We start from the raw sequence: 56,466 nt of genomic DNA on the forward strand, positions 1-56,466 counted from the left end.
TCGAAAGGATAGGTCGCAAAGCTAAGAGTCTAAGGTAATGAAAATTACTATGATAGTCTGGTTGCAGTTTGGATTTTTACACATAGTTGTATGTATGAAAATCGAAGAGGCAACCAGATTTTTTATTGTCTCAAAAAGAAAAAATAAATGGGCACACTGTTCGAAAGGATAGGTCGCAAAGCTAAGAGTCTAAGGTAATGAAAATTACTATGATAGTCTGGTTGCAGTTTGGATTTTCACACATGTTGTGATGTATGAAAATCGAAAAGGCAACCAGGCTTTTTATTTTCTAGGAATACACATTATGATTGTAAATTTAGCTGAATAATAAATTTAATGTTCGAAATATTCGGTTCATAAGAAGTGAGGGAGGGAAGTACATTGCAAAATCAAATAGGTAAATTTGGGCGTATACTTCTCGCTGGAGGAATATTATTTACGCAAGTTGGTGTGCTAGATTACTCTGCAACGAAAGTTTATGCGGTTACAAACGACGAGCAAGGACGTTTTATCGTTCATATGGATAAAGAAGAAATAAAAGTTGATGAAAATGTAGTATTAAAGATTACAAATACAAATAAACAAGATGCTAATATCGAGCTGAAATTATCTAATGAACAGCTGTTCAATGAAGCAGAAACGAAAAAAATGAACGAAAACAATAAAGCGATTCAAAACATTTCAGTAACAGAAGATCACATTGTAAAAATTGAAAAGAATGAACAAAGTAATTTTATCGGTGACGTATATGTAGTCATTCAAATGAAAAAAGCTGGAGAGTACAAATTTGAACCGATAGTGAAGTTTGAAGGGAATGAAAAGAAAATTGAATCTCCTTCTCTACATGTTGTAGAGAAAAAAGAGGCTTTAAATGTAGCCATTTCTGATGAAAATCCAAAGGCTTCAGAGGAAGTTATGAAAAAAGAAATAAGTGAAAAAGTGAAAGTATCGGAAGAAAATAAAAAACAAGAAATAAATTCTACTAATGCTGAAGTTCCAAAAGAAACGAAGACTTTAGCGAAAGAAAAGGTTAATGAAGAACTCGTACCAAAGGAAAATGAATTAAAAGAGAGCAATAGGATAAACGAAAATAATCAGGAATTACCTGCTATTCAAGCTGAGAAGGTATTAAAGAGCCAATCTCTACTAGCTGCTAGTCCTGTTACAAGTATTCTTAAATATCCAAATGTAAAGGTAATAAATAATAGAACAGGTGAAGGGCCTTCTATCTCGGGTAAATATGCTTTTAGATTTGTTTGGAGCCCACAAGTAACATATGAGGTAAAGGGTAGTAGCAATGACAGAACTGGTCAAAGTCAATATACATTTAGAAATTCAAATAGAGAACAGTACGTATTAGTAAAAAAAGCTGGTGAATATCAAGGGAAATGGATTGATGTCCGTATTAATATTCACTCTATGACAGCTTCATCTGTAGATGTTAAAACACCAATAACTAAAGGTGATGCAAAAAACTTTTTACAATTATATGGGAACGGAAGGTCAGGACAAACTTATAATGCTTCCTTTGAATTTTATGAACACGGAACAAGTAAAAAAGTACCATTAACGGCAATGTGGAATTTCAAAAGGATAAATAGTTATAAAAATGTAACGTTACGTAATGATGGTAGTCATTTAACGAATTTATACGTGTATGATACGAGTTCAATTAGGTATCAAGACAAAGGGAATAATAAAATCGAGTTTTCTGGAACAGCAGGTCCAGTAGCTACTCCAGAAGCAGATATGACAATTACATTTGATAATTTAACAGAATTACCGCTAGAAGTTAGATTAAATGCTTCAGGTGTTAATGTATCATACGACCAATTAGCGATTGCACAAATTGAAATTCCAGCTCCAAGTGTAATAGGAGATATTGTGGAAGATAATTCCCGTCAACTTTCTTATAAGGTATATCAAAATATGCCTGCTCAATCGAAAGAGATTCACTATGCGAAATCTTTTGTATTAGAAAGTGAAGTGAATAAGGATTTTACTGTGAATGATGTTTCCATTCAAGATGTGGAGAGTGGAGATGATGTAAGTAGCTTCTTTGATATTAGCAGGACAAACAATAAAGTCACTGCGGTTGCGAAAGTAAATGCGCTAAAAACAGAAGAATTCAACGGGAAAATTTATGAAATGACAATTACAGGTTCTCCTGTAAAAGGTGCTAATGTAATGAAATATTACAAAGATGGTTATCTTGAAATACCGGTGTCAGCTAAAAATTATTTAGATGGCGATAAGAATGGACAAGATAGTAATCGAGATGGAATCGCAAAAATAAGGTATAAAGGTATTCCAACTGGGAAACCAGTCCCACAAAAAGTAGTGCAAGGAACAGATTTAACAAAAATGGATATTTCTAAATTTGTGACAGATTTATCTGTAGATACGAATTTGGATGTAGATAAACCAATATCAGTAGTGAAGTTAATCAATATTCCAGATACCAAAACAATAGGGAATCATACTGTAACGGTTGTAATTGAAACGAAGCAAGGTGTACAAGCGGAGATTCAAGTGCCGGTTACTGTCGTTGATGGGACTTTAAAGTTAATAGACGTACCAAAAGAAATTACATTTGGAGATTTAACAATTCCATCGAAAACAACGACATACGCACCGAAGACGATTTCAAATCCTTTAAAGGTAACCGATGATCGTGTTAAAAAGCAAAAATGGAGTGTATATGTAAAGGAAATCACACCATTAACTTCAGCGCAAAATGACACATTGACAGGAGCATTGATTTACAAACGAAATGGAAAGGATACACCTTTAAGTACCTCTAGTATAGAAGCATTCTCGTATATTTCTAAAAACGACGAGGAGGTTTCACTAAATTGGAAGGAAAACGAAGGAATTCATTTACAAGTAAAACCAGGGCCGAATGTCAAAGCAAATACTAAATATGCTGGACAGCTAGAATGGACATTAACCGATGCTCCTCTCTAAAAATATATGAAATATATAAATTTTAGAAAGGAGAGAGTAATGAAAAAAATAGTTGGTATTATCGTTTCCACAGTTATATGTGTGCCGTTTCTTATGGCAAATGTAGTAACGGCTACAAGTACGAATTCAAAAGCGGGTATTACATTTTCGAATAGCTATACACCAAATACATCAACTGATCCGACAAAGATAAATACAAAAAAAGAGACAGTTGATAAAAATAAAAATGGAGATAAATATTTACCCAAAACAGGAGGCCAGACACGGGACTTCAAACAATATATAGGATTGTTTTCGATTGTTTTATCTCTATATGTATTCAAAAGAATTAGGGGAAAGCAAGTGTATTCAAAATAAAAAATAGATGAAAACAGAGAAAAGGGGAAGGTACATATGAAACTAGCAAAATTAGCATTAATCGGTGCAGTATCATTAACATCAGTTGCAGCAGTAGGAACTGCAGCATTTGCGGAAGAGAAAGCAAATATGAAATCAAAAACAGATGTAACGTTTATTGAAGATACAAGCACAACAGATCCAAATAATCCAGAAAATCCAAATGAAAAAGTTACACCAGAGAACCCTGGTGACCATGAAATAGGAACAAAAGGTCCATTAAGTATTAACTACGTTTCTAACTTACACTTCGGCGAGCAAGTTATCTCTGGTAATGATCAAACGTACTTTGCAAAATTGGATAAAGTGAAACAAGGGAGCAAAACAGTTGAAGTACCTAACTTCGTATCTGTAACAGATAACCGTGGTACAAATGCAGGATGGAAATTGAAAGTAAAGCAAAATGCACAATTTAAAAGTGGTAATAGTGAGTTAACAAATGCAGCTTTAAGCTTAAGTAACCCAGCTGTAAATTCTGTAACTGATGCACAATATGCACCTACAACATTTAAAAATAAAGTAACGCTAGCTCCAGGTGGAGATGCGGTGGAAATTACTACTGCCGCAAAGAATAAAGGTATGGGTGATTGGACGACTGCATTCGGTAAAGGAACAGAACAAGGTAAAAAGAGTGTGAGCTTATTCGTACCAGGTACGACAGCGAAAGAAAAAGGTGCGAAATATTCAGCTGAGTTAACTTGGACTTTAGAAGATACACCAAACTAAGCTTATACAAGATTGAAAATTAAGAATGACTGAATTTTAAAAATCACCATAAAGGGGTATAAAACTATGAAACTAGCAAAAATAGCATTAATTGGAGCGGTAACATTATCATCAGTATCAGTAGGGACGTCTGCATTTGCAGCTGAGAAAGATGGCAGGAAATTAGACTCAAAAGCATTCATTAAATTCGAGAAAAATACAGATAAAATTGATGTTGTTAATCCAGAGAATCCAGATGAAACTGTAGATCCAGTTGATCCAGATAAAAAAGGTACAGATGGTCCACTAAGTATTGATTATGTATCTAACTTCAACTTTAAAACACAAAAAGCATCAGGGAATAACGAAATCTACTTTGCAGAATTAGATAAAGTAAAGAAAAAAGTAGACGGTTCTGTAATTGACGTGCCGAACTACGTTCAAGTAACAGATAATCGTGGTACAAATGCTGGATGGCATTTAACAGTAAAACAAAATGGTCAATTCAAAACTGCAGATGATAAAGCGTTGGATGGCGCAGCATTAACATTAAAAAATTCAGCTTTGAAATCAAATGCAGGTAGCGACGCACCAACAGCAGAACAATCTATCACATTAAATCCAAGTGGTGCAGCATCTGATTTAATCGATGCAAAAGAAAACCAAGGTATGGGTACATGGGTAAATACGTTTGGTAAAGATGCAACAGAAGCGAAACAAAGCGTAGAGTTATCTGTACCAGGTAAAACGAAAAAAGAACAAACACAATACACAACTTCACTAACTTGGGAACTAACAGACGCTCCTATGTAAGTAAGAGGAATTTTAAGATAAAAGAGGAAAATGAGAAGAGATAAGGGAATGGCTTTAACCTTGTCTCTTTCTTGTCTATAAAATGGATATGAAGGGGATTACATAAGAGATGGTAAAAAAACTATTTACTAGCTTACTATTAATTACATTCTTCATGGTAAACGCTTTTTCAGTATATGCAGCTGAAATGAAATTCGCTGTGACAGCAGTTATACCAGAAAATCAAATTGATAAAAATCAAACGTATTTTGATTTGAAAATGCAACCTGGACAAAAGCAAACAATTCAAGTCCAAATGAAAAATGATACGAATAAAGAAGTTGTGGTAGAATCGTTTGCTAATACAGCAATTACGAATAGCAATGGTATTACAGATTATAGTACAGTAGAACCAAAAACGGATTCTACTTTGAAATATCCGTTTTCTAAAATTGCTAAAATGCCAAAAGAAACGAAAGTCCCAGCTAACAGCATAGTGACAGTTGATATAAACCTAGAAATGCCAAATGAGTCGTTTGATGGTGTTATTTTAGGTGGTTTATACTTTAAAGAAAAAGAAGATGAGAATGCAAAGAAAAAAGATGAAGGTGTGCAAATTGAAAATAAATATGCATACGCAATTGGTGTTGTTTTAAAAGAGACAGATACTGAAGTAAAACCAGACATGAAATTAAACGAAGTAAAGCCAACACAAATTAACGGGCGTAACGTTGTTACTGCAAATTTACAAAACGTAAAGCCAGCAATGTTAAAAAATTTAAGTGTTGATGCAAAGGTATATAAAGAAAAAGGTACAGACATTTTATTTGAAGCGAAAAAAGAAAATTTAAGAATGGCGCCAAACTCAAACTTTGATTACGCTATTAGCTGGGAAAACAAAGCATTTGATCCAGGAACGTACCGAGTAGAAGTGAAAGCCACTGATGGCGATCAAAAATGGGAATGGACGAAGAAATTTACAATTGAAGGAAAGACAGCTGATAAGTTAAATGATACAGCAGTAGAAGCGAAAAAAGACTACACACTATATTACATTATCGGCGGAGTACTACTGTTAATTATATTATTAGTTCTTGTATTCTTCTTAGGTAGACGTTCTAAAAAAGAGGACGATAACGAAAAATAATATATTGATAGTGTAAAAAGAAATTAATGGATGTTTTACTACGAAAAATATATAATGGCTTTGTCTGTTATTTGTTGTAGTTCATTTATATTTCTATTTGTTGACCCGAATCTCGGGTCTTTTTTTTATGAAATGAATTGCTATATGTTAGTAATTAGAAAAACAGAATATACAGCACTTGCAGTATGAATATAAAGAGCGGTTGTATCCTCTCACAAAAATAGGTTTCCAGCTGTAATACTGGTAGCACCAGTAAAGTCGGTGCTACCAGTAGGTTCATTTTTCGGCACAACGAAAGCATTTACGTAGGTACATGTGCTTTCTCATTTATCTATTTTTCTGTGGTCGGTTGTATTGTGTATATAAATTAAAAAATGATAGTGTTAGAGCCACCATTTCTCCTGCGGAAGCAAAATAACATCCACATCAAAATTCTCTTTAAACCAATCATACATCAATGTCTCTTTCACTAAATATTCAGAGGCAGAGTGTGATACCCCAATTAGAGACATATTCGTTTCTTTTACATAATCCATAATGAGAGAGTATTTATGTCGGCCGTAATCATTGTCGATATGGCAATGGATTTCTCCTGTAATATATGCTTCAGCACCTTTTTCTTCTGCTTCCTTCATTAAAGATACAACATCGCCACATCCAGCGATAATTGCGATTTTTTTGATGGAATCATGTCGTTTACCTTCGAAGTCTGTGTAAGGAATCTGGAAGAGTTGTTTTAGATGTTTTTGGAGTGCTTCTGTTGATGTTTCATCTATTTCACAAATAAGGCCAACTGGTTCTTGTTCTGGACCTCCATATGCAAAGTCGTCCGCTACAGTAGCGTTTAATGCTTTTGCAATTGAAATACTCGTTCCATGTGTTTGATGAAAATCCATTGGTACGTGACATGTATATATAGAAAGTTGTTTTTCTTTTATTCCTTGCAAATATTTTTCAGGAATTGGTATGAAACCGCGGCCTGATCTTCCAATTGGATCACCGCACTCCATTACAAGGGGATGGTGCATAAAGAGTAAATCACCGGGTGTGGATTGTGAAATGAATGTTTCAAGAACGTCATCTGTAGGGAATACAGCTAAAAATACTTTGTTTACATTTTCAGATCCGTGCATCATAAGGCCGTTAAATAAATCTACAAAATTTGCTTCGAAAAATTGTTGCCAAGGAAATTTGATAGGATCATATACGGCTGGGATAAATCGACTAAAGGCGCTATCTTTTCCGTATTTTTCAATTTGAAATAAGTGATCGAGTGATTGCTCTATTTTTTTTAAGGCTGGCATGTTTAATAATCCTCCTTAAGATGATTCTTGCTTTATGAGTTGTTTATATTCTTCGTAGCAAAATAAGAAGCGGATAGGAAACAAATAAAACCTAGAATCCAGCTAATAGAAGGAGAATAGGGAAGTACATGCTGTAATAGCATTCCGCTAGAAATGAAGAAAATACTAAATAGACCTAATAACATAGGATAGCGTTGTAGTTTGAACACAGATAGTAAACATCCTTTCTCCTGCATGAACTACTCATAAAAGCTCGATTGCTGAAACTTTATCACATACATTGTATATTAGTCTTAATTTTCTGTATATAACTTTTAAGAAAAATGGTGATACAATATATGAATGATAAGAGAAGAGAGGATGAAGATTAACATATGTACGTTACTGTAACAGAAGCAGCATATAAAAAGATTATGGATACGATTCCAAGTGAAGCGAAATATATAAAGTTATTTTACGATAATGAGGGTTGCGGTTGTGTTATGAGCGGAATCATCGATTTAGTAGCTGTAGCAGAGAAAGATGAGCGCGATGTGGATATTGAATCAAGCGCAATGAATTTTATCGCTGATCGTACAAAGCTTGTATTTATGGACGATAAGTTAACGGTTGATTGGCATGAAGGTGGAGGAACTTTTCAGTTGAAGAGCCCAAGCCAGTTTTATAATCCAAATATGAAATTACACGTTCGAGTATAGTAAAGGAAATGTGAGTCCAAAATGTATTTTGGACTCACATTTTTTTATTTTATAAGTCGCTATTATTGTCGATATATTGAAAAAATCGCTGATATAAATGGAGTTGCACCGATATATTCAGAAAATCGCCGATATAATTTCATTTACCAAAACGTCCCAATAGTAAAAAGGTTTTTTCACATAATGAAATGTACATGTGATTGAATTTTCTGTATAATCTTCTTTGCGGAGGGGATACGCATGAGAAGATGGGGAATTGAGTTATTAATTTTAAGTGTTGTTATTATTTGGGGGATTAACTATACGATTGCAAAGTATGGATTTTTAGAATTTACAGCAATTGAATTTACTGCACTTCGTATGATGGCGGCGGCACCGCTCCTGTTACTTCTTACCTTTTTTATTGAAAAGTCGGTTTATATGGAGCGAAAGGATATACCTAGACTAATCATCGTTAGCGTTGTAGGTATTGTACTGTATCAAACGTTATTTATGGAAACTGTCAAATATACATCCGCTACAAATGCCTCTTTACTCATTTCTATTTCACCTATTTTTACAACTGTATTTGCGATTTTTCTGAAACAAGAAAATTTTTCTTCTCGAAAGTTAATCGGTTCTATGATTGCTTTTGTTGGTGCAGCATTAGTTTTAGTAGCAGGACATTCACTTACTAGTTCTTTTTATGGCAATGGAATTGGACTTATTACATCAATATGCTGGGGGCTTTATCCTGTTTTAGCAGGACCATTAATTAAAAAATATTCAGCATTACGTGTTACAGCATGGTCTGCATTAGTGGGTGCGATTCCGCTATTATTGTTAAGTGGTCCGCATGTGTTTGTCATGCCATTTCACATTACTCACGGAATGACACTATTCGCTTTACTATATTCTATTTTCTTAGTAACAGTATTTGGTCTAGTAATGTGGTATGTTGGTGTTCAAAAAATTGGGGCGTCACATACGATGGTATATATGTATATAACGCCGCTTGTAGCTGTTTTATTTGCAGCTGTCTGGGCAAATGAATATGTATCGTTTCAACAGATCATCGGTGGAATTATCATTTTTGTCGGTCTATGGTTTGTGAAATCGGAGAAAGTAAAAGTTCATTCTATTGCAGGGGAACCTATATCAAAATAGGAAAACAGATCACCTATGATCTGCTTTCCTATTTTTTTATTTTTGGTAAGAAGATGAGAAATAAGATAGCAGTAATAAGTGGGATTAAGTTTAAAAATGGAATACGGAAGAGTGTAATAAGAATAATACCTGGAAGAAGAACACCGAGGACAGCGTAAAAAATGCTATGGTTTTTCGTGTACCAATACAATGAAAGTCCGATAAGTGCAGGGATAATGAGGTGAATGAGAGCCATTAAAAAATAAATCATTAGACGCCCCCTTTATTTGTGTACTTATTACATCATATCCGTATGTTCATAGATTGATATCATTTTTTTCATAAATGGACGAAAAAGTTTGAAAAACCGTCACAAAATATGAGAATATAATGTTTGAAATCTTGTATAATATTATTTTCTAAAAACATTTAAACAACATAAACATACTGTTTATGTTGTTTTTAATTTGAGTGAAATGGATGTAAGGAATATGAATTTAAAAGAAATTTTTTGTTGGATAGATAAGAACGAATGAAGAGAGGTACAGCATGATTAGTATGTCACTAAGATCATTTAAAATCCAATCGTATTATATACTAGGTATTTTGTTACTAGGTTGGATGTTAACACCGTTTTCAGCACACTTTTTAGGCGCTGGAATTGGGCTTATTGTAAGTATGTATTGCGTTTGGCTTCTAGGGAGAAGAATTGAGAAGCTTGGAGATAGTATTGTAAAGAAGACGAAAGCACCGACACTCGGTATGTTTAACCGTTTTGCAGCTGCCATTTTGGGTGCTATTATTATGTACGAAATTGAGCACCACATGGTTATGTGGGCATTTGCAGTAGGGATTATGGGTGGTTATTTCTTAATCGTTGTGAATTTAGGATACTATAGCATGAAAGATGAGAAAGAACTAACAAAGAGCTAAAAGAGATAAAAAGATAAAAGACTTCTTTTTAGATGGAATAGATGATCCAGCCACGAATAGAAGCGGTCAGGGCCTTTTTTAACCCCATACGATGTGAAACCCGAGAGATGTAGCGAGTAGGGATATAATGTATATATTCGAAGCTGTAATTTTATAATCTAGGTCACAGATGAAGAGATTAGCATTTCACTTTATATAAGATATAGAAAGAAGCTTACGTTTTCACGTAAGCTTCTTTTTTATGTAAGTGTGTGTAACCGTTAAGCCGCATTGGGTTTTGTCGGTGAGTACGCGAAACTTTACGGTTACACGACACTTATTCATATGAGTAAAGGGTTATTCCAACAGAAAGTTTTAATTTAAGCGATTGGACCGCCTAAGTTAATGATATCTTCAGAAACGCTTTCGAACTTTTTGAAGTTCTCTTTGAATTCATTTGCAAGCTCGATTGCTTTTGCTTTGTAAGCAGCTTTATCAGCCCAAGTTTGTTCAGGCATTAACACTTCGTCAGGTACACCTGGTACGTGAAGTGGAACTTCAAGACCGAAGATGTCATGTTTAGCTGTTTCAGTTTTTGCAAGTTCGCCGCTTAATGCTGCTTGAATCATTGCACGAGTATAACCTAAGTTCATACGTTTACCAACTCCGTACTCGCCGCCAGTCCAGCCAGTGTTTACTAGGAATACTTTCGCATCGTGTTTCTCGATTTTTTCACCAAGCATTTCAGCGTAGCGAGATGCATCAAGTGGTAAGAATGGTGAACCGAAGCAAGTTGAGAATGTAGCTTGCGGAGATGTAACGCCGCGCTCTGTTCCTGCTAGTTTACTAGTGTAACCACTTAAGAAATGATACATAGCTTGCTCTTTTGATAACTTACTGATTGGAGGCAATACGCCAGATGCATCAGCAGTTAAGAAAATAATTGTATTTGGGTGTCCAGCAACACTTGGCAGTACGATATTGTCGATCGCATGCATAGGGTATGCAGCACGAGTATTTTCTGTTAAAGTAGTATCGTTGTAGTCGGCGATACGCGTTTGGTCATTAATGATAACGTTTTCTAAAACAGATCCAAATTTGATTGCATCGAAAATTTGTGGTTCTTTCTCGTGAGAAAGGTTTACACATTTTGCATAGCAACCGCCTTCAATATTGAATACACCGTTATCAGACCAACCGTGCTCATCATCACCGATTAATTTACGGTTTGGATCAGCAGATAATGTTGTTTTACCTGTTCCAGATAAACCGAAGAATAGTGCTACGTCGCCTTCTTCACCTACGTTTGCAGAGCAATGCATAGAAAGGATATCTTGTTCAGGTAATAAGAAGTTCATAATAGAGAAGATTGATTTTTTCATTTCTCCAGCGTATTCTGTACCACCAATTAGTACGATACGTTTTTCGAATGAAACCATAATGAATGCCTCAGAGTTTGTACCGTCAACAGCTGGATCAGCTTTGAAATTCGGTGCAGAAACAATTGTGAACTCTGATTCATGAGTTGTTAATTCTTCTTCAGTTGGACGAATGAATAATTGATGTACAAATAAATTGTGCCATGCATATTCGTTAATAACTTGAATTGGTAGGCGGTAATTGCGGTCAGCGCCTGCAAATCCTTTGAAGACGAATAACTCTTCTTTTTCTTTTAAGTATTCTAAAACTTTAGTATATAATTTATTAAAATGTTCTTCAGAAATCGGTTGGTTCACAGCTCCCCAAGCAATTTTGTCAGCAACCGATGCTTCTTTCACAATAAATTTATCTTTAGGAGAACGTCCTGTATATTTTCCAGTTGAAGCAGAAACGGCACCAGTCGAAGTTAATTTCCCTTCATTTCGCATTAATACTTTTTCCACTAATTGCGGAACACTTAGTTGAATCTGTGCATTGCTTCCGTTCAATAATTCGTGTAAACCAATTTGGACATTCACAGTACTCATATTTATATACCATCCTTTTCATTTAATGAAATATTTCTCGTAATCCCCAACAAGAGTATAACACAATTATATAAATAATGTATACTATTTATTTCTTTTTGTTTGTGTGAATGCATTATTTCCCTATTAATATTTCATTTCAGGCGTATTGAGAAAAACTTTCAGGAAAATGTGAATATTAATTGACAAATGAATATCATTTCTTTAGTATAGGTTGGGACGGATACTCTCTTATCCCGAGCTGGCGGAGGGACAGGCCCGATGAAGCCCAGCAACCTCACTTGTATTGATAAATGCAGGTGAATAGGTGCTAAAACCTGTGCGAGGCTACAGGTCTCGAACGATAAGAGCGAAGGGCAAAAAGCAGTATGCAAGTAGCAAATTAAACCTTTCCTCTATGTAAAGTAGGAAAGGTTTTTCTGTATGCTTGTGTGGGAGAATAAATGTATGTCGCAGTTTGTGGCAAATTAAGGATGAGTTCCGTACAATATATACAATTACTGTAGGGAGGTTTACCACATGACAAAAAAACGTCATCTGTTCACATCTGAGTCTGTAACTGAAGGACATCCAGATAAAATTTGTGACCAAATTTCTGATTCAATTTTAGATGCGATCTTATCAAAAGACGCAAATGCACGTGTAGCTTGTGAAACAACTGTAACAACTGGTTTAGTATTGGTAGCGGGGGAAATTACGACTTCTACTTACGTAGATATTCCAAAAATCGTTCGTGAAACAATTCAAGGCATTGGTTACACACGCGCAAAATACGGATTCGATGCAGAAACTTGTGCTGTTTTAACATCTATCGATGAGCAGTCTGCTGACATCGCTATGGGTGTTGACCAAGCGTTAGAAGCACGCGAAGGTCAAATGACTGACGCTGAGATTGAGGCAATTGGTGCAGGAGACCAAGGTTTAATGTTTGGTTTCGCATGTAATGAAACACAAGAGTTAATGCCACTTCCAATCTCGCTTGCTCACAAATTAGCTCGCCGTTTAACTGAAGTACGTAAAGATGATACATTATCATACTTACGTCCAGATGGAAAAACGCAAGTTACAGTTGAGTATGATGAAAATGGTAAACCAGTACGTGTTGATACTATCGTAATTTCTACACAACATCACCCAGATGTTACATGGGAAGAAATCGATCGCGACTTAAAAGAGCACGTAATTAAAGCTGTAGTACCAGCAGAATTAATGGATGGAGAAACGAAATTCTTCATTAATCCAACTGGCCGCTTCGTAATTGGTGGACCACAAGGTGATGCTGGTTTAACAGGACGTAAAATCATCGTTGATACTTACGGTGGATACGCTCGCCATGGCGGCGGTGCATTCTCTGGTAAAGATGCAACAAAAGTTGACCGTTCTGCAGCGTATGCAGCTCGTTATGTTGCGAAAAACATCGTAGCAGCTGGTCTTGCTGACAAAGCAGAAGTACAACTTGCATACGCAATCGGTGTAGCACAACCAGTATCAATTTCAGTTGATACATTCGGCACAGGTAAAGTATCTGAAGACGTACTAGTAGAACTAGTTCGTAACAACTTCGATCTTCGCCCAGCTGGTATTATTAAAATGCTAGACTTACGTCGCCCAATTTACAAACAAACAGCAGCTTACGGCCACTTCGGACGTACTGATGTAGATCTTTCATGGGAACGTACAGACAAAGCTGCAGCTTTAAAAGAGCAAGCTGGTCTATAATATATGAAAAAAAGCTTTGCGCGGTGAGCGCAAAGCTTTTTTTATTTCGTTTTACTTACAATTTGAATGCATGATTTGCAATATACTTCGCCTTCTAGCTCAATATACTTTTTCGTATTAGTCATGCCTTTTCATACGTTTGTATTTCCTTTTTACATGATTTACAAAGGGTGGGTTTCTTCTGGAAGATATGCAATCAACCTTTCATTTGACGTGCTTTACCTGCGCAAAAGGCACTGCTTAGTAAAAATAGTGTCGCGAATATAATGCTTACTAATGTAGCGTATGGAATTGCACCTTTTAAGGAAAAGCCGACAGTGATTGAAGCGATGAATAAGAGGATGAATGTTGTTGTTAATTTTTTATAAAGTTCCATACTATGTAGACCTCCAATTTATTTTTTAGTACAAGTTTTAAAATTGAATTCTATTATGTAGAAAATATAAAGAGTAGCTAAAGATGTGTAGTCTAGGAGTATAAGAAAGTGCACTTTCCTTTTTGTGGGTTAGTATACTTATATTGTATCATGGCGCATGATTGGCTTCATACATAATTGTGTAAAGATATGTATGATAAAATGAAGAAAAGTTTTTAAGAAAGGAAAGATAAAAAATGAGTGTAACTGAACATAAAAAACAAGCTCCAAAAGAAGTGCGTTGCAAGATTGTTACGATTTCCGATACACGTACGGAAGAAACGGATAAGAGCGGACAACTATTACATGAATTGTTAAAAGAAGCGGGCCATATAGTAACCTCTTATGAAATTGTAAAAGATGATAAAGAAAGTATTCAGCAAGCAGTGTTAGCTGGTTATCATAGGGAAGATGTAGATGTTGTATTAACAAATGGCGGTACTGGTATTACGAAGCGTGATGTAACAATCGAAGCAGTGTCAGCTCTATTAGATAAAGAGATTGTCGGGTTTGGTGAGCTGTTCCGCATGATTAGTTATTTAGAAGATATCGGAAGCAGCGCAATGTTAAGTAGAGCAATTGGCGGTACAATTGGACGCAAAGTAGTTTTCTCGATGCCAGGGTCGAGCGGAGCGGTTCGTCTTGCGATGAATAAATTAATTTTACCGGAATTAGGCCATATTACATTTGAGCTGCATCGCCAATGAGTAAGTGGGCTGGAATTGTATTAGCGGGCGGTATGTCGAGTAGATTTGGTGAGCCAAAAGCGTTAGCGAGCTGGCAAGATAGTACTTTTATTGAGCATATTTTGAAAGAGATGACGAGTGTGCTCCAAGAAGTTGTAGTCATCAGTCATTCTGATATAAAAGAGCGAGTAGAGCAATTCGTACAAGTTCCTGTTATAGAAGATATTCCGCACTATAAGGGAAATGGGCCGCTTGCCGGTATTGTATCAGGAATGGAATACATAGAAGCAGATTGGTATGCTATTATGCCTTGCGATGCGCCAAATGTTTCGCATGAATGGTTTACCATTTTACTGGAGCAAACGAACAATGAATATGATGCGGTTGTACCTATTATTAATGGAAGAAAACAACCGCTACTTGCGGCGTATCATAACCGCGTGAAAGAAAAGATTTATGCTTTACTTCAGGAAGAAAAAAGAAGTATGGGGCAGCTTTTATCACAATGTAATGTGAAGTATGTTTCTGGAGAAGATGTACAAGTGAATGCGGGTTGGTTTATAAATGTAAATACGAAAGAAGAATATGGGCAGGCTCAAAAAGACCTTTCAAATGAATGAAAGGTTTTTTTGATATACAGAATTGGGGAACAATTGCTGTATAAAGGTATGTGAGTAAGTTGATTTTAAGGGGAATTCTTAAAATCATTATACAGTTAAAATACTGTATAACCATATATTAATTTTTATGGGTTTTTATTACAAGTCTGTTTAGTTATGTTTATTTTTGATATAATGAATGTGGAAATAAATGACATTTCACCTTATGTATCATTCATTCAACTAAAATTTACAAGTGTGTAATAAACTCCCTTCGTTTTTGAAGGGAGTTTTTCTGTTCAAGCAAGTAACTCTGATGCGGTATGCTGAAGGACTTCTTCATACTGGTTAAGTAAGCCGCGAAAGATCTCATCCCAGCTTTTTGATTTCGCAAAAGATGAAGCTGCTATTCCCATTTGCTCAAGTTTTTCTTCATTTTGCAATAAAGAATAAATGGATGATAGAAATGCATCCACATTTTTAGGGGGACAAAGAATTCCCGTTTTTCCATCTGTAATAATATTTTTAACCCCGCCACTATTTGCACCAATAACAGGTGTGCCACATGCGAGTGATTCAAGTACGACATTTCCGAATGTTTCAGTAGCTGATGGAAATACCATTATGTTAGAACAAGCATATGCTTCAGCTAAATCCCCGCCTTGTAAATAGCCAGTAAAAGTGACATTTGTTTGCGGAACAGCTTCACGCAAATTTGTTGCTAGAGGGCCGTCTCCTGCGATGAGCCAATGAATGTCGTTTCGAGTATGCGATGTTTTAACGATAAGGTTTTGCAACGTATCAATATCTTTTTCAGGAGCAATTCGTCCTACATAGGAAAGAACATACTTCGCTGTAATATTATATTTTTTTCGGAATAGGTCTGTATTGTAAGCTGGATGAAAGAGTGTGCAATCTACACCACGTCCCCAAATGGAGAGGGCCTGAAAGCCTTTATTTTTTAATTGATGTAATGTTTCAGGGGAGGGAACGAAATTTTTTTGCATATGACTATGAAACCATTTTAAATAGTTCCAAAGCATATTGGAGAGAAATTCAATTTTGTAATAGCGTAAATACGCATCGAAATCAGTATGATAAGAACCGACAACTGGGATGTTTAATTTTTTTGCGTAATACAGTCCACAAAGTCCCATGTTGAAAGGTGTGGCAATGTGAATAATGTCAGGTTTAAAGGAATGAAGTTCCCGTTTAATACGCGGAGTAGGAAAAGAAAAGCGACATTCTGGATATAATATTGTTAACGGGATACTTCTCATCTTGTTCACATTAGCCACGAAATTATCTTCAGCTGTATGTTGAGGGGCGAAAACAGAATAGGCGATCTGTTCTTTCTGAAAGTAACTTGTTAATCGTTCTAACGTTTTCGTAACCCCGTTAACTTGTGGCGTAAAAGTATCGGTAAAAATGGCGACTCTCATCATATCACTCCTTTATGTGAAAAGTGGGATGAATTGATAAAAAGAGATGATGCCAGAGCAAGTGCCAAGGCACATGCCGACGAATACATCTGACGGATAGTGAAGCCCTAAATAAATACGAGAAATACCGACGCATAATGCTAACGGTAATAGGAAAGCAAGTAAGCTTGGATTATAGCAAATAAATGGAATGAAGACAGAGAAAACGGCTGTTGTATGACCAGACGGGAAAGAGTGGTCTTTTAATGGATGGACTGGATATTTCGCATCCTGAATTGTTAAATACGGACGTTTTCGTGGATACCACCTTTTTAATATTTGTACAGGAATATGGCTAATTGCTAAAGAAATAGCAACAGCGATTGCCGCTTGGTGTAAAGTCCCTTTTGCAAAAATTAAAAAGAAAAGTGTAAGTGCAATGGAGAAAGTAGCACCACCGATATGGGTAATATTGCTGAAAAAGATATTTAATGTTTTTTGATCAAAGTAGCGATTAATTCCTTTAAAAATGTAACATTCTATTTTATATAATCCACTGACCTTCATGAAAATTCTCCTCCCTCGTTTACATATATATGGAGATATTAGCTTTTATTTTAATAAGATTTTGTTGAGGGAGTAATAATGTTTTGTAAAGAAAAAGTTAGTTTTTATATAAAAAAAGCTGCCAGTATTATGGCAGCAGTAAAATCATTTTTGTAGTGATTTATAATATTGACCTTTTTCAACATACTGCGTACGAATACGCTCCATATCTTTACGGTCTTCTTCTGTTAATTCACGAATGACTTTTGCGGGGCGACCGAAAGCTAACGTGTTTGGTGGAATTTTCTTTCCTTGTGAAACGAGGCTTCCAGCGCCGATAAAAGCTCCTTCGCCAATTTCAGCACCATCTAATATAATGGATCCCATTCCAATTAAAGCATCCTTTTTAATATGACAGCTATGTAAAATAACTTGATGTCCAACTGTAACATCATCTTCTAAAATAAGAGGATACTGAGGGCTTTGGTGGAGGGTACATTGGTCTTGTACATTTACTCGGTCTCCAATGATTGTTGGTGACACATCACCACGGATTACCGTATTAAACCAAATACTTGATTCTTCTCCAACGGAAACATCGCCTGTAATCGTAACATAGTCAGCGATAAAAGCACTACTCGCAATTTTCGGATTTTTTTCTTTGTAAGGATATATCATGTAAAGTCTTCCTTTCCTAGAGACTAGTTTTAGTGTATCAAATTATGAGAAAGAGTGAAATGGAGGAGGTCCGTATGTGGAATTATGAAGCAGAGGAAGCGAAAGCTGTCATTGTTATTGTGCACGGCGCAATGGAATATCACGGACGTTACGAAGCCGTTGCGGAAATGTGGAATCATATCGGCTACCACGTCGTGATGGGGGACCTTCCGTCACATGGAACGACTTCAAGAAATAGAGGACATATTGATTCATTTGATGAATACATAGAGGAAGTTAAATTATGGGTGAAAGAAGCAAGAAAGTATAGATTACCTATTTTTCTATTCGGTCATAGTATGGGTGGTCTTATTGTCATTCGTATGATGCAAGAAACGAAGAGAGAAGATGTCGAGGGTATTATTTTGAGTTCGCCTTGTTTAGGGGTAGTGACTGGACCCTCTGCTCCGCTTCAATTTGCTTCAAAAATATTAAATGTTGTGGCTCCAAAATTGCAATTTGCAACGAATCTTACGGTGGAAATGTCAACACGTAACCATGAAGTGAGAGATGCAATGGAGAATGATTCTTTGTTCTTGCGCAAAGTATCAGTACGTTGGTATAGTGAATTGATTAAGTCTATCGAAATTGCTCATAAAAAAATAGATGATTTTCCAGATGTTCCGCTCTTGCTAATGCAAGCTTGTGAGGATAAACTTGTAGATAAAACACGTGTCCGCACTTGGTTTGATAATGTTAAAATAAGTGATAAGGCTTTTAAAGAATGGCCGAATTGTTATCACGAGTTATTAAATGAGTATGAGCGTGATGAAATTTTGAGTTATATTCAGTCATTTACTGAAATGCATGTCAATAATATAGTAAAAACAAACAAATAAATCATTATTTGTACATTTAATAGAGGAGATGAAGGAAGAAGTGAACGTACCGAGTAATCCCATAACGCTCATGGCGAAAGTATACCGTGATGTGTTTCCGGTTGTACACCATGAGCTAGCGATGTGGAAAGAGCGTGCCTACCATATTCCGAATGATGAGCTTCATAGTCAGGCAATCGCAAGTATTGAGCATAAAACGTTTCATTGTGAGGGTGGTGGCATTTTATCGCTGCTAGCAAATGAACACCGAGAGGAATGTATTCGTTTTATCGTAGCGTATCAAACAATCAGTGACTATTTAGATAATTTATGTGATCGCAGTACATCACTTGATCCGAATGATTTTGCCGCGCTACATGAATCAATGTTAATGGCACTATCACCTGAAGTGGAAGGTGGCGGTAATTATTATCGTTACCGTGATGATCAAGATGATGGTGGTTATTTAGATGAACTTGTTGAAACGTGCCAAGATGTTTTAAAGAAAACGAAGCACTATGACAAAATTGCTCCTGTTCTTCATGAACTTGCTTGTTATTATTGTGATTTACAAATTCATAAACACGTGAAGTTAGAAGAAAGAGAACCGCGCCTGAAAAATTGGTTTGAAGCACATAAAGAAAACTTACCTGAGATGAGCTGGTTTGAATTTTCAGCATGTGCCGGTTCTACACTTGGAATCTTCTGCCTTGTAGCATATGCATTTCATGATGAGTTACATGATGAAGATATTGCGAAAATTAGACAAGGATACTTTCCTTACGTACAAGGACTTCATATCTTACTTGATTATTTCATTGATCAAGAAGAAGACCGCATAGGCGGGGATTTGAATTTCTGTAGTTATTATGAAAACGAGCAAGCTATATTAGATCGTATGAAACACTTTGTAGAAGAAGCAGAGAAGAGCATTGGTGATTTGCCTCATGCGAAGTTTCATCGCCTTATAAGCCGAGGGTTACTTGGTATTTATTTATCAGATCAAAAAGTATCAGCACAAAAGAATATGCACAAAATGGCACGGCGCATTGTAAAGTACGGAGGCCTCACTTCACGATTCTTCTATTGGAACGGGAAGATGTACCGAAAGAAAATGGCGCAGTGATGAAGAAAACCACTCATGTAGAGTGGTTTTCTTTGTTATAATATGGTAAAGGTGGTGGAAATGAAGCCATTGTTTCAAAAGCTATATGACAATATTGAAGTAACATTACTTGTGCTACTTTCCATTTCATTTGTAACTGGAATGTATATGATGATGAATAGACCAAGTGGTCCTACTGTGATGGATTACGTGCCACAAGTAATAATTGGCGCAATTATTATAGTAGATATTGTCTTTTTAATAAGTGGTAGAAAAAAAAGAAAATAGTAAATAAAAAAGCATTTGTACACGAGAGTACAAATGCTTTTTATTATGATCGTATTTTTGAAAATACATATATAAGAAGTTCAATTGCAAAAATAACTAAAACAGATAGTCCGAATAAAGGCATGACAGCGCCTAATATAACCATCATGATAAAGAAAACGAATATACTTTTCTTATCTCTTTGCTTTGGAGGTGCTGCTAATTTTCCTTTCGGCTTTCTTGCTAACCACATTTTTATTCCGTAATAAATGAGAAGTAGTAGAGATAATGTCGTTAGTAAGCATAATATTTTATTTGGCCATCCGAATAAATGTCCTTCATGAAGCGGGATACCGTAAGTGAACCATTGTGCAAGTAATCCATAATCACGATAGTCCGTTTTTGAAATGAGCTCCCCGCTATATTGGTCAAAGTAAGCTGTTATCTCTTCATTTGGTGCAACATGCATCCCTGTAATACCAGAACCGCTCGATTTCGAAACAGTGAATACACCTTTCGGATCAGCTGGTAGTGAAATAACATATGGCTTCTTTATTTCAATTCCTTTTTGTAATTCATCGACAGAAATTGCTTTCGGTTCATTTGAATTCGATTCAGGAGGAGCTTCTTTTCTTGTTGCCCACGGCAATTCTTTTACCTTTGATTCAGGCGGTGCCATGTACAATTTTGGATATCCGAGTGATTCATTAGAAGATGCAATTTTATAAATTTGGTTCCCCATAAATCCTGACCATGGCAATCCAGATGCGATTAGCAGAAAGAGAGGAATTGTAAATATAATACCGATAATAGAATGACGTCTTTTTGCTTTTTCTCGCTTATTGGATGATGGTGTGTTTTTAAATTGGCGTATACTCATGTACAATCCGGTTACGATTAAAAAGATTGTCCAGCATGCTGCAAGTTCTACAGTATAGTTGACGACAGTGCCACCAACTAAAAGAGAACTATGTAATTCCCTCATTATATTGGCAAACGTTTCACTTGCGTTTTGATCCCCAACAATTTGATTATTACTATCTAAATACACATATTTTTGTTGCCCAGTATACTCATTTGCAATTGTAAGTCTTGTATTATAATCCCCATTAAACTCACTAATTTTCGCCACGCTATAATGTGGATATTTTTTCTCTGTTAAGGAAATAGAATCAGACATCGAAATAGATTCTGTTTGAGCACTCTTTCCAAAATATAAATCTTTATAGATGAAATCTTCAACTTCCTCCCGAAATAAATACCCAATTCCGCTCAGTGACAACGTAATAAGAAGCGGCGTAATAAAAAGTCCAGCATAAAAATGCCAACGCCAAAAAATGTAATGAAGCGAACGATTTACTTTCATACTTTCAGTTCCCCTAACCTTCCCTATATGAATAACTACTTATTTAATATAGCGAGATTAAGTGTGATTACTTTGAAAGAATTGTGAAGAAAGTTAAAAGTTTTTAGGGTTTTCAACGTTTATAAATGTTTCTACTTATTTGATAAATACATTTCAACAACCGCTTCAGCAAGACATTGAGAGGAATCAACAAAATCCTCATTTGCCACTACATTCAAATCGGTACATGCGATAATTGCAGTATCTACTTCATCTTCCAACTGTAAAACGAGCGCATTCCACAATTCGCGAGCTTCTTCACTCTCTCCAGATTTAATCCAAGTAATAATTTGATTAATCATTTCCTGCCATTTTTCATGATGAATGTACTCTATATTACGTTTTGCAATCCCATCTTGGTAAATCCCAGCTTGAACAGTTGCTTCTGTTGCGAGAAGAGCAACTCTTTTTGTATTTTCAGGAATTGTTTTTAACGTCTCATCGACTATATTTAAAATCGGGATAGAAAGCGAACGCTGTAATTCTTCAAAATAAAGATGCGCCGTATTGCACGGCATAGCGATAAAGCTTACGCCAGTACTTTCAAGTTTTTGTGCTCCTTCAATAATCGCTTTTTTCATCGCTTCGTGATTAATAGGGCGATCCATGTAAAAAGGTGTTGGGCACGAGTAAATCATCATATGAGGAAAGTCCATATCATGCTTTGCTCCGTATATTGTTTGGCACTTTGCTACAACTGTATCGACGAATGGCCCAGTTGATTTTGGTCCCATTCCTGCTAGTATTCCGATCATTGTTTCGTCTCCTTTAAGAATGTTTATATCCATTATATAGGAGAATAAAAAAAGACGTGCAATGAGTGCACGTCTTTTTTTGTTATGTTTTGTCGAACAATCGATATATCCGAGAAATCGTTGATATATTGTAAGTTATGATAGATATATCGAAAAAATCGTTGATATATCCTGAGTTACGATAGATATAATTGAAAAATCGTTGATATATTATCGCTTCTCAATCGCCACAATAAATGGCGGGTTATTTTGTTGGTTAATGAAGCCATATCGCAGTACGTGTGCTTGTTTTTGGTCTAGTTCTTCGGCAAATGTAAGTACAGCGTCGCGTTCTACTTGTCCTTCTGGGTGTCCGTGGTAAATAACAAGGACGATGATACCTTCAGGTGCCATTACTTCTAATAATTGTTCGATCGCTGAGATTGTTGAGTTCGGTTTTGTAACGATATGCTTGTCTCCGCCTGGAAGGTAACCTAAGTTGAAAATTGCGCCTGTTACTTTTCCTTTTGCATCTTCCGGTAATACGGATAGAAGCGTATCGTGACTATCGTGAACTAAAACAGTACGTTCGAAAAGCTCTTTTTCTTTTAGACGAGTTGTTGAGCTTTCAATTGCCTCTTTTTGAATATCAAATCCAAATACTTTTCCGTTATCTCCAACGATTTCAGCTAGGAAGCAAGTGTCATGGCCGTTTCCTAAAGTTGCATCTACAGCGTAATCGCCTTCCTTTACTGCTGTTTGCAAGAGAGTGCGAGCAAACGGTAATACACGTTCTAATTTCATTTTTGTTTCTCCTCATTTGCATATTTTCCTTGCCAGCTTCCGCGGCGTACAAATTCTGCATCGATGGAATTTAATACTTCCCATTTATTTAAGCTCCACATTGGGCCAATCATTAAATCAGGTGGACCGTCACCTGTGATACGGTGCACAATTACGTCTTCTGGAATAATTTCAAGTTGGTCAACAACGAGACTTACGTAATCCTCAAGAGAAAGGAACTCGAGTTGTCCTTTTTCATATTGCTTCACCATTGGCGTTCCTTTTAATAAGTGAAGTAAGTGGATTTTAATTCCTTGTACGTCAAGCTTCGCTACTTCACGAGCTGTTTCCATCATCATGTCGTAATCTTCAAGTGGAAGGCCGTTAATAATATGAGAACAAACTCGAATGCCGTGCTTACGTAATTTATTTACACCTTCCACATAAGACGGATAATCGTGAGCGCGATTAATAAGATTTGCAGTACGTTCATGAACAGTCTGTAGTCCGAGTTCAACCCAAAGGTAAGTGCGTTTATTTAAGTCTGCTAAATATTCAACAACATCGTCCGGTAAACAATCTGGACGAGTCGCAATAGAAAGACCGACAACGTCTTTTTCTGCTAGAAGCGGTTCGAATTTTTCTTTTAACACTTCAAGTGGTGCATGTGTATTTGTGTAAGCCTGGAAATAAGCGATACATTTTCCATCTTTCCACTTTGAGCGCATTTTTTCTTTCATTTCATGATATTGCGTTATAACATCATCGCGGCGATCGCCAGCGAAGTCACCAGATCCAGCAGCACTGCAAAATGTACAACCGCCATAAGCAACTGTACCGTCACGGTTCGGGCAATCGAAGCCAGCATCTAATGAAACTTTAAAGATTTTTTCACCAAATTCATTTCGTAAATGATAATTCCATGTATGATAACGTTTATTGTCGTTTGTATATGGAAAAGGGTTTTGAACCTTCATTACTTTCCCTCCTAAGCCGAGTCAAAATAACACAAAATCCATTATAACATACTCATAAGGTTCATAAGGAAGGGACACACTAAAGGGGAATTGAAGCAAGGAGGGACAATTATGGCAGAGCGTCAATCACTTGAATCGTATATTACACAAGCGGAACAAGCGGTGGAATATGCGAAAGAACAATTAGACCAAGGTATGAGACAAGAGCATTATAATACGATGGAGTATTCGGATGCGCAGTTGCAATTAGAACAAGCATATAACGATTTACAAACGATGCAACAACATGCGAATGATGAGCAACGTGAGCAATTAAATAGAGCACGTATGGCAATTCGCCAATTGCAACATCAAATGATTATTACACCGCACTAATAAGGAGTGAATGTAATGGCGAAACGTTCAGATCAAAATAACCCAGAGCAAAAAACGCAAAATGGACATAACGCTGAGTTTTCGAATGAGCTTGATCCGATTGTTCAAGTGAAACAGCGTAATAGTAAAAAAGGACAACCTCAAAAATCAAAACAATCAGAGTAAACCAGGTCGAAATATGACCTGGTTTTATTTTGCTATATGACAATAATGTAAGATTTATGTAAGGTTTGTCGATAGTTGTGAACAGCTTTCTCCAGTAGAGTAAGGAAGGATTAAATTTTATACAAGGAGTTGCTTTATGGGGAACAATATTACAAACAAGCGAATTGATGAGTTAGATTACATTCGTGGCTTTGCATTACTGGGGATTATTTTAGTAAATATTCTTGCACTACTTCATATTAAAATCCCAGATCCTAATACAGTGGATGCGAGCTATCAAAGGTTTCTATACTTATTTGTAGAAGGTCGTTTCTTCTCAATCTTCTCATTCTTATTTGGAGTAGGATTTTATATCTTTATTTCAAGAGCGATTGCGAAAGGGAAAAATGGCTATGTTTTATTTTTACGTCGCTTAGTTGCATTATTTATTTTTGGTTTAATTCATCAAATGTTTCAGCCTGGAGAAGCACTAGCGTTATACGCAATTTGCGGGTTAATCGTTTTACCGTTTTATAAAGCGAAAAAAGAAGTGAACCTAGTACTAGGACTTATTTTGACAATTGCCTTCAGTGTAATGGGAGTTAAAGAACTATTACCACTTGGCTTAATTTTATTAGGGCTTGCTGCAGGACAATATCGTGTATTTGAAAATCTCGCGCAAAATATAAAGAAAATCGCTATTTTTACAGGTATTATGTTTGTTTTAAGTGTCATAGCTGTATGGTATCAATATGGGCACGTTCCTGCTGAACCATTTATAAATATGATACTTGAGAATGAGGATGGAACAATGAATGCTGCAAGCCAATTTTTAAAAATTGGTGTTACAGTTGGACCGATTATTTCAGCTTTCTATGTTGGAGCATTAATTTTATTACTTCAATTAAAACCAGTTCAAACATTGTTAGCACCACTGAAATATTATGGCCGCATGGCTTTAACGAATTATATTGGACAAACTGCAATGATTTTAATCGCAGGAAGTGTATTTAACTTTGCAGAAAACTTAACGTACATGCAGACTTTATATGTGTGTATTGCAATTTATGCAATTCAAATTGTGTTTAGTGTGATTTGGATGAAAATCTTTAAAATGGGTCCATTAGAATGGATTTGGCGAGTTGTTACGTATTGGACGGTAACACCTTTAAAGAAATAAAGAGAGAAGTGGGCTGTCCCTTTTGTGGAACAGCCCATTTTTATTGTCATCTTTTTCGGTAAGTCGATATTCGTTCGCGAATCGCCGATATATTTGAGAAATCGCTAATAAAATTTCATTTATCAACGAACCTTACACACTCATCTTTTTATATTACAAAAGTGTAAGGTAAATGTAATGTTAACAAATAGCAGTTCTCCTTTAAAAAGCGCAAAATAGGTAATGGAAAAACAAGCGTAGGAGGATATATATGACGAAACCAGTTGTAGACGTGAAAAACGTTCAAAAAGTGTACGGTAAAAAAGGTGAGAACCAATCACATGCATTAAAAGGTGTTTCATTCTCAATTCAAGAGGGTGAGTTTGTAGGGATTATGGGACCATCTGGTTCTGGTAAAACGACATTATTAAATGTAATTTCAACGCTTGATAAAGCAACGGGCGGCGTTGTTGAAATTGCGGGTACGGATATTACGAAAATGAAGCAAGGTGAGCTTTCTGATTTCCGTTCACAAAAATTAGGATTCATCTTCCAAGACTTTAACTTATTAGAGAACTTATCTATTTATGAAAACATCGCACTTCCATTATCTCTTCAAGGTGTCGCGTCACGTAATATTGGACCGAAAGTAGAGAAAGTAGCGGATATGTTAGGGATTACAGAAATACTTCAAAAGTATCCATCTGAAGTATCTGGTGGACAGAAACAACGTTCAGCAGCAGCACGTGCGTTAGTGCATGAACCTGCAATTATTTTAGGGGACGAGCCAACAGGAGCGCTTGATTCTAAAAATGCAACGAGTTTACTTGATGCGATGACAAACTTAAATAAAGATCAAGGCGTATCTATTATGATGGTTACACATGATCCGTATAGTGCAAGTTACTGTCAGCGTATTTTATTCATTCAAGATGGTGAGCTATATAAAGAAATTCACCGCGACGGTACACGTGAAGAGTTTTATAAAGAAATTTTAGATGTGCTTGCGGACTTAGGTACACAAAAAGCGTAAGAAAGGAGGTTCTAGAGCATGTTATTCAAACTTTCCATGTCAGGGCTAAAAAGTAAGCTGAAAGATTATATCGTCTTACTTGTCGGTCTTGTCATGTCTATCTCAATTTTTTATATGTTTCAAACGTTAGCGCTGAATAAAGCGTTTATTGAATCCAACTCAGTTATTCAATCAATTGGATTCGTATTCCAAGCAGGTTCATTTTTATTAGCAATCATAACGTTCTTCTATATTTTATATGCGAACTCTTTCTTATTATCTCTTCGTCAAAAAGAGTTTGGTATGTATATGATGTTAGGAGCGAAAAAACATAAAGTTACATTACTTATGTTTATTGAGACGATTGTATTAGGGGCTGCTTCTCTTGCAATTGGACTTGTGGTTGGGATAGGACTTGCAGAAGGTATCGGACAGTTATTAATGAAACAATTAGAATTTGCTGGTGAAGGCTATAAAGCATTCTACCTGCCATCTATGACTGTTACTTGCATCTTCTTCTTTGCGCTATTTATATTATCAGCAGTTATGAACAGTATTAAATTATCACGTATTTCTGTACTGCAACTTGTACATGCAGATGCGCAAACAGAGCGTGTTGCAGTAAAAGGAAAAATGACAGGTTTAGTTGCATTCCTAGCGGTTATTTTATTAGGAATTGGCTATGCATCAATGATTTACATGGAAAAACTAAGAGAAATGGGAATCCTTATTGCATTAATTACAACAACAGCAGGTACTTACATGCTATTTGGATCACTCCTTCCAGTCATTATTAAAAAGTTAAAGAGTAATAAAAAGCGTAGTGAAAAAGGACTTAATGCTTTTACATTTGCACAATTAAATTTCCGTATTAATAGCTTAACGAAAGTGCTTGCTACGGTAGCGATGTTAGTTGCTCTTGGAGCTGGTGCAATTTCAGGTGGTATGGCGTTTAAAAATAACGTTATAAAAACGGTTGATGGATTTGAAATTTATGATTCAGTTATTCATAATCCTACAGCTGAAGAGAAGAAAATTTTAGAGGGCATATCATTTAAAAGTAAAGCTGAGTATCGTTATAAGGTAGACGACAAATATATTTATTATGTAAAAGAAGATTTAGAGAAACATAAGCCATTTATTCGAAATGGTGTAGGTAAAGAGAATTTCGGTAAATATAAAGAAATTTCAGGAGAGGCTCCAGTAGGTACAGTAGCAGGAGTGAGCTCAGAACAAACTCAAAATGAAAAAGCAATGCCTGAAGAATGGGATGAGGCATTTAGAACAATCCAACCATATTATATATACCAAGATCGTGCCATTAAAATTGTAGATCAAAAAATGTACGATACTGTAAATGGTAAAGAAGGAATCGTATTTACTGGAAAAACAGGCGATTTCGTAGCACACACAAAAGAATGGAAAAAACTTGACGAGTTGCAGCTAGCTAAATATAAAAATATAAAAGCTGAGCAAATGAGTAGTAAATATCAAGTATATGACATGTTCTACGGTCTTGCGAGCGGAACAGTGTTTATGGGCTTCTTCCTTGGAATTGCTTTCTTAGCAATGATGGCAAGCTGTCTTATGTTCAAAATTCTTTCTGGTGCATCAAAAGATATTACGCGTTATCAAATGCTTCGTAAAATCGGTGTACGCCGTGAATTATTAACGAAATCAATTTATAAAGAGTTATTCTTAGTATTCTTATTCCCAGCAATTGTGGGTATCGCTCACGTATTAGTTGGTATGAATATTTTCGGATTTATTTTAGTCGATCCGTACTTCCGTATTTGGGTACCAATCGTAATTTTCGTAGTTATTTACACGATTTATTACCTTATTACAGTTCAATTGTATAAAGGAATTGTTCTTCCGAAAGAAGATTAATAAAAAACCGAGCGAAATCGCTCGGTTTTTATTATTTTCAGAAAAAACACTTTAATGTTACTGAAATGTATAATATAATGTAAATAAGTAACGTAATATGAAAGTAGAAGCAGCTGGATAAGGAAAGGAGGAATCCAATCTATAGAAAGAAGCTGAACTTTTATCCCCCTATTTCTTTTCTAACCACAACGTATTTGTACAATTGTAAATTTCCAAATTGAAAATTGCTTGAATCACAAAAGTATATTGTGAAAATAATGGATAATACATGGAAATCTCATAGCATGATAAGGTAAAATGGACAACATGATGAGAAAATTACCGTTCATAAGATGAGGAGAATACATGTATGGAAGTTGTAGAGGCATTAAAAGATATAAGCCAAATTGAGGCTATGAAAAAATATTTAAAAGAGCACTCCCAGCGAGATTATCTTTTATTTGTTATTGGAATTAACACAGGATTAAAAATTACAGAACTACTTAGTATGAAATTTGAAGATGTATTAAATGAAGACGGGACTGTTAAAGAGTTTTATACTCTTCCTGTGAAAGATGAAAAATTTAAACAAGATATTTATTTAAATACAAAAGTAAAAGAAGCGCTTTTAGATTACGTACAATCTATTGGCGTTAAAAGAGAAAATTACGTATTTCAATCTAATAAAACGCCAAATTCAATTACGCGCCAACAAGCGTATCGTGTAATTCATAATGCTGCAGAAGCAGTTGGAGTTGTTGGTAAGATCGGAACAAATTCAATGCGAAAAACGTTTGGATTTCATGCGTACAAAAGAGGGATAGCGATTGCGTTATTGCAAAAACATTTCCATCACGCGACTCCATCAGAGACGCTAAAGTATTTAGGCATCTCAAAGGATGAGACCTTTAAAACGGAGATTGATGTCGATTTATAAAAGCCGTAACTAAAAAAATTAGGAGGCGGAAAATATGAATATTAGAGAGAGTGAACTGCCGGGTATTGGATGTAAGTTTGAAGTGATTACAAAAGGTAATGAAAAGATGGTTATCGTTATTCATGATGATGGCCGAAGAGAAATGTACCATTTTGATGCTGATCATGAGGAGAGTATTTCAAGCGTCTCTCTTCGTGATTCCGAAGCGAGACAAATTGCAGCTATATTGGGCGGAATGGTATATAGGCCACAAGCTTTAGATACGATTGAAATGGCCTTTGAAGGATTATCAATTGAGTGGTTTAAGGTGGAAAATAATGCACCAGTCGTACAAAAAACAATTGGTAGTTTACATGTCCGAAACACATATAATGTAACGATCATTGCCATTTTGAAAAAGAATATGAAGAAGTTCTTTAATCCAGGTCCAGATTCTATCATTGAAGCTGGCGATATGCTTGTATTATCAGGCGAAAGACATGAAGTAAAAAGAATTATTAATGAGTTGCTTTCAGTAGGAGGGGATTCATAATCGATGGATACTTTAATCTTTGAAGTTGGGACTGCGTTAGTATTAGTCGCTTTTGCAGCTATTCTCGCTGCAAAGTTAAAGTTCTCGATTATTCCGTTTCTCATTATACTCGGTATGCTAGTGGGGCCACATGCGCCAGATTTAGGGCTTATCGATTTAAGATTTATTGAAAGCGGAGAAGTTATTTCCTTCCTCGGCCGTGTTGGCGTTATATTCCTCTTATTCTATTTAGGCTTAGAATTCTCAATTAAAAAATTAATTAAATCAGGAAAATCAATTGCTTTTGGGGGAACTGTTCATATATCGCTTAATTTTATATTAGGTTTACTTTACGGATATATAATGGGTTTCCCCTTATTAGAAACATTAATTATTGCTGGGATCATAACAATTTCATCGAGTGCAATTGTTGCGAAAGTAATTGTTGATTTAAGAAGATCTGGTAATAAAGAGACGGAGCTAATTTTAGGAATCATTATGTTTGATGATATCTTTTTAGCAGTATATTTATCAGTCGTTTCAGGATTAGTACTCGGAGGGGCAACGTCATTTGTAGGTGCTCTTACATCTATTTTAATCGCAGTAGGGTATATGCTACTATTCTTTGTAGTTGCTAGAAAAGCTACACGATTCTTAAATAAAATGTTAGATATTTCGTCCAATGAAATTTTCATTATCGTAATATTCGCTATTTTATTCTTTGTAGCAGGATTTTCAGAAACGATTCATGTCGCGGAGGCAATTGGAGCATTATTATTGGGGCTCGTCTTTTCTGAAACAGAGCATAGTGATCGAATTGAACAGCTCGTTGTTCCATTTCGTGATTTCTTTGGAGCTATATTCTTTTTCAGCTTCGGTTTAAGTATAGACCCATTTTCGCTTGGGGGAGCAGTGTGGTTGGCATTAGGAGCAGTTTTCATTACTCTTATCGGTAATTTTACTGCTGGAATGGTAGCGGGGCGTAAAGCTGGGTTATCGCATAAGGCTTCTACGAATATCGGTTTAACACTTGTATCACGCGGAGAATTTTCCATTATCGTCGCGAATATTGGAATTGCGGGCGGCTTAATGGCAACGATTAAACCATTCTCAGCTTTGTATGTTTTAATATTAGCATCGTTAGGACCTTTGTTAACGAAAGAATCTGGGAGAATATATTCCTTATTAGATAAAATATTTAAATGGAGCGCTAAAGAAAGTGCGAAGCGAGAAAAAGAAGTTGGATAGTATAAATAAGGGTAGACTGCATGAAAATTTCATGCAGTCTACCCTTTTATATATTGTTACTGTTGTCGTTTTTTGTCGGTAAGTTGATATATTTTAATAATCGCTGATATATTTCAAGTTGTGGTCGATATAATTGAAAAATCGCTGATATATTTTGAGTTACGGTCGATATATTTCCAAAATCGCTGATATATTTTCAAGCAGGGATAAATATAATTTCATTTACCGTCGAACCATTATCTGAATTTCATCAACTATTAATCAGTTGCCTTCCTATTTAAAAACGACTACAATTTTACTGTTATATATATGAACGAAAAAAATAGAATAGGAGGGGAAACTATGCCAAGGAAAGTATGGCTATTAGTAGCTGGGATGATTATTAATGTCACGGGTGCTTCTTTTTTATGGCCTTTTAATACAATTTATTTGCATGATCACCTAGGCAAATCTTTATCTGTGGCCGGAATGGTATTAATGATCAACTCGCTTACTGGTGTAATCGGAAACTTGCTCGGCGGTGTTTTATTTGATAAATGGGGCGGTTATAAATCAATTTTAGTAGGGATTGTCATTACACTTGTATCGATTTTAGGTCTTGTGTTCTTCCACGGTTGGCCGTTATATGTTGTGTGGCTAGCGTTAATCGGCTTCGGTTCTGGGATGGTCTTCCCATCGATGTACGCGATGGTTGGTACGGTTTGGCCAGAGGGCGGAAGACGAGCGTTTAATGCGATGTATGTTGGACAAAACGTTGGTATTGCGATTGGAACAGCGTGCGGTGGTTTAGTTGCTTCATATCGTTTTGATTATATTTTCTTAGCGAACTTTATTTTATACTTTGTTTTCTTCTTAATTGCTTTTATCGGATTCCGTGGTATGGAAGACAAGAAAGAGCCAGGAGTGCAAAAAGAAGTCGAAACGAAAAAAGGGTGGTCACTTACACCTGGATTTAAAGCACTTCTTATCGTGTGTGTAGCATATGCTTTATGCTGGGTTACATACGTACAGTGGCAAGGAGCGATTGCAACACATATGCAAGAATTGAATATTAGCCTTCGTCACTATAGTTTATTATGGACGATAAACGGAGCGATGATTGTTTGTGCGCAGCCACTTGTTAGTATGCTAATTCGTTGGATGAAGCGTTCTTTAAAACAGCAAATTATGATTGGAATCTTCATTTTTGCGGCGTCATTCATTGTGTTAAGTCAAGCGCAGCAATTTACGATGTTCCTCGTTGCGATGGTAACATTAACAATTGGTGAGTTATTTGTATGGCCTGCGGTTCCAACGATTGCAAATATACTTGCACCAAAAGATAAATTAGGGTTTTATCAAGGGGTCGTAAATAGTGCGGCGACTGTAGGGAAAATGTTCGGGCCGGTCGTTGGCGGAGCAATTGTGGATTTATACAATATGGAAGTATTGTTTATAGCAATCATGGTAATGCTTGTAGTAGCGCTTATAGCAACGAGTATTTATGATAAACGAGTAAAAGTAGAAGAAACAGTTGAAGAAAAAATTGCAGTTTAGTTTGACGGAACATGTTCACATGTTTTAGAATATATTTAAATAAAACAACCTTTAGAACAAGGGAGATAGCTCGGCTGTCTTAAGATGAATTCGTTAGTTATTAAGAGTAACGATTAACCGAGAAGTCCTCGCTTTAAGTAAGCCCTTAAGAGATACTAGGTGAAGGATAGTTCACTTAACTTATATGTGTAATAACAGTGAGAAGGAGTAGTAGTAATAGAAGCTGGTTTAGAGAGTTGACGGTCGGTGCAAGTCAATCCACGTTTCGTTATGAACTCGCCTTTGAGTTGCAGTTGTGAAACTAATAGTAGCAATTGCCGTTAATCCACGTTACGGATCTAAGCGAATGTATATTTTTACATTAATTTAGGGTGGTACCGCGGGAATCTATAACCTCTCGTCCCTTTCTAGGGATGAGAGGTTTTTTGTATTTTGGGCGGTGAAAATAAATAGAATTTCAAGGAGGGTATCTCATGAGCTTTAATCATCAAGACATTGAGAAGAAGTGGCAAGGGTACTGGGAAGAGAATAAAACATTCCGTACGCCAGATGAGACAGAAAAACCAAAATTTTATGCACTAGATATGTTCCCATATCCATCAGGTGCAGGCTTACACGTAGGACATCCAGAAGGTTATACAGCGACAGATATTTTATCTCGTATGAAGCGTATGCAAGGGTATAACGTTCTTCATCCAATGGGATGGGATGCATTTGGTCTTCCAGCAGAGCAATATGCACTTGATACTGGAAACAGCCCAGCAGAATTTACAGAGCATAATATTAATACGTTCCGTAACCAAATTAAATCATTAGGTTTCTCTTACGATTGGGACCGTGAAGTAAATACAACAGATCCAAACTACTATAAGTGGACACAATGGATCTTCCTGAAATTATTTGAAAAAGGTTTAGCTTACGTTGATGAAGTACCTGTAAACTGGTGCCCAGCACTTGGTACAGTACTTGCAAACGAAGAAATCATTGACGGTAAGAGTGAGCGTGGTGGACATCCAGTTGAGCGTCGTCCGATGAGACAGTGGATGTTAAAAATTACAGCTTACGGAGATCGTCTATTAGAAGATCTAGATGAGCTTGATTGGCCTGAAAGCTTAAAAGATATGCAACGTAACTGGATCGGTCGTTCTGAAGGAGCAGAAGTACACTTCAACATCGACGGTACAGACGAGAAGTTCACGGTGTTCACAACGCGCCCTGATACACTATTTGGTGCAACATACTGTGTACTTGCTCCGGAACATGCACTTGTTGCAGAAATTACAACAGCAGAACAAAAAGAAGCGGTAGAAGCTTACATTAACGCTGTAAAAATGAAGAGTGACCTAGAGCGTACAGAACTTGCGAAAGAGAAAACTGGTGTATTCACTGGTGCTTACGCAGTTAACCCAGTAAACGGTGAGAAATTACCAATCTGGATCGCTGACTATGTTCTTGCAACTTACGGAACAGGTGCTGTAATGGCAGTTCCAGCTCACGATGAGCGTGACTATGAATTCGCATCAGTATTTAATCTTCCAATGAAGGAAGTTGTAAAAGGCGGAGATATTACGAAAGAAGTGTACACAGGTGATGGTGCACACGTAAACTCAGCATTCCTTGATGGATTAAATAAAGAAGAAGCAATCGCAAAAATGATTGAATGGCTTGAAGCAACGAGCGCAGGAAATCAAAAAGTAACGTACCGTCTACGTGACTGGTTATTCAGCCGTCAACGTTACTGGGGTGAACCAATTCCAGTAATTCACTGGGAAGATGGTACAATGACAGCTGTGAAAGAAGAGGAATTACCATTAGTTCTTCCGAAAACAGAAAACATCCGTCCTTCAGGTACAGGTGAATCACCACTTGCTAACATTGACGAGTGGGTAAATGTTGTTGATCCTGAGACTGGTAAAAAAGGTCGTCGTGAAACGAACACAATGCCGCAATGGGCTGGTAGCTGCTGGTACTACCTACGTTACATCGATCCAAACAATAGCGAAGCACTTGTAGATCCTGAAAAAGTAAAACAATGGCTTCCAGTTGATATTTATATCGGTGGTGCAGAACATGCTGTACTTCACTTACTATATGCTCGTTTCTGGCATAAAGTATTATACGATATCGGTGTAGTTCCAACAAAAGAGCCATTCCAACAATTATTCAACCAAGGTATGATTCTAGGTGAAAACAACGAGAAAATGAGTAAATCAAAAGGTAACGTTGTAAACCCTGATGATATCGTAGCAAGCCACGGTGCAGATACACTTCGTCTATACGAAATGTTCATGGGCCCATTAGATGCTTCAATCGCTTGGTCTGAAAATGGTCTTGACGGAGCTCGTCGTTTCCTAGACCGCGTATGGCGTCTATTCGTTCAAGATAACGGTGAATTAAGTGAGAAAATTACTGATGCACCAAATAAAGAACTTGAAAAAGCTTACCACCAAACAGTGAAGAAAGTAACAGAAGACTATGCAGAACTTCGCTTCAACACAGCGATTTCTCAAATGATGGTATTCATCAACGATGCATACAAAGCTGAAACACTTCCGAAAGAATATGTAGAAGGTTTCGTAAAAATGATTGCACCAGTTGCACCTCATATCGGGGAAGAGCTATGGAGCAAACTTGGATACAATGAAACAATCACATATGCAAGCTGGCCAACATTTGATGAGTCTAAACTTGTAGAAGATGAAGTTGAAATCGTTGTTCAAGTTATGGGCAAAGTTCGCGCAAAACTAACAATGAGTAAAGACGCATCAAAAGAAGAAATGGAACAACTTGCACTTGAAGCAATTCAAGACCAAATTGAAGGGAAAACAGTTCGGAAAGTAATTGTTGTTCCTGGAAAACTTGTTAACGTTGTTGCAAACTAAATCATTTAAAAAAGCTCAGAGCGTTTATGCTCTGAGCTTTTTTGTGTAGAAAATAATCTCAGGGTCACCTTCATCTAAATTTTCAATTATTCCACTACGTACAAATAAAAGAGCGGAATTCCAATACAGACAAACACCTATTTTTCTATAGGAAATATGATAAAAAAGGTAGGCTAAATTGAGTAGAAGAGGTGAAAGGAATGAAAGGGATGGACAATAATGCACCACATGGTTTCTTCGGGAGTGGGTCGGATAGTTATGAACAAATGATGTTAATGGGAGGAGGACAACAAGGATACGGTGGAATTCCGAGCTGGATGGGCGGAACACCTGGAGGGGTTTCTACATCAGTAGCGGGTGTACAAACTGGAATTCCAACATTAACAGGAGGATTTCCATCATCGGTAGCCGGAGTGCAAACTGGAATCCCGACATTTGTTGGCGGAGCAGCGGGAGGAGTACCAGTAGGCGTACCAACTGCATTTCCATCTTTCGTTGGAGGAGTACAGACAGGATTTCCTGTACCAGGAGTAGGTGTTGTAGCAGGAGGAGTAGGTGGATATCCGCAAGTAGTTCACGGTTACCATGGTCATCATCACCATCATCAAGGTCAACATGGCCATCATGGTCATCACCATCATCAAGGTCAACACGGCCATCATGGTCATCACCACCATCAAGGTCAACACGGCCATCATGGTCATCACCACCATCAAGGTCAACACGGCCACCAAGGTCATCACCACCATCAAGGTCAACACGGCCACCAAGGTCATCACCATCATCAAGGTCAACATGGTCATCAGGGGCAACAAGTACATCACCAAGGCCACCACCACATTCATCCGCAAGCTGTTCTTTATCAAACTCATCAAGTCCAACACGGTCACCATGGACAGCACCACCAAGGCCAACATCATGGACACCATCACCAAGGCCATCAAGGCCAACACGGTCACCAAGGTCATCAAGGTCAACATGGCCACCACGGTCAACAGCACCAACAGCACCAACAATATCAGCAATATCAACAACAGCAACAATCTTCTCCTTGGACAGGTGGAATTGGAGCAGGGGCAGCAGGGGCAGCGGCAGGAGCAGCTAGTATTAGTGGAGCAGCAGGACACGCGGGGCACGTGGGTCATTAATGAGCTACAGAAAAAAAGACATAATAAAAAACTGCTAGGAAATCCTAGCAGTTTTTTTCAGCTTCTTGGCGCTGACGTTCGATTTCAGCACGAAGTTGTGGCTCTGGTGCTTGCCAGCCTTCTGGTTTTAAAATTTTGCCGTCGCCTTCGCGGAAGCGAGGTTTTCCATCAGGGAATAGCTTTGCCATGTTTGCGTTATTTACAATTTCAAATCCTTTATCAGGACGTACGCCCATTTCTGCAAACGTGCCGAATGCAAAGTAAATAAGGTCAATCAGTGCATCGTATTGATCTTCAACAGTCGTTGCCTCTAGAAATTCTTCTAGTTCTTCCTGCATAAAACTTGCACGGATTTTTGCGCGCTCTTCTGTTAATTTTGTTGGAGTATTTGTTACAGGATGTCCGAATACTTCATGCATTTTCGCAACAAGTTCGTATCCTTTATCTAAACCTTTTTCGTTTGTCATGTTGTTTCATCCTTTCTTACGTTATGCCGAAGTTTATTGTAACATAAGGTGATTATGAAATGAAAAGAACATCTTATCGAAATAAGATGTTCGCTCGTTATTCTTCTTTTTTTATTAAAAGGGATGAAATAAGATCGATGCCAAAAATACCGACCAGTAACATTGGTATAACGACAAGCAAGTAACGTGTGAAGGAAACATTTTTTAAGTATGTATGAGCAAATAAAAAGACGCCGAGAAATAAAATACCATTTAAAATAGGCTTTACTAATTTTTTAGACATAAGCTCCCCCATAAATATCTTCTCTCTCTATTTGATAATAAAAAAACTCCTCTCTCCGTTGTATCATGCTGGAGAGAGGAGTTCAATCATTTCTCATTCAATGACACCAGAATTTGTAATATTTACGGTGTATTTTATATGAACCGGAACATCTTTATACATTTGTCTCCATTCTTCTAATTTGAATGGGCGATAATGTTGCTTATACTTTGCACCTAGACCGAGAGGATCGACATTTAAAGATTTAAACTGCTTAATTAATTTGGCAGCCTGTATGTCCAATTGTTTTTGGACATCTTTTTCAATGTTTTTTGTGTTATTGTTATTTTCTAAGTTAATTTGTTTTGATAGTTCTTGAATACGTGCATCAAGACGAACGTGAATGAAAAAAGAAGGCTTTCCGTTTTTAATTTTTATATCGTAAGTTGGAACAGAACGAATATTATTAATCATTACGTACGCAGAATCTGTTTTAAATTCATGTGAATCTAATTTATGTTTCTCTAATAGTCCTTTAAATATGAACATATCTTTTTCCGCAATTTTACCGATATATTTATCCTTTTTAAAAAGGCCAATTCCGGTAATTTTTATTTTATCACCATGCTTCTTTAGAATGGGAATATAGTAGTCTTTTCCTTCTTGATAATAGCGAAATGCTCCTATATGTAGATTATCCGCTGGTAAAGGTCCGGTCTCCATGTTATGTTCTAGCAATTTTTTTATATAAATTGCAACGTTGTATGAAGTCGAATATTTGCCTTTTAAAAGTTCAGTACCATTCCCATCTAATAAAGCAGCATATAAAGCATTCCCTATATTCACATCTCGAAGTAATGTATCGAATGAAGTAGACATTCCTGTTTTGGCAAGTCTTATTGTATATAGAGCGACACGCATTTGTCCGCTAGCAAATGGTTGAGAAGACTCTAAAGATGTGTCTGCTTTTACTTGTTTTACCGCATTTGCACTGCCTTCAAAAACTTGAACTTTATTTCCTTTTTTCTGAATGGGACAAACGAATGTCACTTTTACTTTATTATCTTTTGCGACATCAAAAACGCTTCCTTGAATAAGTTGTACATCATCGATAATATTTTTTTGTAAACATCCAGTTAGACTGAAGAATGTTATACAAGAAATAAGTATTAATTTACTTGTGCTTTTGATTTTTTCCATTTTCTTTTCACCCACACAATAATAAATAGGATTGGGATGTATACATAAATGAGCCAAGAACTAACTTTTGACGCATTACTAATAAAATTATTAATATCATGTCTGTTTGTTAAAAGTTGTGAAACAATGACAGTGATAAGGAAGAAAGCAATTAGAACACCTCTTTGTTTCACGCGAAATATTTCGTGAGTTCCTCTCGTTGCCGCCCATAAAGGAAGGATGAAACTTGTAATAATAACGAGTGCATAAGCCGAAATTGCAATATATTCTAGCCTTTCTATGAATGGTAATTGAATGACTTGGGTCATAGAAAGTTGTGCCCATATTGTTTTTAACAACTGCTTCTCACTAAAAAAGGTAAAGGCTAAAAGGGTACTAAATAAATATAAAAGGTTTGAAAATAGTGCTCCGTATTGAGCGAATTTATGAGATTGCATAGGTTTTTTCACAAAAGGATAAACCATGAGATAAATCTCAAACCCTGTCATACTGTAGATTGACAGATGCGCTGCTTTTAAAATATCTGAAAAAGAATGTGTAAATATAGGAAGTAAATTATCCCAATGTGAGTATTTCAAAACAAATAGGCTAAGAAATAAATAGCCCAATGTACCGCCAACTGAGATTACGCAAATACCGGTAATGACACGAAATCCAGAGGAAATAATGTAATAACTAACTAAGCATAAAAAGAGTGTTAACATAAAGGTGGAAGCGGTCGGAAACATCCATACTTGAATAATTTCAACATATGTTCGGATGACCGAAATACTAACGATTAAAAAATAAGCCATAAAGATGATGCTAATGCCATTTCCTAGCCATTTTCCAAATGTTTGCCGATGTAAATCAACTAAATTCCCATTTGTTTCTTTTAATAAGACATACATCATCCATATAAGAATATGGATGAAAATTCCTGTGATTATAACCCCCATCCAGCCGTCGTATCCAGCAGCTTTTGCGATAATTCGAGCGAATCCGAGAACTCCAGCACCAAACTGTGCACCGTGAATTAAGAAGAAAACAAAGATAGGAGATATTTGATATTTTTCTTGAACTTTACTCATCAATGCACCTCATTTCTCAATCATCAAAATCTGATCTATGTTTTGTTGAAATTCCTTTCGCTGCTTTTTTTACATGTTGTGGTCTTGCTTGCACATCTCTCGTATCAATCATTGTTAATGGAAAACGGATCCAAGAATCTTTAACTGATTGTTGCCTTGTCGGATAAAATAAAGCGTACGGCTTACGTAAGGAAGTAAGCCGGAATAGATGAGTAAATAAGAAGATAAATCCAAGAGAAATCCCGAACAATCCACCTATTTCTGCAAACATAAGAAAAGGAAAGCGTAGTAATCGAACAGCGTTACCCATTTTATAAATAGGTGTAATAAAAGAAGCGAGTGCTGATAGTGCAACGATAATTAATAAAATGTTACTCGTTAACCCAGCTTGTACAGATGCTTGCCCGATTACGATACCGCCTACAATACCGAGTGTTTGTCCAACTTTCATCGGTAACCTTGCGCCGGCTTCTCTTAATAAATCAATTGCGAGTTCTAAAAAGAGCGCTTCAATTAAAGGTGGGAATGGTACTTGTGCCCTTGATAAAATTAAAGTTTCAAGTAAATCACTTGGAATAAGTTCATAATGATAATTTAAAACTGCAACGTATAACGGTGTAGCGCAAATTGAAAATAGAACGGCGATTAATCTTAAAATCCTTGAAAATGTAGCGTATAGCCAAGAGACGTTATAGTCTTCTGGTGAAATGAAAAAATCGAAATAGGATACAGGTGTTAGTAAAACGCTTGGAGAACCATCAACAAAAATAGCGATTTTCCCATCAATTAGTGCTTTTGTGACTCTATCAGTACGTTCTGTATTGATATAGAGAGGGAAAATCGATTTTTCACCCATTAATTCTTGTATATAAGCACTATCATTAATTTGATCATATTCAAGAGCGCGTAATGATTCCTCGAGAAAATCTACATTATCTTTTTCAGCGAGGTTGTCTAAATACATCATGACAACTTTTGTTTTGGAAAACTCGCCGATAATCATTTCTTTAGTTTGTAAATCTAAAACAGGAAGACGTTTTCGAACTAAATTAATGTTCGTATCAATATCCTCTACGAAACCTTCTTGCGGACCAATAACAGTTGATTCGTTTAAAGGAGGGGTTGGCGCACGATAATTATCAATTGCAATGTTTGCAAGCATACATTTTTGATCTTGCTGATTTAATTGAATGATCGCATGCCCCTTTAAAACCATATCCTCAATTTTTTGTAAATCGTTCGTAATTGTAATGCCGCTCATCGGAATATGTTCTTTTAGTTGTTCTAGAGAAGCACAAGGTTTCTCTAAAAGAGTAGGCATTAAATATTTCTGTAATTTCTCTCCATCAAGTGAAGGGCGATAGTAAGAAATCCAATAAGGCATCGTTTCATCGTCAGATGTATGGTAATTAATAAAATCACTAGACTTTTTAAGTTTCTCTATTAAATCTTGTAGGGAATGAATACGGTCTTTTTCTGGTTTTGTAAAGTCATAAATACTATTACCTCCAGAGCTTTGTTGCTTACTTTGAGAAGGTTCATCTTGCTTAGTATTTTGTTTTTTATCTTGAGAAGAATCACCTTGCTTAGCGCTTTGTTGCTTATCCTGAGAGGAATCCTCTTGCTTAGCGCTTTGTTGCTTATCCTGAGAGGAATCCTCTTGTTTAGCACTTTGTTGCTTATCCTGAGAAGAATCCTCTTGTTTATCGTTTTGTTGCTTATCTTGAGAGGAATCCTCTTGTTTAGCGCTTTGTTGCTTATCCTGAGAGGAGTCCTCTTGTTTAGCACTTTGTTGCTTATCCTGAGAGGAATCCTCTTGTTTAGCACTTTGTTGCTTACCTTGAGAGGAATCCTTTTGTTTAGAGCTTTGTTGTTTATTCTGAGAAGAATCCTCTTGTTTAGCACTTTGTTGCTTATCCTGAGAGGAATCTTTTTGCTCGTTATTTTTACCCTTATTATGTTTCATACTTCTAGTCTGTTCTTCGTTATCACCCTCTTGATTGTTAGAATGCTGCTCCCAGTTATCTGTTTCGTTTGCTTCTGGTGTATTTGATTTTTTTTTCTTACGTAACCAATTCCAAATCATATGTACGCCCTCTTTAATCTTGTAATATAGTGCTATTTTGTGGCTAATTTTGTATATTATTCATTTATTTATGAAAAGAAGAAGGAGATTAGTTTGCACAGAAAAAAGTCTTTAGTAAGCAGTTCATACTATAACGGGGAGAGGGAGAGTCTGTGCAAATTGTAAAAAAAGAGAAATTTGTTTTAAAAGAGTTTGCGTTTGAAAATGGCAGAGAAATTCCTGTTCAAATGGGATACGAGACATATGGTACGTTAAATAGAGAAAGGTCAAATGTGATTTTGGTTTGTCATTATTTTAGTGCAACAAGTCATGCGGCAGGAAAATATACAGTGCATGATGAGGAGTCTGGTTGGTGGGATGGGCTCATTGGACCTGGGAAAGCAATTGATACAAATAAGTATTTTGTTATATGTACGGATAATCTTTGTAATGTGCAGGCGAGGAATCCATATGTGATTACAACAGGACCGAAATCGATTAATCCAGAAACTGGAGAAGAATATGCTATGGATTTTCCGGTTTTTACATTTCTTGATGTAGCTCGTATGCAATATGAGTTAATAAAAGGTATGGGAATTTCAAGGTTACACGCTGTAATCGGACCGTCGGCGGGGGGAATGATTGCACAACAATGGGCGGTTCACTATCCACATATGGTAGAGCGGATGATTGGCGTTATTACGAACCCACAAAATCCAATTATTACGTCAGTAAACGTAGCGCAAAATGCGATTGAGGCAATTCAACTGGATCCAAGTTGGAAAGATGGAAAATATGGAGAAGAGCAGCCTATAAAGGGGCTTCATTTAGCGAGTAGAATGATGTTTATGAATGCGTTTGATGAGCATTTTTATGAAATGGCATTTCCTCGTAATAGTATCGAGATAGAACCTTATGAAAAGTTTTCTACATTAACATCATTTGAAAAAGAGATAAATACAGCGACATATAGAAGTATAGAGTTAGTAGATGCAAATTCATGGATGTATACTGCGAAGGCAGTTTTATTGCATGATATTGCACATCGGTTTTCTTCACTAGAAGAATCTCTTTCTAACATAGAAGCGAATGTACTTATGATTCCGTGTAAACAAGATTTGCTTCAGCCGTCTCGTTATAATTATAAAATGGTAGATATTTTGCAAAAACAAGGAAAATATGCGGAAGTGTATGAGATTGAAAGTATAAATGGGCATATGGCAGGAGCATTTGATATTCATTTATTTGAAAAAAAGGTTTATGAATTTTTGAATCGGAAAGTATCTAGTTTTGTGTAAAAGACAAATGATGGGGAAAAGGTGCAATGTTTGTAGTAGGCACCTTTTTTTACATAATTTGTAGACGGAAAATATATGTAGCGATTGCTATACCGAAAAACGCTATGCTGAGCAATAGAAATAAGAATGACATTTCTTGTGGGGAGTTTATTTTTCTATTATTTTTCATACTAAGAGCAATAATTGCAGCGAGTAAGAACACAATGCCCATAATGAAAAGAAAAAGCGTCATTTTAATCGACTCCTTTCATAAAACAAGTATATTGAGGATACAATGTGCTAGTTATGTTTGTAAAGAATAAATTTTTAGAGAAAATTGAGAAATAGTTTTTCGATTCTTTGCGTTCTTTCTTTTGCGTGCTAAAATTGGTAGAGAATGTTTGTGAAAAAGAAACTAAAGGTTTTATTGTATATAAGGAGGAACTACATATGACAGAAGTTAATACAATTACTACAGAAGAGGTACAAGAGCGTTTAGAAAATGGAGAAACGTTATTTCTAGTAGACGTAAGAGAAGATGAAGAAGTAGCGGCAGGAAAGATTCCAGAAGCTGTACATATTAAAATGGGCGATATCCCACATAAAGTAGATTTCTTTAATAAAGAGAATGAATATATCTTTATTTGTCGTTCGGGAATGCGCAGTGAAAATGTATGTCATTATTTAAATGAGCAAGGGTTTAAAACAGTGAACATGGTTGGCGGTATGCTTCAATATGAAGGTGAAACGAAATAGTTAATAGTTAAAAACTTGAAGCGAGTCTGTTTCAAGTTTTTTTCTTTTGCATACAGTATAAAAAAGGAGGAGGGGGAAATGGGAATTAATTTGCGTAAAGTGAAAATTATTAATAATACAGGCGCTGTTAATGTCGGTGACTGTTATGATATCTCGCCTTTAGCTGTGGCGAAAGTATATGCAGGTGCTGGAGGATCGAGTGCGGCTATTTTTTTAAATGGAAAAAGGCAGCCAGAAGCGGTGATTAGAACATCGGTATTTCTTCCGCCTTTGGCAACAAGTACACGTACGTTAGGTTCATAAAGGAAAGGTAGAGTGTAATTATGCCTGCGCATATAAAAGAATTTGTTATTGTTAATAATACTGGGAATATATTTACAGGTGATAATTTGAGTGATACTTCATTTACTGCTTCGAAATCATATAGTGGTTCAATGGGGTGCACTTGGATTGATGTTGTTACAGTAATAGGGACGGAGACGAAGCTTTGTTTACAGCCGGGTGATTCGGTGACGACAACATATACAAGAGGCACTCCTGCTGGTACTGTAACAGGAACAAATATGGGGCAAAGTGTAAATGCATCGGGTATAGCACAAGCTGTCCCTAATACAGATAATATGGATTCAATTGCAGGACTCCCTTAAGGAATTAAGGGAGTTTTTATTTATTTGAAATAAAAATAGTCTTGGAGATTATTTTTGTAAATAGATTAAGAAGAGGTTTATTTATTATGAAAAAGACGGTTTGTAGGTGGTGAAAGTGTGAAGAATCGTGATAATAATCGGAAGCAAAATTCGTTAAGCTCTAATTTTAGAATTCCACCCGAACTTATTGGACCTACTTTCCCCCCTGTTCCAACTGGATTTACAGGTATAGGGATTACTGGTCCAACAGGTCCACAAGGTCCGACTGGACCGCAAGGACCGAGAGGATTTCAAGGTCCAATGGGGGAGATGGGTCCGACTGGACCTCAAGGTGTGCAAGGGATTCAAGGGCCAGTTGGACCAATAGGCGCAACGGGACCAGAAGGGCAGCAGGGAGCACAAGGATTGAGAGGACCACAAGGAGAAACTGGAGCGACAGGACCTCAAGGGGTGCAAGGGTTACAAGGTCCGATTGGTCCAACGGGAGCGACTGGGGCACAAGGTATACAAGGAATACAGGGATTACAGGGGCCCATTGGAGCGACGGGACCTGAGGGACCTCAAGGAATTCAAGGCGTCCAAGGGTTACCGGGTGCAACTGGTCCACAAGGAATACAAGGAGCACAAGGGATACAAGGAACACAAGGACCGAGTGGAAATACAGGTGCAACCGGAGCAACGGGTCAGGGGCTAACAGGTCCGACTGGAATAACAGGCCCAACAGGGATAACTGGACCATCTGGAGGACCTCCTGGTCCAACGGGGCCAACTGGTGCGACAGGTCCGGGTGGCGGACCGAGTGGAAGTACAGGTGCGACTGGAGCAACGGGAAGTACTGGGGCTACAGGAAGTACAGGGGGAACAGGAGCAACGGGAACTACAGGTCCGACTGGAAGTACGGGAGCACAGGGCTTGCAAGGAATACAAGGAATTCAAGGGCCAATTGGCCCAACAGGTCCAGAAGGACCGCAGGGGATTCAAGGTATTCCTGGTCCGACAGGAATAACTGGTGAACAAGGAATCCAAGGAGTTCAGGGTATTCAAGGGGGAACGGGAGCAACAGGAGATCAAGGTCCACAAGGTATACAGGGGGCTATAGGTCCTCAAGGGGCCACAGGAGCAACAGGAGATCAAGGTCCACAAGGAATTCAAGGAGTACCAGGGCCATCAGGAGCAACAGGACTACAAGGAGTTCAAGGGATACAAGGTCCAATGGGCGATATAGGACCAACAGGTCCAGAAGGCCCAGAGGGACTTCAGGGCCCGCAAGGAATACAAGGAGTACCGGGGCCAGCTGGAGCAACGGGTCCAGAGGGGCCACAGGGGATACAAGGCATTCAAGGACCGGTAGGAGCAACAGGCTCACAAGGTCCCCAAGGAATTCAGGGAATTCAAGGTGTGCAAGGGATAACGGGAGCAACAGGAGTACAAGGAGCAACTGGAATTCAAGGTATACAAGGAGAAATAGGAGCAACGGGTCCAGAGGGTCCCCAAGGAGTGCAAGGTGCTCAAGGGGCGATTGGTCCAACAGGTCCAATGGGCGCACAAGGAGTGCAAGGAATACAAGGGATTCAAGGCCCAACAGGTGCACAAGGAGTGCAAGGTGCTCAAGGAATACAAGGGATTCAAGGTCCGACGGGTGCAACAGGAGATACGGGAGCAACTGGGGCGACAGGGGAAGGCACTACAGGCCCAACAGGAGTAACTGGTCCGACAGGGGTAACAGGCCCATCTGGAGGACCAGCAGGACCGACCGGCCCAACAGGGCCATCAGGTCCGACGGGAGTAACTGGTCCATCGGGTGGACCACCTGGCCCGACAGGAGCAACTGGTGCGACAGGAGTAACAGGGGATACCGGGGCGACAGGCTCAACTGGAGTGACAGGAGCGACAGGAGAAACGGGAGCAACCGGAGTGACAGGGTTACAAGGTCCCCAAGGAATCCAAGGTGTGCAAGGAGATATTGGTCCAACTGGTCCGCAAGGGATACAAGGTCCGCAAGGGATACAAGGAGTAACTGGTGCGACAGGAGATCAAGGCCCACAGGGAATCCAAGGCCCGCAAGGCGACATAGGTCCAACTGGTCCCCAAGGAATTCAAGGGTTACAAGGTCCCCAAGGGATTCAAGGAGCAACCGGAGCCACTGGAGCACAAGGTCCACAGGGTATTCAAGGTATTCAAGGTATTCAAGGTCCGACAGGCCCACAAGGCCCAACTGGAATCCAAGGGGTGCAAGGAGAGATAGGTCCAACCGGTCCACAAGGAGTTCAAGGGATACAAGGCCCAACGGGAGCTACAGGAGCAACCGGATCGACAGGTCCACAAGGAATTCAAGGCCCGCAAGGAATACAAGGTCCAACGGGGGCTACAGGAGCAACCGGTTCACAAGGTCCAACTGGAGATACAGGTCCAACCGGAGCTGGAGCCACTGGAGCGACCGGAGCGACTGGAGTTAGTACAACTGCAACGTATGCGTTTGCGAATAATACATCAGGAAGTGTTATTTCTGTTTTGTTAGGTGGTACGAATATTCCGTTACCAAACAATCAAAATATTGGACCAGGAATAACCGTTAGTGGTGGAAATACTGTATTTACAGTTGCGAATGCAGGAAACTATTATATAGCCTATACAATTAATTTAACGGCAGGATTACTTGTAAGTTCCCGTATAACTGTAAATGGCAGTCCGCTTGCGGGAACGATAAACTCCCCGGCAGTCGCTACTGGTTCATTTAGTGCAACAATAATTGCTAACTTGCCTGCTGGAGCTGCAGTTAGCTTACAATTATTTGGAGTAGTTGCGTTAGCTACATTATCTACGGCAACGCCAGGGGCTACTCTAACTATTATTAGATTAAGTTAATAAGCAGAAAACCTTGAAACTTTTATGTTTCAAGGTTTTTTTATCCTTGTATCTGGAAGTAAACCTCGTTAACCAGAGGGAGTGGATACCCTCTAATTATTTAAAGTTTCACTTTATTCCCTTGAGCAAAAACATCGCAGTTCGAAAATATATTATAATAGAATGAAAAGAAAGAAATTTGGCAGAAAGGGAGGGTGGCGATGCAGGAGATGGTTAAAGATTTTTTTGGACGCCCACTTCAAGATTTACGTATATCTGTCATTGATCGTTGCAATTTTAGATGTACATATTGTATGCCGGCGGAAATATTTGGGCCAGATTATGCTTTTTTGAAAGATGAGTTTTTACTAACTTTTGATGAAATTGAGCGTTTGGCAAAATTATTTGTTAACATCGGTGTACGAAAAATTAGAATTACTGGCGGTGAGCCACTACTTCGTAAAGATTTAGCAAAACTTATTGCACGTCTTGTGAAAATTGATGGGCTAATAGATATAGGGTTAACTACAAATGCTATCCATTTAACGAAACAAGCGAAGGCATTAAAAGAAGCTGGATTACATAGAGTGAATGTTAGTTTAGATGCGATAGATGACGACATATTTAAGAATATTAATGGTCGAAATATTAATACGAAACCGGTGATTAAGGGAATTATAGCAGCTAAAGAGGCGGGGCTGGAAGTAAAGGTAAATATGGTTGTGAAAAAAGGGATGAACGATCATCAAGTACTTCCGATGGCTGCGTATTTTAAAGAGCAAGGAATCACGCTTAGGTTTATTGAGTTTATGGATGTTGGTAGTACAAATGGGTGGAATTTTGATCAAGTGGTTACAAAGCGAGAATTGATTGAGATGATTCATAAGGTGTATCCGCTTGAGCCAGCTGAAGCCCACTACTTTGGTGAAGTTGCGAAGCGATATCGGTATGTTGGAACAAATGTTGAAGTTGGTTTTATTACATCTGTTTCTGAGTCATTTTGTGCCTCTTGTACGAGGGCGAGAATTTCGGCAGATGGAAAGTTTTATACGTGCTTATTTGCGACAGAGGGTTTGAATGTAAGAGAACTTCTTAGAGGGAATCTGTCGGATGAGGAGTTATTAAGTGTTATACAAGATGTATGGATGAATAGAAAAGATAGGTATTCGGATGAACGGACAGAAGAAAGTGCAAAAAATCGTCCGAAAATCGAAATGTCTTATATAGGAGGATAAGAAAGGGGGCTATCGCATGCAGGAGCGATATTCAAGACAAATATTATTTTCTGGTGTTGGAGAAGAAGGACAGAGAAAAATAAGAGAGAAGCATGTGCTTATTATAGGTGCTGGTGCTCTCGGTGCGGCCAATGCAGAAGCGATTGTTAGAGCAGGGGTTGGAAAAGTAACGATTGCTGATCGTGATTATGTAGAATGGAGTAATTTACAAAGACAACAACTATATACGGAAGAAGATGCAAAGCAGTATAAACCGAAGGCGATAGCGGCTGCAGAACATTTACAAGCAATTAATTCTGAGGTGGAAATAAATCCGGTTGTGACGGATGTAACGGTGCAAGAAATGGAAGAGTTAGTGCGTGATGTAGATTTAATATTAGATGCGACAGATAATTTTGAAACGCGTCTTCTCATTAATGATATTTCACAAAAGTATAATATTCCATGGATATATGGTGGTTGCGTCGGGAGTTACGGAGTAACGTATACAATTTTACCAGGGAAAACACCGTGTTTTCGCTGTTTAATGGAGCATCCGGCGAGCGGAGCAACATGTGACACAGCTGGTATTATACAACCGGCAGTACAATTAGTAGTTGCGCATCAAATTACGGAAGCGCTGAAAATATTAGTAGAAGACTTTGGGGCGCTTCGTGAAACGATGTTATCGTTTGATCTTTGGAATAATCAACAGATGGCATTTAAAGTGAATAGGCAGAAAAAAGATACTTGTTTATCTTGCGGAAGGTTACGTACATATCCGAGCTTAACATTTGAAGCACAAACAAAAACAGAAGTGTTATGTGGGCGAAATACAGTACAAATTCGCCCGGGTGTGCGGAAGAATTTTAATTTAGAAGAAATTAAAAAGCGCTTACAAAGAAGCGTAGAGATAAAGGCGACACCTTATTTATTATCATTTCCGGTAGAAGAATATCGTTTTGTTTTATTTACAGATGGCAGGGCGTTTATTCATGGGACGAATGATATGAATGTAGCGAAAAGTTTATATGCAAGGTATATAGGTTGAACCTAAAGGAAACCCTTTAGGTTCAACGGAGAGAGGATTATGAATTTCTCGTATAATCTCCACTTTTTCCACCTGTTTTTTCAAGTAAGTACGTTTCGCCGATAATCATACCTTTATCGACAGCTTTACACATATCATACACAGTAAGAGCGGTAGCGGAAGCAGCTGTTAAAGCTTCCATTTCAACACCGGTGCTACCTTCTGTTTTAACTTTTACTTCAATGAGTAAACGATATTGTTCTTCTGATTGTTTCCAATCGAAAGAAACGTCAACACCTTTTAATAATAAAGGATGGCACATTGGGATAATATCAGAAGTTCGTTTCGCAGCCATAATGCCTGCGATTTGCGCAACTGCTAATACGTCACCTTTCCCAATTTCATTGTGAGAGATTTTATCGTAAATTTCTTTCGTAACGACAATGCTAGAGCACGCAATTGCTGTACGAACGGTTGTTTTTTTATCGCTTATATCAACCATTTTTGCGCGTCCTTGGTCATTAAAATGTGTAAATGAAGACATGGAATTCCTCCTTGAAGTAATTTCTATTGAATACATAAAGTTTAATCGAGATAAAAAAAATTGCAAATATGAGGTGAGAAACGATGGTAGAAAAACGAATTCCAATTCAAGTTGCTGAGGCAGTAGAACGGGTAATGAAATATGCGAAGTATGGTGAAGTAGAAGAAATTTCTATTATGGAAAGTTACGGGAGAATTCTCGGGGAAGATGTTGTCTCAGATCATGACGTTCCTCATTTTGATCGTTCCCCTTACGACGGTTTCGCCATTCGAGCAGAAGATACGAAAGGAGCAACCCAAGAAAATCCAATTGAATTTGAAGTAATAGGAGAAATCGGGGCGGGGTCTGTTTTTTTAGAAGAAGTAGGAGCTTTTAAAGCGATTCGCATTATGACAGGAGCAGCTATTCCAGAAGAATGTAATGCAGTCGTAATGCTCGAGCTGACAGAAGGGTTTGAGAAGAACGGGAAAACATATATGAAGTTAAAACGCCCTTTTAATAACGGTGACAATGTGTCGTTTAAAGGAGAAGACATAAAACAAAATCAAGTTCTCGTTAAGAAAGGAGTTGCAATTAATCCAGGTGTTGCGGCCTTACTAGCAACGTTTGGATATAGCACTGTGAAAGTTGTAAAACAGCCTGTTGTCGGTATTGTAACAACAGGAAGTGAATTACTAGAAGTACATGAGCCGTTACAGCCGGGGAAAATTAGAAATAGTAACTCGTATATGATCGCAGCTCAAATTATGAAAGCTGGCGGGAAAGTTCGTTATTATGGTCAACTCGCCGATGAGCTAGATGCATGTTTTACAGCTGTTCAATTAGCGATGGATGAGGTCGATATTTTAATTACAACAGGCGGTGTATCAGTAGGAGATTATGACTACTTACCAGCTATTTATGAAAGGTTACAGGCGAATGTACTCTTTAATAAAATAGCGATGAGACCGGGAAGTGTAACGACAGTAGCTGAAGTTGATGGGAAGTTACTTTTCGGTTTATCAGGAAATCCGTCTGCTTGTTATGTAGGCTTTGAATTATTTGTGCATCCAATTATAAAAACGTATTTGTATGCGAAGGAACCTCACGTATATAGAGCGGATGCTATTTTACAAAAAGATTTTTCAAAGCCAAATCCATTTACTCGTTTCGTAAGAGCAAACGTAACGATTGTGGACGGGGCGTTACAAGCGATGCCGGTTGGTTTAGATAAATCGAGTGCGGTATCTTCACTTGCAGATGCGAATGCTTTTATCGTGTTACCTGGAGGAACGAGAGGATTTGAGACTGGGATGAAAGTATCCGTATTATTGTTAGAGCACTCTGAGGGATGTGATTGGCCATGGGCAAAGCCCCTTCAATCTTACAAATAGTAGGATATCAAAATAGCGGAAAAACGACACTTGTAGAGAAAATTGTGCATGTGTTAGCTGAAAGTGAAATAAAAGTTGCTACAATTAAACATCACGGGCACGGAGGTTTTCCAGAAGTAGCGCAAAAAGATAGCGAAAGACACCGTAAAGCTGGTGCTGTCGTAAGTAGTGTAGAAGGTGCTGGATTGCTTTCACTTTCTTCACTAAGAAAGAAATGGTCCTTGCAAGAAATTATTCGCTTATATGAGTTTTTTGAAGTGGATACAATTTTAATAGAGGGCTATAAAAAAGAGAACTACCCGAAAGTAGTGTTACTTCGTTCTGCGGAAGACGTTGAACTTTTACATAAAGTAGAAAATATAGTGGCGATTATTACGTGGTATGATGTCCCGGCAAATATACGAGAAGAATATAAAGTATTTCATATAACAGAAGAAGAGTTGTACATAGACTGGTTTTTACAAACGGTTAGGAGTGCGAAATGACAAATACATATTATGAAGTAATTGATACAGAAATCTCGATTGAAGAGGTAACGAAGAAAGTGATTCGACGTGAATGCGGTGCTGTTACAACATTTATTGGAACGGTTAGAGAGTTTACGAAAGGGCGTCGTACATTATACTTAGAGTATGTTGCTTATAAGACGATGGCAGAAAAGATGCTAGAGAAAATTGGTCTGGAAGTGAAAGAGAAATGGCCGGGTACATATGTTGCGATTACACATCGCATCGGTACGTTGCAAATTTCTGATATAGCGGTTGTTGTTGCTGTTTCAACACCACACCGTAAAGCGGCTTATGAAGCAAACGAATATATTATGGAACGCATAAAACAAATTGTTCCGATTTGGAAAAAGGAGTTTTGGGAAGATGGTGACTCATGGATTGGTGATCAATTAGAAAAAACACCATATCCGGCGGGAGAGCCTGGGAAGGAGCTATAAGTATGATTCGAGTATTGTTATTTGCGCACTTGCAAGAAGAGGCAGGAACAAGTGAATTACAAATAGAGAAAGAAAATATTACGGTTGCAGAGTTAAAAGATGTTGTTGCGAAAGAATATAATGTACCAGTTTCAGAGCCAATTATGGTTGCGATTAATGAAGAATACGCAAATGAAGATGACAGGGTCCAAGATGGTGATGTGGTTGCACTTATACCACCAGTGAGTGGTGGTTAATATTGGATTCATTAAAACGACTTTCCTAAGTAGGGGAAGTCGTTTTTTTATGGCGTTTTTGAGAACACTAACTTATAGGATAAGGAGGACGTTATGAAAAAAATATGTGTAATTATTACAGCGATATGTTCTATCTTTTTCTCTTCTCCAAGCGATTCTTTCGCGAAAGAATCAAGAGAACAGCTTTTAGAGAGTGCGTTATTGAATAGGTATTATTCGGTTATTAGACAAGTGACAGAAGATCAATATGAATGTGATGCAGTTATAAATATAAAGCGTCTCGGCAGGAAAGATGAATTTGTTCCTAGATTTGAAGTGACGCTACAATTTCTTACATTTCAAGGGGCGCATAATCCGCCAAATGACAAAGTTACACTTACTTTGGAGGATTATTTAGATCATATAAAGGTAAAAAATGTGGAGCGAGAAAAAAATGTTTCTAATGATGTTGTAGAAAAGATTTGTGCTCGCAAAAAAAGAAAAAATGAAAGCTCATTCTAATGATTGAGAGCGGTAACTTATTCCGCTATTTGCGGGATGATTAAAGTTTCAATTTATGACATTTTACAGAGAAAGGTAATGGGCGATGGATATATTTTTAGCAATTTTACCAGCTATATTTTGGGGGAGTATTGTGTTATTTAACGTAAAACTGGGCGGGGGACCGTATAGTCAAACGCTTGGAACAACGTTTGGAGCACTTATTTTCTCAATTGTTGTTTATATTTTTATGAAGCCAGTATTAACACCTACTGTGATTGGGGTTGGAGTTGTGTCAGGTTTATTTTGGGCGCTTGGTCAGGCGAATCAATTGAAAAGTATTGATTTAATGGGCGTTTCGAGGACGATGCCAATTTCAACAGGACTTCAATTAGTTGCGACGACTTTATTTGGCGTTATCGTATTTCATGAATGGTCCACGACAATATCGGTCGTCCTTGGGATTTTAGCGCTCGTTTGTATTATTGTCGGTGTTATTTTAACATCACTTCAAAGTGAAGAAGAAAAAAATGCAGAGCAAGCAGCAAATTTTAAAAGAGGTATCATAATTTTATTAATTTCAACAGTCGGTTATTTAGTTTACGTAGTAGTGATTAGACTATTTAACGTAGATGGTTGGTCAGCTTTATTACCACAAGCAGTTGGTATGGTATTAGGAGGGATTTTGCTTACCTTTAAACATCATCCATTCAATAAATATGCAATCCGAAATATTATTCCAGGATTAATTTGGGCAGCTGGAAATATGTTTTTATTCATTTCGCAGCCGCGTGTTGGAGTCGCAACAAGTTTCTCGCTATCGCAAATGGGAATTATTATTTCCACGCTTGGTGGGATCCTTATATTAGGTGAAAAGAAAACGAAACGCCAATTAACGGGTATCGTTGTCGGTATCGTTTTTATTATCGCAGCCGGAATTATGTTAGGTATAGCAAAAAGTTAAAGGAGGTATTGAAATGTATAGTGATTTAGAAGGAAAAGTGGTCGTTATTACAGGATCAGCAACTGGTCTTGGTAGGGCGATGGGAGTAAGGTTTGCTAAGGAAAAAGCGAAAGTGGTTATTAATTATCGCTCACGAGAATCAGAAGCAAATGATGTGTTAGAAGAAATTAAAAAGGTAGGCGGAGAAGCGATTGCTGTAAAAGGTGATGTAACCGTCGAATCAGATGTTGTGAATCTCATTCAATCTGCTGTGAAAGAATTTGGTACGCTTGACGTTATGATTAATAATGCAGGGATAGAAAATGCAGTACCATCGCATGAAATGCCACTTGAAGATTGGAATAAGGTAATTAATACAAATTTAACAGGTGCTTTTTTAGGAAGTCGTGAAGCGATTAAATATTTTGTAGAACATGACATTAAAGGGTCTGTCATTAATATGTCTAGTGTTCATGAGAAAATTCCGTGGCCACTATTCGTGCACTATGCAGCGAGTAAGGGTGGTATTAAACTGATGACAGAAACGTTAGCGCTAGAATATGCGCCAAAAGGTATTCGAGTAAATAATATAGGACCAGGTGCAATTAATACGCCGATCAATGCAGAAAAATTTGCTGATCCTAAAAAACGTGCTGACGTAGAAAGTATGATACCGATGGGCTACATTGGAAAACCAGAAGAAATTGCAGCAGTAGCAACTTGGCTCGCTTCTTCAGAGGCGAGTTATGTAACGGGAATTACGCTATTTGCAGATGGTGGAATGACGTTATATCCATCGTTTCAAGCTGGACGTGGGTAATATAAAAGGACGAAGAGATAAAACTCTTCGTCCTTTTTTTACAAAAAAAATAGCGGCCAGCTATTTTAAATTTAGTGATTAATTGTATCTTGAAGAAATTCTGTTGCTTGATGTTCAGTAACATTTTGTACGAGCGCGACTTCGCTAATCATCATTTTTCGTGCATTATCTAGCATTTGTTTTTCGCTCGCATTTAATGCTCTCTCTTTATTACGGCGAAGTAAATCCCGAACAACTTCTGCGCTATCTTGTAAATTGCCGTTTTTCATTTTTTCCATATTCATTGTATATCTTTGTTTCCATGAGAGTGATGGGTCTGACTCCCCGTTTTGAAATTCAAGAAGTATATCATCTAACGTACCTCGATCAACGATATAACGAATACCCGATTTTTTTAATTGATCCATCGGAAGCATTACTTGCATATCTTTACTAATGATGCGTATCACACAATATTGACGTGAAGTACCTAATATTTCTTTCTCTTCAATTGCTTCAATGATTCCTGCACCGTGCATTGGATAAACGATTTTATCACCAATTTGAAACAAATCATCCACCTCCATATGTGGTAACCACTTTTAATGATAGCATACGTATGTAAAAATGTCAAATTTTATATAATAACATAATATTTATATTCGAGTCAATAAGATAAAGTGCTTTTTTTATGTTTTTTTTGGGGGCCTTATTTATAGTGATTTTTTTAGAAAAATAGTACAGGTGAAGAAAGAAGGCATATCCACTTATTTTTAAGCATAAAATGTAAAAGCGCTAATACAATATACCTAAATCCGTTCTTTGCAAAGGAGGGAGAGAAGGTGGGGCGCACAATAAAAATTGATATTACAAATAAAGTTGTAGCTAAATTTAGACCAAATTATTTGGAATTATATACGAGTAAATTTATGATAGGTAAGTTTTATGTCTATACTGAAGATAAAGAATATGTGTTAGAAGACGGATATATATATGAGAATGGAAAGTTTTATCGCATCATAGATACGCACCGTGGCAATAATCAAGCGGCGGAGGGCTGCGATCTAGGACGGTGTTAACATGATTCGTGTGAAAGTATTTGATGAAAGTCACGAAAAAGACTTAGAAGACGCTGTAAATGTTTTTTTGAAAAAGATTGATGATAGCAACTTTGTAGATATTAAGTATCAAGTTGGTGTTTCCCTTAACGACGATGAAAACCAAATTTATTGTTTTTCAGCAATGATCGTTTATAAAGCATAAAAAAGAGCTGGGTGAGCCAGCTCT

At 37.3% G+C, this 56,466-nt stretch carries 58 protein-coding genes, 3 pseudogenes, 3 riboswitches and 1 other annotated feature; of the genes and pseudogenes, 41 read left to right on the forward strand and 20 right to left on the reverse strand.

The genetic code is table 11. The features are described from left to right. A riboswitch (cyclic di-GMP riboswitch) is annotated at nucleotides 1–69 on the forward strand. This riboswitch is flagged as partial in the annotation. Nucleotides 70–140: 71 nt separating this feature from the next. Then, a riboswitch (cyclic di-GMP riboswitch) is annotated at nucleotides 141–229 on the forward strand. A 152-nt stretch (nucleotides 230–381) separates the two neighbouring features. From MRP26_RS22020 to MRP26_RS22040, 5 genes are all read left to right on the forward strand, one after another. Then, a complete protein-coding gene (locus MRP26_RS22020) occupies nucleotides 382–2,967 on the forward strand; it encodes a WxL domain-containing protein (RefSeq protein ID WP_197242861.1) in 2,586 nt (861 codons plus the stop codon). 39 nt (nucleotides 2,968–3,006) lie between these two features. Beyond that, the gene (locus MRP26_RS22025; protein ID WP_000724871.1) at nucleotides 3,007–3,324 is read left to right on the forward strand and encodes an EF2685/EF0750 family sortase-dependent surface protein; all 318 of its coding nucleotides are present in this window, start codon (nucleotides 3,007–3,009) and stop codon (nucleotides 3,322–3,324) included. A 36-nt stretch (nucleotides 3,325–3,360) separates the two neighbouring features. Beyond that, a complete protein-coding gene (locus tag MRP26_RS22030; RefSeq protein WP_089171871.1) occupies nucleotides 3,361–4,089 on the forward strand; it encodes a WxL domain-containing protein in 729 nt (242 codons plus the stop codon). 66 nt (nucleotides 4,090–4,155) lie between these two features. After that, nucleotides 4,156–4,881, forward strand: coding sequence for a WxL domain-containing protein (locus MRP26_RS22035; RefSeq protein ID WP_197242859.1), 726 nt, complete (start codon nucleotides 4,156–4,158; stop codon nucleotides 4,879–4,881). A gap of 109 nt (nucleotides 4,882–4,990) precedes the next feature. Beyond that, a complete protein-coding gene (locus tag MRP26_RS22040; RefSeq protein ID WP_089171870.1) occupies nucleotides 4,991–6,007 on the forward strand; it encodes a WxLIP family cell surface protein in 1,017 nt (338 codons plus the stop codon). Between the two features lie 383 nt (nucleotides 6,008–6,390). Here MRP26_RS22040 and MRP26_RS22045 read toward each other — a convergent pair whose 3' ends face one another. Continuing rightward, on the reverse strand, nucleotides 6,391–7,311 hold the full coding sequence (locus MRP26_RS22045; protein ID WP_242806966.1) for a Nif3-like dinuclear metal center hexameric protein: 921 nt from the start codon (nucleotides 7,309–7,311) through the stop codon (nucleotides 6,391–6,393). A gap of 374 nt (nucleotides 7,312–7,685) precedes the next feature. Between MRP26_RS22045 and MRP26_RS22050 the strand changes: the two genes are divergently transcribed. Beyond that, nucleotides 7,686–8,009 (forward strand): iron-sulfur cluster biosynthesis family protein, encoded by a 324-nt coding sequence (locus tag MRP26_RS22050; RefSeq protein WP_197242858.1) that lies wholly within the window; start codon nucleotides 7,686–7,688, stop codon nucleotides 8,007–8,009. A 240-nt stretch (nucleotides 8,010–8,249) separates the two neighbouring features. Then, entirely contained in the window at nucleotides 8,250–9,155 is a 906-nt protein-coding gene (locus MRP26_RS22055) for a DMT family transporter (RefSeq protein ID WP_197242857.1), read from the forward strand. Nucleotides 9,156–9,183: 28 nt separating this feature from the next. On the opposite strand, the gene MRP26_RS22060 is transcribed toward MRP26_RS22055, so the two are convergent. Beyond that, entirely contained in the window at nucleotides 9,184–9,405 is a 222-nt protein-coding gene (locus MRP26_RS22060; protein ID WP_000639042.1) for a hypothetical protein, read from the reverse strand. A gap of 278 nt (nucleotides 9,406–9,683) precedes the next feature. Between MRP26_RS22060 and MRP26_RS22065 the strand changes: the two genes are divergently transcribed. Further along, nucleotides 9,684–10,067 carry an ATP synthase subunit I gene (locus MRP26_RS22065; RefSeq protein ID WP_000624926.1) on the forward strand — a complete coding sequence of 128 codons (384 nt, stop codon included), beginning with the start codon at nucleotides 9,684–9,686 and terminating at the stop codon, nucleotides 10,065–10,067. A 359-nt stretch (nucleotides 10,068–10,426) separates the two neighbouring features. On the opposite strand, the gene pckA is transcribed toward MRP26_RS22065, so the two are convergent. Continuing rightward, nucleotides 10,427–12,013: a phosphoenolpyruvate carboxykinase (ATP) gene (pckA, locus tag MRP26_RS22070; RefSeq protein ID WP_053563510.1), complete on the reverse strand. Its 1,587-nt coding sequence runs from the start codon at nucleotides 12,011–12,013 to the stop codon at nucleotides 10,427–10,429. A 228-nt stretch (nucleotides 12,014–12,241) separates the two neighbouring features. Further along, nucleotides 12,242–12,363, forward strand: a riboswitch (SAM riboswitch). 169 nt (nucleotides 12,364–12,532) lie between these two features. Between pckA and metK the strand changes: the two genes are divergently transcribed. After that, nucleotides 12,533–13,732: a methionine adenosyltransferase gene (metK, locus tag MRP26_RS22075; RefSeq protein ID WP_000163117.1), complete on the forward strand. Its 1,200-nt coding sequence runs from the start codon at nucleotides 12,533–12,535 to the stop codon at nucleotides 13,730–13,732. 196 nt (nucleotides 13,733–13,928) lie between these two features. On the opposite strand, the gene MRP26_RS22080 is transcribed toward metK, so the two are convergent. After that, nucleotides 13,929–14,108 (reverse strand): hypothetical protein, encoded by a 180-nt coding sequence (locus MRP26_RS22080; RefSeq protein ID WP_000424797.1) that lies wholly within the window; start codon nucleotides 14,106–14,108, stop codon nucleotides 13,929–13,931. Between the two features lie 236 nt (nucleotides 14,109–14,344). On the opposite strand from MRP26_RS22080, the gene MRP26_RS22085 reads away from it, so the two are divergent. Together MRP26_RS22085 and MRP26_RS22090 are read left to right on the forward strand one after the other, a co-directional pair. Then, complete coding sequence (locus MRP26_RS22085; protein ID WP_078400712.1) at nucleotides 14,345–14,854, forward strand: MogA/MoaB family molybdenum cofactor biosynthesis protein; 510 nt, start codon at nucleotides 14,345–14,347, stop codon at nucleotides 14,852–14,854. After that, nucleotides 14,851–15,453, forward strand: coding sequence for a molybdenum cofactor guanylyltransferase (locus MRP26_RS22090; RefSeq protein ID WP_078400711.1), 603 nt, complete (start codon nucleotides 14,851–14,853; stop codon nucleotides 15,451–15,453). Before MRP26_RS22085 ends, MRP26_RS22090 begins: the two co-directional genes overlap by 4 nt. A gap of 278 nt (nucleotides 15,454–15,731) precedes the next feature. On the opposite strand, the gene MRP26_RS22095 is transcribed toward MRP26_RS22090, so the two are convergent. The 3 genes from MRP26_RS22095 to MRP26_RS22105 form a co-directional block, all read right to left on the reverse strand. Beyond that, entirely contained in the window at nucleotides 15,732–16,874 is a 1,143-nt protein-coding gene (locus MRP26_RS22095) for a glycosyltransferase family 4 protein (protein WP_078400710.1), read from the reverse strand. A 12-nt stretch (nucleotides 16,875–16,886) separates the two neighbouring features. Continuing rightward, nucleotides 16,887–17,420 carry a phosphatase PAP2 family protein gene (locus MRP26_RS22100; RefSeq protein WP_078400709.1) on the reverse strand — a complete coding sequence of 178 codons (534 nt, stop codon included), beginning with the start codon at nucleotides 17,418–17,420 and terminating at the stop codon, nucleotides 16,887–16,889. Between the two features lie 144 nt (nucleotides 17,421–17,564). After that, a complete protein-coding gene (locus tag MRP26_RS22105) occupies nucleotides 17,565–18,077 on the reverse strand; it encodes a gamma carbonic anhydrase (RefSeq protein ID WP_000640208.1) in 513 nt (170 codons plus the stop codon). Between the two features lie 74 nt (nucleotides 18,078–18,151). Here MRP26_RS22105 and MRP26_RS22110 point away from each other — a divergent pair, with 74 nt between their 5' ends. The 3 genes and pseudogenes from MRP26_RS22110 to MRP26_RS22120 all read left to right on the forward strand — a co-directional run bounded on the left by MRP26_RS22110 (nucleotide 18,152) and on the right by MRP26_RS22120 (nucleotide 20,334). Next, complete coding sequence (locus tag MRP26_RS22110) at nucleotides 18,152–18,955, forward strand: alpha/beta hydrolase (RefSeq protein ID WP_000267421.1); 804 nt, start codon at nucleotides 18,152–18,154, stop codon at nucleotides 18,953–18,955. Between the two features lie 40 nt (nucleotides 18,956–18,995). Beyond that, a complete protein-coding gene (locus MRP26_RS22115; protein ID WP_053563513.1) occupies nucleotides 18,996–20,060 on the forward strand; it encodes a tetraprenyl-beta-curcumene synthase family protein in 1,065 nt (354 codons plus the stop codon). A 60-nt stretch (nucleotides 20,061–20,120) separates the two neighbouring features. Then, nucleotides 20,121–20,334: pseudogene (locus MRP26_RS22120) on the forward strand (hypothetical protein). A 36-nt stretch (nucleotides 20,335–20,370) separates the two neighbouring features. Here MRP26_RS22120 and MRP26_RS22125 read toward each other — a convergent pair. The 4 genes from MRP26_RS22125 to mnmL form a co-directional block, all read right to left on the reverse strand. Further along, on the reverse strand, nucleotides 20,371–21,672 hold the full coding sequence (locus MRP26_RS22125; RefSeq protein WP_097822725.1) for a PepSY-associated TM helix domain-containing protein: 1,302 nt from the start codon (nucleotides 21,670–21,672) through the stop codon (nucleotides 20,371–20,373). A 131-nt stretch (nucleotides 21,673–21,803) separates the two neighbouring features. After that, entirely contained in the window at nucleotides 21,804–22,466 is a 663-nt protein-coding gene (locus MRP26_RS22130; protein WP_197242851.1) for an aspartate/glutamate racemase family protein, read from the reverse strand. Nucleotides 22,467–22,676: 210 nt separating this feature from the next. Then, nucleotides 22,677–23,249, reverse strand: a complete 573-nt coding sequence (gene mnmM / locus MRP26_RS22135; protein WP_000764492.1) for a tRNA 5-(aminomethyl)-2-thiouridylate-methyltransferase MnmM — start codon at nucleotides 23,247–23,249, stop codon at nucleotides 22,677–22,679. Then, nucleotides 23,246–24,205, reverse strand: coding sequence for a tRNA modification radical SAM protein MnmL/YtqA (gene mnmL, locus MRP26_RS22140; protein WP_000868033.1), 960 nt, complete (start codon nucleotides 24,203–24,205; stop codon nucleotides 23,246–23,248). Before mnmL ends, mnmM begins: the two co-directional genes overlap by 4 nt. 111 nt (nucleotides 24,206–24,316) lie before the next feature. Here mnmL and MRP26_RS22145 point away from each other — a divergent pair, with 111 nt between their 5' ends. The 10 genes from MRP26_RS22145 to leuS all read left to right on the forward strand — a co-directional run bounded on the left by MRP26_RS22145 (nucleotide 24,317) and on the right by leuS (nucleotide 35,878). Continuing rightward, a complete protein-coding gene (locus MRP26_RS22145) occupies nucleotides 24,317–24,580 on the forward strand; it encodes a YtzC family protein (RefSeq protein ID WP_000840869.1) in 264 nt (87 codons plus the stop codon). 15 nt (nucleotides 24,581–24,595) lie between these two features. Next, nucleotides 24,596–24,745: a hypothetical protein gene (locus MRP26_RS22150; protein WP_001129340.1), complete on the forward strand. Its 150-nt coding sequence runs from the start codon at nucleotides 24,596–24,598 to the stop codon at nucleotides 24,743–24,745. A gap of 136 nt (nucleotides 24,746–24,881) precedes the next feature. Then, entirely contained in the window at nucleotides 24,882–25,904 is a 1,023-nt protein-coding gene (locus MRP26_RS22155) for a DUF418 domain-containing protein (protein WP_197242848.1), read from the forward strand. Between the two features lie 250 nt (nucleotides 25,905–26,154). Continuing rightward, the gene (locus MRP26_RS22160) at nucleotides 26,155–26,916 is read left to right on the forward strand and encodes an ABC transporter ATP-binding protein (RefSeq protein ID WP_000165835.1); all 762 of its coding nucleotides are present in this window, start codon (nucleotides 26,155–26,157) and stop codon (nucleotides 26,914–26,916) included. An 18-nt stretch (nucleotides 26,917–26,934) separates the two neighbouring features. Continuing rightward, entirely contained in the window at nucleotides 26,935–28,785 is a 1,851-nt protein-coding gene (locus tag MRP26_RS22165; protein WP_088024867.1) for an FtsX-like permease family protein, read from the forward strand. 349 nt (nucleotides 28,786–29,134) lie between these two features. Beyond that, a complete protein-coding gene (locus MRP26_RS22170; protein WP_000454210.1) occupies nucleotides 29,135–29,701 on the forward strand; it encodes a tyrosine-type recombinase/integrase in 567 nt (188 codons plus the stop codon). 34 nt (nucleotides 29,702–29,735) lie between these two features. Further along, nucleotides 29,736–30,233, forward strand: a complete 498-nt coding sequence (locus MRP26_RS22175) for a cation:proton antiporter regulatory subunit (protein ID WP_001026053.1) — start codon at nucleotides 29,736–29,738, stop codon at nucleotides 30,231–30,233. A 3-nt stretch (nucleotides 30,234–30,236) separates the two neighbouring features. Then, on the forward strand, nucleotides 30,237–31,460 hold the full coding sequence (locus MRP26_RS22180) for a cation:proton antiporter (protein WP_000380176.1): 1,224 nt from the start codon (nucleotides 30,237–30,239) through the stop codon (nucleotides 31,458–31,460). Between the two features lie 342 nt (nucleotides 31,461–31,802). Then, complete coding sequence (locus MRP26_RS22185) at nucleotides 31,803–32,996, forward strand: MDR family MFS transporter (RefSeq protein ID WP_001137538.1); 1,194 nt, start codon at nucleotides 31,803–31,805, stop codon at nucleotides 32,994–32,996. 188 nt (nucleotides 32,997–33,184) lie between these two features. Next, nucleotides 33,185–33,404 (forward strand) — a binding site (T-box leader). Nucleotides 33,405–33,469: 65 nt separating this feature from the next. Beyond that, a complete protein-coding gene (gene leuS / locus MRP26_RS22190; RefSeq protein WP_063548820.1) occupies nucleotides 33,470–35,878 on the forward strand; it encodes a leucine--tRNA ligase in 2,409 nt (802 codons plus the stop codon). Between the two features lie 24 nt (nucleotides 35,879–35,902). Here the strand turns inward: leuS and MRP26_RS22195 are convergent. Further along, nucleotides 35,903–35,983, reverse strand: a pseudogene (locus MRP26_RS22195) (GNAT family N-acetyltransferase); the annotation flags it as partial. A gap of 95 nt (nucleotides 35,984–36,078) precedes the next feature. Here MRP26_RS22195 and MRP26_RS22200 point away from each other — a divergent pair. Continuing rightward, on the forward strand, nucleotides 36,079–37,026 hold the full coding sequence (locus MRP26_RS22200) for a hypothetical protein (RefSeq protein WP_242806968.1): 948 nt from the start codon (nucleotides 36,079–36,081) through the stop codon (nucleotides 37,024–37,026). A 44-nt stretch (nucleotides 37,027–37,070) separates the two neighbouring features. On the opposite strand, the gene MRP26_RS22205 is transcribed toward MRP26_RS22200, so the two are convergent. The 5 genes from MRP26_RS22205 to MRP26_RS22225 all read right to left on the reverse strand — a co-directional run bounded on the left by MRP26_RS22205 (nucleotide 37,071) and on the right by MRP26_RS22225 (nucleotide 42,111). Beyond that, nucleotides 37,071–37,493, reverse strand: coding sequence for a pyrophosphohydrolase domain-containing protein (locus MRP26_RS22205; RefSeq protein WP_000180554.1), 423 nt, complete (start codon nucleotides 37,491–37,493; stop codon nucleotides 37,071–37,073). 97 nt (nucleotides 37,494–37,590) lie between these two features. Then, nucleotides 37,591–37,776 carry a hypothetical protein gene (locus MRP26_RS22210; protein ID WP_000038781.1) on the reverse strand — a complete coding sequence of 62 codons (186 nt, stop codon included), beginning with the start codon at nucleotides 37,774–37,776 and terminating at the stop codon, nucleotides 37,591–37,593. Nucleotides 37,777–37,869: 93 nt separating this feature from the next. Further along, entirely contained in the window at nucleotides 37,870–38,955 is a 1,086-nt protein-coding gene (gene gerHC / locus MRP26_RS22215) for a spore germination protein GerHC (RefSeq protein WP_078400698.1), read from the reverse strand. Next, nucleotides 38,925–40,025 carry a spore germination protein gene (locus tag MRP26_RS22220; protein ID WP_069356327.1) on the reverse strand — a complete coding sequence of 367 codons (1,101 nt, stop codon included), beginning with the start codon at nucleotides 40,023–40,025 and terminating at the stop codon, nucleotides 38,925–38,927. The genes gerHC and MRP26_RS22220 overlap by 31 nt, the downstream gene beginning before the upstream one ends. A gap of 16 nt (nucleotides 40,026–40,041) precedes the next feature. Continuing rightward, a complete protein-coding gene (locus MRP26_RS22225) occupies nucleotides 40,042–42,111 on the reverse strand; it encodes a spore germination protein (protein ID WP_242806970.1) in 2,070 nt (689 codons plus the stop codon). A 152-nt stretch (nucleotides 42,112–42,263) separates the two neighbouring features. On the opposite strand from MRP26_RS22225, the gene MRP26_RS22230 reads away from it, so the two are divergent. Beyond that, on the forward strand, nucleotides 42,264–43,388 hold the full coding sequence (locus MRP26_RS22230; protein ID WP_242806974.1) for a homoserine O-acetyltransferase family protein: 1,125 nt from the start codon (nucleotides 42,264–42,266) through the stop codon (nucleotides 43,386–43,388). Between the two features lie 49 nt (nucleotides 43,389–43,437). Here MRP26_RS22230 and MRP26_RS22235 read toward each other — a convergent pair whose 3' ends face one another. Next, the gene (locus MRP26_RS22235) at nucleotides 43,438–43,620 is read right to left on the reverse strand and encodes a hypothetical protein (RefSeq protein WP_000171889.1); all 183 of its coding nucleotides are present in this window, start codon (nucleotides 43,618–43,620) and stop codon (nucleotides 43,438–43,440) included. Nucleotides 43,621–43,817: 197 nt separating this feature from the next. Between MRP26_RS22235 and MRP26_RS22240 the strand changes: the two genes are divergently transcribed. The 6 genes from MRP26_RS22240 (at nucleotide 43,818) to MRP26_RS22265 (ending at nucleotide 49,879) form a co-directional block, all read left to right on the forward strand. Then, the gene (locus tag MRP26_RS22240) at nucleotides 43,818–44,123 is read left to right on the forward strand and encodes a rhodanese-like domain-containing protein (RefSeq protein ID WP_000141254.1); all 306 of its coding nucleotides are present in this window, start codon (nucleotides 43,818–43,820) and stop codon (nucleotides 44,121–44,123) included. 78 nt (nucleotides 44,124–44,201) lie between these two features. Continuing rightward, a complete protein-coding gene (locus MRP26_RS22245) occupies nucleotides 44,202–44,426 on the forward strand; it encodes a spore germination protein (protein WP_000512463.1) in 225 nt (74 codons plus the stop codon). Between the two features lie 20 nt (nucleotides 44,427–44,446). Then, nucleotides 44,447–44,770, forward strand: coding sequence for a hypothetical protein (locus MRP26_RS22250; RefSeq protein ID WP_001110852.1), 324 nt, complete (start codon nucleotides 44,447–44,449; stop codon nucleotides 44,768–44,770). Between the two features lie 117 nt (nucleotides 44,771–44,887). Beyond that, entirely contained in the window at nucleotides 44,888–47,635 is a 2,748-nt protein-coding gene (locus tag MRP26_RS22255) for a BclA C-terminal domain-containing protein (protein WP_242806975.1), read from the forward strand. Nucleotides 47,636–47,835: 200 nt separating this feature from the next. Next, nucleotides 47,836–48,849 (forward strand): GTP 3',8-cyclase MoaA, encoded by a 1,014-nt coding sequence (gene moaA / locus MRP26_RS22260; RefSeq protein WP_088023171.1) that lies wholly within the window; start codon nucleotides 47,836–47,838, stop codon nucleotides 48,847–48,849. 16 nt (nucleotides 48,850–48,865) lie between these two features. Further along, the gene (locus tag MRP26_RS22265; RefSeq protein WP_016080015.1) at nucleotides 48,866–49,879 is read left to right on the forward strand and encodes a molybdopterin-synthase adenylyltransferase MoeB; all 1,014 of its coding nucleotides are present in this window, start codon (nucleotides 48,866–48,868) and stop codon (nucleotides 49,877–49,879) included. A gap of 37 nt (nucleotides 49,880–49,916) precedes the next feature. Here the strand turns inward: MRP26_RS22265 and moaC are convergent, their stop codons facing one another. Beyond that, nucleotides 49,917–50,402 carry a cyclic pyranopterin monophosphate synthase MoaC gene (moaC, locus tag MRP26_RS22270; protein WP_000094153.1) on the reverse strand — a complete coding sequence of 162 codons (486 nt, stop codon included), beginning with the start codon at nucleotides 50,400–50,402 and terminating at the stop codon, nucleotides 49,917–49,919. 83 nt (nucleotides 50,403–50,485) lie between these two features. On the opposite strand from moaC, the gene MRP26_RS22275 reads away from it, so the two are divergent. The 7 genes and pseudogenes from MRP26_RS22275 (at nucleotide 50,486) to MRP26_RS22305 (ending at nucleotide 55,200) form a co-directional block, all read left to right on the forward strand. Then, complete coding sequence (locus MRP26_RS22275; RefSeq protein WP_098678560.1) at nucleotides 50,486–51,775, forward strand: molybdopterin molybdotransferase MoeA; 1,290 nt, start codon at nucleotides 50,486–50,488, stop codon at nucleotides 51,773–51,775. Next, the gene (gene mobB / locus MRP26_RS22280; protein ID WP_071713777.1) at nucleotides 51,745–52,260 is read left to right on the forward strand and encodes a molybdopterin-guanine dinucleotide biosynthesis protein B; all 516 of its coding nucleotides are present in this window, start codon (nucleotides 51,745–51,747) and stop codon (nucleotides 52,258–52,260) included. Before MRP26_RS22275 ends, mobB begins: the two co-directional genes overlap by 31 nt. Continuing rightward, a complete protein-coding gene (moaE, locus tag MRP26_RS22285; RefSeq protein WP_000185943.1) occupies nucleotides 52,257–52,721 on the forward strand; it encodes a molybdopterin synthase catalytic subunit MoaE in 465 nt (154 codons plus the stop codon). Before mobB ends, moaE begins: the two co-directional genes overlap by 4 nt. Before the next feature lie 2 nt (nucleotides 52,722–52,723). After that, complete coding sequence (gene moaD, locus MRP26_RS22290) at nucleotides 52,724–52,957, forward strand: molybdopterin converting factor subunit 1 (protein ID WP_000621772.1); 234 nt, start codon at nucleotides 52,724–52,726, stop codon at nucleotides 52,955–52,957. 93 nt (nucleotides 52,958–53,050) lie between these two features. Beyond that, nucleotides 53,051–53,465, forward strand: a pseudogene (locus tag MRP26_RS22295) (DUF3888 domain-containing protein). A 78-nt stretch (nucleotides 53,466–53,543) separates the two neighbouring features. Beyond that, entirely contained in the window at nucleotides 53,544–54,401 is an 858-nt protein-coding gene (gene glcU, locus MRP26_RS22300) for a glucose uptake protein GlcU (RefSeq protein ID WP_000350865.1), read from the forward strand. Nucleotides 54,402–54,414: 13 nt separating this feature from the next. Beyond that, the gene (locus MRP26_RS22305; RefSeq protein ID WP_000286698.1) at nucleotides 54,415–55,200 is read left to right on the forward strand and encodes a glucose 1-dehydrogenase; all 786 of its coding nucleotides are present in this window, start codon (nucleotides 54,415–54,417) and stop codon (nucleotides 55,198–55,200) included. A gap of 71 nt (nucleotides 55,201–55,271) precedes the next feature. On the opposite strand, the gene MRP26_RS22310 is transcribed toward MRP26_RS22305, so the two are convergent. Next, the gene (locus MRP26_RS22310) at nucleotides 55,272–55,766 is read right to left on the reverse strand and encodes a CarD family transcriptional regulator (RefSeq protein ID WP_000451442.1); all 495 of its coding nucleotides are present in this window, start codon (nucleotides 55,764–55,766) and stop codon (nucleotides 55,272–55,274) included. A gap of 255 nt (nucleotides 55,767–56,021) precedes the next feature. On the opposite strand from MRP26_RS22310, the gene MRP26_RS22315 reads away from it, so the two are divergent. Together MRP26_RS22315 and MRP26_RS22320 are read left to right on the forward strand one after the other, a co-directional pair. After that, complete coding sequence (locus MRP26_RS22315; RefSeq protein WP_000533803.1) at nucleotides 56,022–56,258, forward strand: DUF2553 family protein; 237 nt, start codon at nucleotides 56,022–56,024, stop codon at nucleotides 56,256–56,258. A 1-nt stretch (nucleotide 56,259) separates the two neighbouring features. After that, nucleotides 56,260–56,442: a sporulation protein Cse60 gene (locus tag MRP26_RS22320; RefSeq protein WP_078400691.1), complete on the forward strand. Its 183-nt coding sequence runs from the start codon at nucleotides 56,260–56,262 to the stop codon at nucleotides 56,440–56,442. The last annotated feature ends 24 nt before the right edge of the window (nucleotides 56,443–56,466 follow it).

It is taken from the genome of Bacillus sp. CCB-MMP212, assembly GCF_022748145.1.
Classification (GTDB): Bacteria; Bacillota; Bacilli; order Bacillales; family Bacillaceae_G; genus Bacillus_A; species Bacillus_A cereus.

What these genes read in the sequence shown, in the direction of transcription:
- MRP26_RS22025 (WP_000724871.1), top strand. Translation starts at nt 3,007, where the DNA reads ATGAAAAAAATAGTTGGTATTATCGTTTCCACAGTTATATGTGTGCCG.
- MRP26_RS22030 (WP_089171871.1), top strand. Translation starts at nt 3,361, where the DNA reads ATGAAACTAGCAAAATTAGCATTAATCGGTGCAGTATCATTAACATCA.
- MRP26_RS22035 (WP_197242859.1), top strand. Translation starts at nt 4,156, where the DNA reads ATGAAACTAGCAAAAATAGCATTAATTGGAGCGGTAACATTATCATCA.
- MRP26_RS22040 (WP_089171870.1), top strand. Translation starts at nt 4,991, where the DNA reads ATGGTAAAAAAACTATTTACTAGCTTACTATTAATTACATTCTTCATG.
- MRP26_RS22045 (WP_242806966.1), bottom strand. Translation starts at nt 7,311, where the DNA reads ATGCCAGCCTTAAAAAAAATAGAGCAATCACTCGATCACTTATTTCAA.
- MRP26_RS22050 (WP_197242858.1), top strand. Translation starts at nt 7,686, where the DNA reads ATGTACGTTACTGTAACAGAAGCAGCATATAAAAAGATTATGGATACG.
- MRP26_RS22055 (WP_197242857.1), top strand. Translation starts at nt 8,250, where the DNA reads ATGAGAAGATGGGGAATTGAGTTATTAATTTTAAGTGTTGTTATTATT.
- MRP26_RS22060 (WP_000639042.1), bottom strand. Translation starts at nt 9,405, where the DNA reads ATGATTTATTTTTTAATGGCTCTCATTCACCTCATTATCCCTGCACTT.
- MRP26_RS22065 (WP_000624926.1), top strand. Translation starts at nt 9,684, where the DNA reads ATGATTAGTATGTCACTAAGATCATTTAAAATCCAATCGTATTATATA.
- pckA (WP_053563510.1), bottom strand. Translation starts at nt 12,013, where the DNA reads ATGAGTACTGTGAATGTCCAAATTGGTTTACACGAATTATTGAACGGA.
- metK (WP_000163117.1), top strand. Translation starts at nt 12,533, where the DNA reads ATGACAAAAAAACGTCATCTGTTCACATCTGAGTCTGTAACTGAAGGA.
- MRP26_RS22080 (WP_000424797.1), bottom strand. Translation starts at nt 14,108, where the DNA reads ATGGAACTTTATAAAAAATTAACAACAACATTCATCCTCTTATTCATC.
- MRP26_RS22085 (WP_078400712.1), top strand. Translation starts at nt 14,345, where the DNA reads ATGAGTGTAACTGAACATAAAAAACAAGCTCCAAAAGAAGTGCGTTGC.
- MRP26_RS22090 (WP_078400711.1), top strand. Translation starts at nt 14,851, where the DNA reads ATGAGTAAGTGGGCTGGAATTGTATTAGCGGGCGGTATGTCGAGTAGA.
- MRP26_RS22095 (WP_078400710.1), bottom strand. Translation starts at nt 16,874, where the DNA reads ATGAGAGTCGCCATTTTTACCGATACTTTTACGCCACAAGTTAACGGG.
- MRP26_RS22100 (WP_078400709.1), bottom strand. Translation starts at nt 17,420, where the DNA reads ATGAAGGTCAGTGGATTATATAAAATAGAATGTTACATTTTTAAAGGA.
- MRP26_RS22105 (WP_000640208.1), bottom strand. Translation starts at nt 18,077, where the DNA reads ATGATATATCCTTACAAAGAAAAAAATCCGAAAATTGCGAGTAGTGCT.
- MRP26_RS22110 (WP_000267421.1), top strand. Translation starts at nt 18,152, where the DNA reads ATGTGGAATTATGAAGCAGAGGAAGCGAAAGCTGTCATTGTTATTGTG.
- MRP26_RS22125 (WP_097822725.1), bottom strand. Translation starts at nt 21,672, where the DNA reads ATGAAAGTAAATCGTTCGCTTCATTACATTTTTTGGCGTTGGCATTTT.
- MRP26_RS22130 (WP_197242851.1), bottom strand. Translation starts at nt 22,466, where the DNA reads ATGATCGGAATACTAGCAGGAATGGGACCAAAATCAACTGGGCCATTC.
- mnmM (WP_000764492.1), bottom strand. Translation starts at nt 23,249, where the DNA reads ATGAAATTAGAACGTGTATTACCGTTTGCTCGCACTCTCTTGCAAACA.
- mnmL (WP_000868033.1), bottom strand. Translation starts at nt 24,205, where the DNA reads ATGAAGGTTCAAAACCCTTTTCCATATACAAACGACAATAAACGTTAT.
- MRP26_RS22145 (WP_000840869.1), top strand. Translation starts at nt 24,317, where the DNA reads ATGGCAGAGCGTCAATCACTTGAATCGTATATTACACAAGCGGAACAA.
- MRP26_RS22150 (WP_001129340.1), top strand. Translation starts at nt 24,596, where the DNA reads ATGGCGAAACGTTCAGATCAAAATAACCCAGAGCAAAAAACGCAAAAT.
- MRP26_RS22155 (WP_197242848.1), top strand. Translation starts at nt 24,882, where the DNA reads ATGGGGAACAATATTACAAACAAGCGAATTGATGAGTTAGATTACATT.
- MRP26_RS22160 (WP_000165835.1), top strand. Translation starts at nt 26,155, where the DNA reads ATGACGAAACCAGTTGTAGACGTGAAAAACGTTCAAAAAGTGTACGGT.
- MRP26_RS22165 (WP_088024867.1), top strand. Translation starts at nt 26,935, where the DNA reads ATGTTATTCAAACTTTCCATGTCAGGGCTAAAAAGTAAGCTGAAAGAT.
- MRP26_RS22170 (WP_000454210.1), top strand. Translation starts at nt 29,135, where the DNA reads ATGGAAGTTGTAGAGGCATTAAAAGATATAAGCCAAATTGAGGCTATG.
- MRP26_RS22175 (WP_001026053.1), top strand. Translation starts at nt 29,736, where the DNA reads ATGAATATTAGAGAGAGTGAACTGCCGGGTATTGGATGTAAGTTTGAA.
- MRP26_RS22180 (WP_000380176.1), top strand. Translation starts at nt 30,237, where the DNA reads ATGGATACTTTAATCTTTGAAGTTGGGACTGCGTTAGTATTAGTCGCT.
- MRP26_RS22185 (WP_001137538.1), top strand. Translation starts at nt 31,803, where the DNA reads ATGCCAAGGAAAGTATGGCTATTAGTAGCTGGGATGATTATTAATGTC.
- leuS (WP_063548820.1), top strand. Translation starts at nt 33,470, where the DNA reads ATGAGCTTTAATCATCAAGACATTGAGAAGAAGTGGCAAGGGTACTGG.
- MRP26_RS22200 (WP_242806968.1), top strand. Translation starts at nt 36,079, where the DNA reads ATGAAAGGGATGGACAATAATGCACCACATGGTTTCTTCGGGAGTGGG.
- MRP26_RS22205 (WP_000180554.1), bottom strand. Translation starts at nt 37,493, where the DNA reads ATGACAAACGAAAAAGGTTTAGATAAAGGATACGAACTTGTTGCGAAA.
- MRP26_RS22210 (WP_000038781.1), bottom strand. Translation starts at nt 37,776, where the DNA reads ATGTCTAAAAAATTAGTAAAGCCTATTTTAAATGGTATTTTATTTCTC.
- gerHC (WP_078400698.1), bottom strand. Translation starts at nt 38,955, where the DNA reads ATGGAAAAAATCAAAAGCACAAGTAAATTAATACTTATTTCTTGTATA.
- MRP26_RS22220 (WP_069356327.1), bottom strand. Translation starts at nt 40,025, where the DNA reads ATGAGTAAAGTTCAAGAAAAATATCAAATATCTCCTATCTTTGTTTTC.
- MRP26_RS22225 (WP_242806970.1), bottom strand. Translation starts at nt 42,111, where the DNA reads ATGATTTGGAATTGGTTACGTAAGAAAAAAAAATCAAATACACCAGAA.
- MRP26_RS22235 (WP_000171889.1), bottom strand. Translation starts at nt 43,620, where the DNA reads ATGACGCTTTTTCTTTTCATTATGGGCATTGTGTTCTTACTCGCTGCA.
- MRP26_RS22240 (WP_000141254.1), top strand. Translation starts at nt 43,818, where the DNA reads ATGACAGAAGTTAATACAATTACTACAGAAGAGGTACAAGAGCGTTTA.
- MRP26_RS22245 (WP_000512463.1), top strand. Translation starts at nt 44,202, where the DNA reads ATGGGAATTAATTTGCGTAAAGTGAAAATTATTAATAATACAGGCGCT.
- MRP26_RS22250 (WP_001110852.1), top strand. Translation starts at nt 44,447, where the DNA reads ATGCCTGCGCATATAAAAGAATTTGTTATTGTTAATAATACTGGGAAT.
- moaA (WP_088023171.1), top strand. Translation starts at nt 47,836, where the DNA reads ATGCAGGAGATGGTTAAAGATTTTTTTGGACGCCCACTTCAAGATTTA.
- MRP26_RS22265 (WP_016080015.1), top strand. Translation starts at nt 48,866, where the DNA reads ATGCAGGAGCGATATTCAAGACAAATATTATTTTCTGGTGTTGGAGAA.
- moaC (WP_000094153.1), bottom strand. Translation starts at nt 50,402, where the DNA reads ATGTCTTCATTTACACATTTTAATGACCAAGGACGCGCAAAAATGGTT.
- MRP26_RS22275 (WP_098678560.1), top strand. Translation starts at nt 50,486, where the DNA reads ATGGTAGAAAAACGAATTCCAATTCAAGTTGCTGAGGCAGTAGAACGG.
- mobB (WP_071713777.1), top strand. Translation starts at nt 51,745, where the DNA reads ATGGGCAAAGCCCCTTCAATCTTACAAATAGTAGGATATCAAAATAGC.
- moaE (WP_000185943.1), top strand. Translation starts at nt 52,257, where the DNA reads ATGACAAATACATATTATGAAGTAATTGATACAGAAATCTCGATTGAA.
- moaD (WP_000621772.1), top strand. Translation starts at nt 52,724, where the DNA reads ATGATTCGAGTATTGTTATTTGCGCACTTGCAAGAAGAGGCAGGAACA.
- glcU (WP_000350865.1), top strand. Translation starts at nt 53,544, where the DNA reads ATGGATATATTTTTAGCAATTTTACCAGCTATATTTTGGGGGAGTATT.
- MRP26_RS22305 (WP_000286698.1), top strand. Translation starts at nt 54,415, where the DNA reads ATGTATAGTGATTTAGAAGGAAAAGTGGTCGTTATTACAGGATCAGCA.
- MRP26_RS22310 (WP_000451442.1), bottom strand. Translation starts at nt 55,766, where the DNA reads ATGGAGGTGGATGATTTGTTTCAAATTGGTGATAAAATCGTTTATCCA.
- MRP26_RS22320 (WP_078400691.1), top strand. Translation starts at nt 56,260, where the DNA reads ATGATTCGTGTGAAAGTATTTGATGAAAGTCACGAAAAAGACTTAGAA.